General features: G+C 46.5%; 49 protein-coding genes (2 of these 49 running past the window's edge). 33 read left to right on the top strand and 16 right to left on the bottom strand.

What is annotated here, in order from left to right; all coding sequences use genetic code 11:
- Together MHI27_RS29555 and MHI27_RS29550 are read right to left on the bottom strand one after the other, a co-directional pair.
- Nucleotides 1-471 carry the beginning of a GAF domain-containing sensor histidine kinase gene (locus tag MHI27_RS29555; protein WP_341059219.1) on the bottom strand. 1,206 nt of this gene lie to the left of the window's left edge, so 471 of the gene's 1,677 nt are visible here — the first part of the coding sequence; it begins with the start codon at nucleotides 469-471; its stop codon lies off the left edge, out of view.
- Between the two features lie 146 nt (nucleotides 472-617).
- Nucleotides 618-2,009, bottom strand: a complete 1,392-nt coding sequence (locus MHI27_RS29550) for an MATE family efflux transporter (protein WP_076284917.1) — start codon at nucleotides 2,007-2,009, stop codon at nucleotides 618-620.
- A gap of 263 nt (nucleotides 2,010-2,272) precedes the next feature.
- Between MHI27_RS29550 and hxlA the strand changes: the two genes are divergently transcribed.
- The 3 genes from hxlA (at nucleotide 2,273) to MHI27_RS29535 (ending at nucleotide 3,933) form a co-directional block, all read left to right on the top strand.
- On the top strand, nucleotides 2,273-2,905 hold the full coding sequence (hxlA, locus tag MHI27_RS29545) for a 3-hexulose-6-phosphate synthase (RefSeq protein ID WP_405175249.1): 633 nt from the start codon (nucleotides 2,273-2,275) through the stop codon (nucleotides 2,903-2,905).
- Between the two features lie 7 nt (nucleotides 2,906-2,912).
- Nucleotides 2,913-3,470 carry a 6-phospho-3-hexuloisomerase gene (gene hxlB / locus MHI27_RS29540; RefSeq protein ID WP_076284915.1) on the top strand — a complete coding sequence of 186 codons (558 nt, stop codon included), beginning with the start codon at nucleotides 2,913-2,915 and terminating at the stop codon, nucleotides 3,468-3,470.
- An 85-nt stretch (nucleotides 3,471-3,555) separates the two neighbouring features.
- The gene (locus tag MHI27_RS29535) at nucleotides 3,556-3,933 is read left to right on the top strand and encodes a helix-turn-helix domain-containing protein (RefSeq protein WP_036682121.1); all 378 of its coding nucleotides are present in this window, start codon (nucleotides 3,556-3,558) and stop codon (nucleotides 3,931-3,933) included.
- A 96-nt stretch (nucleotides 3,934-4,029) separates the two neighbouring features.
- Here the strand turns inward: MHI27_RS29535 and pepT are convergent, their stop codons facing one another.
- The 4 genes from pepT to MHI27_RS29515 form a co-directional block, all read right to left on the bottom strand.
- A complete protein-coding gene (pepT, locus tag MHI27_RS29530) occupies nucleotides 4,030-5,262 on the bottom strand; it encodes a peptidase T (protein WP_042192723.1) in 1,233 nt (410 codons plus the stop codon).
- Nucleotides 5,263-5,358: 96 nt separating this feature from the next.
- On the bottom strand, nucleotides 5,359-6,012 hold the full coding sequence (locus tag MHI27_RS29525) for a sortase (protein ID WP_405175248.1): 654 nt from the start codon (nucleotides 6,010-6,012) through the stop codon (nucleotides 5,359-5,361).
- A 31-nt stretch (nucleotides 6,013-6,043) separates the two neighbouring features.
- Nucleotides 6,044-7,111 carry a hypothetical protein gene (locus tag MHI27_RS29520; protein ID WP_405175247.1) on the bottom strand — a complete coding sequence of 356 codons (1,068 nt, stop codon included), beginning with the start codon at nucleotides 7,109-7,111 and terminating at the stop codon, nucleotides 6,044-6,046.
- A gap of 476 nt (nucleotides 7,112-7,587) precedes the next feature.
- Nucleotides 7,588-8,601, bottom strand: a complete 1,014-nt coding sequence (locus MHI27_RS29515) for an LLM class flavin-dependent oxidoreductase (RefSeq protein ID WP_339267762.1) — start codon at nucleotides 8,599-8,601, stop codon at nucleotides 7,588-7,590.
- A 255-nt stretch (nucleotides 8,602-8,856) separates the two neighbouring features.
- Between MHI27_RS29515 and MHI27_RS29510 the strand changes: the two genes are divergently transcribed.
- The 5 genes from MHI27_RS29510 to pgmB all read left to right on the top strand — a co-directional run bounded on the left by MHI27_RS29510 (nucleotide 8,857) and on the right by pgmB (nucleotide 17,020).
- On the top strand, nucleotides 8,857-9,861 hold the full coding sequence (locus MHI27_RS29510; RefSeq protein WP_405175246.1) for a LacI family DNA-binding transcriptional regulator: 1,005 nt from the start codon (nucleotides 8,857-8,859) through the stop codon (nucleotides 9,859-9,861).
- Between the two features lie 332 nt (nucleotides 9,862-10,193).
- Nucleotides 10,194-11,618 (top strand): ABC transporter substrate-binding protein, encoded by a 1,425-nt coding sequence (locus MHI27_RS29505; protein WP_076285069.1) that lies wholly within the window; start codon nucleotides 10,194-10,196, stop codon nucleotides 11,616-11,618.
- Between the two features lie 142 nt (nucleotides 11,619-11,760).
- Nucleotides 11,761-12,849 carry a carbohydrate ABC transporter permease gene (locus MHI27_RS29500; protein WP_405176817.1) on the top strand — a complete coding sequence of 363 codons (1,089 nt, stop codon included), beginning with the start codon at nucleotides 11,761-11,763 and terminating at the stop codon, nucleotides 12,847-12,849.
- Complete coding sequence (locus tag MHI27_RS29495; RefSeq protein WP_094868352.1) at nucleotides 12,849-13,940, top strand: carbohydrate ABC transporter permease; 1,092 nt, start codon at nucleotides 12,849-12,851, stop codon at nucleotides 13,938-13,940. The genes MHI27_RS29500 and MHI27_RS29495 overlap by 1 nt, the downstream gene beginning before the upstream one ends.
- Before the next feature lie 74 nt (nucleotides 13,941-14,014).
- On the top strand, nucleotides 14,015-17,020 hold the full coding sequence (gene pgmB / locus MHI27_RS29490) for a beta-phosphoglucomutase (protein WP_405175245.1): 3,006 nt from the start codon (nucleotides 14,015-14,017) through the stop codon (nucleotides 17,018-17,020).
- A 61-nt stretch (nucleotides 17,021-17,081) separates the two neighbouring features.
- Here the strand turns inward: pgmB and MHI27_RS29485 are convergent, their stop codons facing one another.
- From MHI27_RS29485 to MHI27_RS29475, 3 genes are read right to left on the bottom strand one after another with little or no spacing between them, the layout of a single operon-like run.
- Entirely contained in the window at nucleotides 17,082-18,473 is a 1,392-nt protein-coding gene (locus tag MHI27_RS29485) for an aldehyde dehydrogenase (RefSeq protein ID WP_042192713.1), read from the bottom strand.
- A 32-nt stretch (nucleotides 18,474-18,505) separates the two neighbouring features.
- Entirely contained in the window at nucleotides 18,506-19,480 is a 975-nt protein-coding gene (locus tag MHI27_RS29480) for an aldo/keto reductase (RefSeq protein WP_042192711.1), read from the bottom strand.
- A gap of 2 nt (nucleotides 19,481-19,482) precedes the next feature.
- Nucleotides 19,483-20,379 (bottom strand): LysR family transcriptional regulator, encoded by an 897-nt coding sequence (locus MHI27_RS29475; RefSeq protein WP_405175244.1) that lies wholly within the window; start codon nucleotides 20,377-20,379, stop codon nucleotides 19,483-19,485.
- A 96-nt stretch (nucleotides 20,380-20,475) separates the two neighbouring features.
- Here MHI27_RS29475 and MHI27_RS29470 point away from each other — a divergent pair, with 96 nt between their 5' ends.
- Nucleotides 20,476-21,363 (top strand): DMT family transporter, encoded by an 888-nt coding sequence (locus MHI27_RS29470; protein ID WP_076284906.1) that lies wholly within the window; start codon nucleotides 20,476-20,478, stop codon nucleotides 21,361-21,363.
- 114 nt (nucleotides 21,364-21,477) lie between these two features.
- On the opposite strand, the gene MHI27_RS29465 is transcribed toward MHI27_RS29470, so the two are convergent.
- Nucleotides 21,478-22,575: an aromatic acid exporter family protein gene (locus tag MHI27_RS29465; RefSeq protein WP_052404453.1), complete on the bottom strand. Its 1,098-nt coding sequence runs from the start codon at nucleotides 22,573-22,575 to the stop codon at nucleotides 21,478-21,480.
- A gap of 308 nt (nucleotides 22,576-22,883) precedes the next feature.
- On the opposite strand from MHI27_RS29465, the gene MHI27_RS29460 reads away from it, so the two are divergent.
- The 7 genes from MHI27_RS29460 to MHI27_RS29430 all read left to right on the top strand — a co-directional run bounded on the left by MHI27_RS29460 (nucleotide 22,884) and on the right by MHI27_RS29430 (nucleotide 30,140).
- The gene (locus tag MHI27_RS29460) at nucleotides 22,884-23,993 is read left to right on the top strand and encodes an ABC transporter ATP-binding protein (RefSeq protein WP_042194671.1); all 1,110 of its coding nucleotides are present in this window, start codon (nucleotides 22,884-22,886) and stop codon (nucleotides 23,991-23,993) included.
- Nucleotides 23,983-24,795 (top strand): ABC transporter permease, encoded by an 813-nt coding sequence (locus tag MHI27_RS29455; RefSeq protein WP_042192705.1) that lies wholly within the window; start codon nucleotides 23,983-23,985, stop codon nucleotides 24,793-24,795. Before MHI27_RS29460 ends, MHI27_RS29455 begins: the two co-directional genes overlap by 11 nt.
- On the top strand, nucleotides 24,785-25,618 hold the full coding sequence (locus tag MHI27_RS29450; protein ID WP_042131492.1) for an ABC transporter permease: 834 nt from the start codon (nucleotides 24,785-24,787) through the stop codon (nucleotides 25,616-25,618). The genes MHI27_RS29455 and MHI27_RS29450 overlap by 11 nt, the downstream gene beginning before the upstream one ends.
- On the top strand, nucleotides 25,615-26,688 hold the full coding sequence (locus MHI27_RS29445) for a PotD/PotF family extracellular solute-binding protein (RefSeq protein WP_042192703.1): 1,074 nt from the start codon (nucleotides 25,615-25,617) through the stop codon (nucleotides 26,686-26,688). Before MHI27_RS29450 ends, MHI27_RS29445 begins: the two co-directional genes overlap by 4 nt.
- A 209-nt stretch (nucleotides 26,689-26,897) precedes the next feature.
- Entirely contained in the window at nucleotides 26,898-27,572 is a 675-nt protein-coding gene (locus MHI27_RS29440) for a response regulator transcription factor (RefSeq protein WP_042192701.1), read from the top strand.
- The gene (locus MHI27_RS29435) at nucleotides 27,569-28,936 is read left to right on the top strand and encodes a HAMP domain-containing sensor histidine kinase (RefSeq protein WP_339243909.1); all 1,368 of its coding nucleotides are present in this window, start codon (nucleotides 27,569-27,571) and stop codon (nucleotides 28,934-28,936) included. The genes MHI27_RS29440 and MHI27_RS29435 overlap by 4 nt, the downstream gene beginning before the upstream one ends.
- A 223-nt stretch (nucleotides 28,937-29,159) precedes the next feature.
- Nucleotides 29,160-30,140 carry an alpha/beta fold hydrolase gene (locus MHI27_RS29430; RefSeq protein WP_042192697.1) on the top strand — a complete coding sequence of 327 codons (981 nt, stop codon included), beginning with the start codon at nucleotides 29,160-29,162 and terminating at the stop codon, nucleotides 30,138-30,140.
- Nucleotides 30,141-30,209: 69 nt separating this feature from the next.
- Here the strand turns inward: MHI27_RS29430 and MHI27_RS29425 are convergent, their stop codons facing one another.
- From MHI27_RS29425 to MHI27_RS29415, 3 genes are all read right to left on the bottom strand, one after another.
- Entirely contained in the window at nucleotides 30,210-31,031 is an 822-nt protein-coding gene (locus MHI27_RS29425) for a class I SAM-dependent methyltransferase (protein WP_405175243.1), read from the bottom strand.
- Between the two features lie 293 nt (nucleotides 31,032-31,324).
- Nucleotides 31,325-32,176, bottom strand: coding sequence for a 1,4-dihydroxy-6-naphthoate synthase (locus MHI27_RS29420; RefSeq protein ID WP_042192692.1), 852 nt, complete (start codon nucleotides 32,174-32,176; stop codon nucleotides 31,325-31,327).
- Nucleotides 32,176-32,838, bottom strand: a complete 663-nt coding sequence (locus tag MHI27_RS29415; protein ID WP_405175242.1) for a futalosine hydrolase — start codon at nucleotides 32,836-32,838, stop codon at nucleotides 32,176-32,178. The genes MHI27_RS29420 and MHI27_RS29415 overlap by 1 nt, the downstream gene beginning before the upstream one ends.
- A 290-nt stretch (nucleotides 32,839-33,128) precedes the next feature.
- Here MHI27_RS29415 and MHI27_RS29410 point away from each other — a divergent pair, with 290 nt between their 5' ends.
- The 7 genes from MHI27_RS29410 to mprF all read left to right on the top strand — a co-directional run bounded on the left by MHI27_RS29410 (nucleotide 33,129) and on the right by mprF (nucleotide 40,510).
- Nucleotides 33,129-33,599, top strand: a complete 471-nt coding sequence (locus MHI27_RS29410; protein WP_405176816.1) for a MarR family winged helix-turn-helix transcriptional regulator — start codon at nucleotides 33,129-33,131, stop codon at nucleotides 33,597-33,599.
- A 141-nt stretch (nucleotides 33,600-33,740) separates the two neighbouring features.
- Nucleotides 33,741-34,142 carry a DoxX family protein gene (locus MHI27_RS29405; RefSeq protein WP_076297968.1) on the top strand — a complete coding sequence of 134 codons (402 nt, stop codon included), beginning with the start codon at nucleotides 33,741-33,743 and terminating at the stop codon, nucleotides 34,140-34,142.
- A 17-nt stretch (nucleotides 34,143-34,159) separates the two neighbouring features.
- Nucleotides 34,160-35,110 (top strand): ring-cleaving dioxygenase, encoded by a 951-nt coding sequence (locus MHI27_RS29400; protein WP_405175241.1) that lies wholly within the window; start codon nucleotides 34,160-34,162, stop codon nucleotides 35,108-35,110.
- Nucleotides 35,107-35,727: an alpha/beta hydrolase gene (locus MHI27_RS29395; protein ID WP_076297966.1), complete on the top strand. Its 621-nt coding sequence runs from the start codon at nucleotides 35,107-35,109 to the stop codon at nucleotides 35,725-35,727. The genes MHI27_RS29400 and MHI27_RS29395 overlap by 4 nt, the downstream gene beginning before the upstream one ends.
- Nucleotides 35,728-35,881: 154 nt before the next feature.
- Nucleotides 35,882-37,114, top strand: coding sequence for a multidrug effflux MFS transporter (locus MHI27_RS29390; RefSeq protein ID WP_405175240.1), 1,233 nt, complete (start codon nucleotides 35,882-35,884; stop codon nucleotides 37,112-37,114).
- A 111-nt stretch (nucleotides 37,115-37,225) separates the two neighbouring features.
- Complete coding sequence (locus MHI27_RS29385) at nucleotides 37,226-37,576, top strand: FlxA-like family protein (protein WP_042192675.1); 351 nt, start codon at nucleotides 37,226-37,228, stop codon at nucleotides 37,574-37,576.
- 282 nt (nucleotides 37,577-37,858) lie between these two features.
- Nucleotides 37,859-40,510 carry a bifunctional lysylphosphatidylglycerol flippase/synthetase MprF gene (mprF, locus tag MHI27_RS29380; RefSeq protein ID WP_405175239.1) on the top strand — a complete coding sequence of 884 codons (2,652 nt, stop codon included), beginning with the start codon at nucleotides 37,859-37,861 and terminating at the stop codon, nucleotides 40,508-40,510.
- A gap of 554 nt (nucleotides 40,511-41,064) precedes the next feature.
- On the opposite strand, the gene MHI27_RS29375 is transcribed toward mprF, so the two are convergent.
- On the bottom strand, nucleotides 41,065-42,537 hold the full coding sequence (locus tag MHI27_RS29375) for an alpha-amylase (RefSeq protein ID WP_405176815.1): 1,473 nt from the start codon (nucleotides 42,535-42,537) through the stop codon (nucleotides 41,065-41,067).
- 138 nt (nucleotides 42,538-42,675) lie between these two features.
- Nucleotides 42,676-44,268 carry a histidine kinase N-terminal 7TM domain-containing protein gene (locus MHI27_RS29370; RefSeq protein WP_405175238.1) on the bottom strand — a complete coding sequence of 531 codons (1,593 nt, stop codon included), beginning with the start codon at nucleotides 44,266-44,268 and terminating at the stop codon, nucleotides 42,676-42,678.
- 284 nt (nucleotides 44,269-44,552) lie between these two features.
- On the opposite strand from MHI27_RS29370, the gene MHI27_RS29365 reads away from it, so the two are divergent.
- The 6 genes from MHI27_RS29365 to MHI27_RS29340 all read left to right on the top strand — a co-directional run bounded on the left by MHI27_RS29365 (nucleotide 44,553) and on the right by MHI27_RS29340 (nucleotide 51,365).
- A complete protein-coding gene (locus MHI27_RS29365; protein WP_076284892.1) occupies nucleotides 44,553-45,335 on the top strand; it encodes an ABC transporter ATP-binding protein in 783 nt (260 codons plus the stop codon).
- 2 nt (nucleotides 45,336-45,337) lie between these two features.
- Nucleotides 45,338-46,150: an ABC transporter permease gene (locus tag MHI27_RS29360; RefSeq protein ID WP_076284891.1), complete on the top strand. Its 813-nt coding sequence runs from the start codon at nucleotides 45,338-45,340 to the stop codon at nucleotides 46,148-46,150.
- Nucleotides 46,150-47,067: an ABC transporter permease gene (locus MHI27_RS29355; RefSeq protein WP_405175237.1), complete on the top strand. Its 918-nt coding sequence runs from the start codon at nucleotides 46,150-46,152 to the stop codon at nucleotides 47,065-47,067. Before MHI27_RS29360 ends, MHI27_RS29355 begins: the two co-directional genes overlap by 1 nt.
- Nucleotides 47,068-47,306: 239 nt before the next feature.
- The gene (locus tag MHI27_RS29350; protein ID WP_405175236.1) at nucleotides 47,307-48,407 is read left to right on the top strand and encodes an ABC transporter substrate-binding protein; all 1,101 of its coding nucleotides are present in this window, start codon (nucleotides 47,307-47,309) and stop codon (nucleotides 48,405-48,407) included.
- Nucleotides 48,408-48,511: 104 nt separating this feature from the next.
- The gene (locus MHI27_RS29345) at nucleotides 48,512-49,975 is read left to right on the top strand and encodes a CoA-acylating methylmalonate-semialdehyde dehydrogenase (protein WP_405175235.1); all 1,464 of its coding nucleotides are present in this window, start codon (nucleotides 48,512-48,514) and stop codon (nucleotides 49,973-49,975) included.
- A gap of 31 nt (nucleotides 49,976-50,006) precedes the next feature.
- Nucleotides 50,007-51,365: an aspartate aminotransferase family protein gene (locus MHI27_RS29340; RefSeq protein ID WP_405175234.1), complete on the top strand. Its 1,359-nt coding sequence runs from the start codon at nucleotides 50,007-50,009 to the stop codon at nucleotides 51,363-51,365.
- On the opposite strand, the gene MHI27_RS29335 is transcribed toward MHI27_RS29340, so the two are convergent.
- Nucleotides 51,340-53,028 (bottom strand): PucR family transcriptional regulator, encoded by a 1,689-nt coding sequence (locus MHI27_RS29335; protein ID WP_405175233.1) that lies wholly within the window; start codon nucleotides 53,026-53,028, stop codon nucleotides 51,340-51,342. The genes MHI27_RS29340 and MHI27_RS29335 overlap by 26 nt on opposite strands.
- Before the next feature lie 318 nt (nucleotides 53,029-53,346).
- Between MHI27_RS29335 and MHI27_RS29330 the strand changes: the two genes are divergently transcribed.
- The 4 genes in view from MHI27_RS29330 to MHI27_RS29315 are tightly spaced (at most 45 nt apart) and all read left to right on the top strand, a layout consistent with a single transcriptional unit that may run on beyond the window.
- Entirely contained in the window at nucleotides 53,347-54,738 is a 1,392-nt protein-coding gene (locus MHI27_RS29330; RefSeq protein ID WP_405175232.1) for an NAD(P)-dependent oxidoreductase, read from the top strand.
- 45 nt (nucleotides 54,739-54,783) lie between these two features.
- Nucleotides 54,784-56,073, top strand: coding sequence for an NAD-dependent dihydropyrimidine dehydrogenase subunit PreA (preA, locus tag MHI27_RS29325; RefSeq protein ID WP_405175231.1), 1,290 nt, complete (start codon nucleotides 54,784-54,786; stop codon nucleotides 56,071-56,073).
- 2 nt (nucleotides 56,074-56,075) lie between these two features.
- Nucleotides 56,076-57,503 (top strand): dihydropyrimidinase, encoded by a 1,428-nt coding sequence (gene hydA / locus MHI27_RS29320; RefSeq protein WP_405175230.1) that lies wholly within the window; start codon nucleotides 56,076-56,078, stop codon nucleotides 57,501-57,503.
- Nucleotides 57,503-57,671 carry the 5' portion of a hypothetical protein gene (locus MHI27_RS29315; RefSeq protein ID WP_405175229.1) on the top strand. Its footprint extends 83 nt past the window's final position, so 169 of the gene's 252 nt are visible here — the first part of the coding sequence; its start codon is at nucleotides 57,503-57,505; its stop codon lies off the right edge, out of view. The genes hydA and MHI27_RS29315 overlap by 1 nt, the downstream gene beginning before the upstream one ends.

Below are 57,671 nucleotides of genomic sequence, written 5' to 3'. Positions count from 1 at the left end.
GGATTGTAGCAGAGCCAGCTCACTGTCGGGGTAATGTGCTTTGCCCGGTGCAGCTACATTCATAAGTCCTAGGTAGCGATCGCCTGAATGCAGTGGGATAGTGGCGTGGTGGGTGATCCCTAATGTATCGCCCCAGTTATTTTGCCTGGCATTACTCAGCCGCTTGCAGTTTAGAATGTTAACAGCATGCTCTAGCCGTCCGTCCCATAGGCGGTCTAAGCACCAGCAGCTTCCACACTGCATCGGCTGTTTATTGTCCCGCTGCAGCGCTGGCGGTAAACCCCGATCTGCGGCGAATTCATACTCCATATTCTCTTCGCTCAGGAAGATCCAGCCTGCCGTATTTCCTGTTAGATCTAACAGCTTGCCCATAACTGTATCGAGCATCGGTTTGAGCTCATTGGAACTGTTTAAGGTCTCCGCAATCGTCTTGAGCGTCAATAACTCGTGGATCCCGGTTTCTTCCGACATGAGGTTCTCCCCTTTAGATTAATTACGTTCTATCTATTGTAACGTAGAATGCTTCATTCATTCTAAAATTTTGTAATCATGAAGCGACAAAAAAGGTGGACCCTTAAGATCTGGTATGACCTTAGAGAACCACCTAAATAAATTCGTTAATTTACAGCTGCAGGGGTAGTGGAAGGCGCGCTGTGTTCTACATCATCGTGCTGAATCAGTCCATGTTTCTCCCAAGCTCGACTCTTCCAGCGGAAATACATAATGACAGCTCTTGTCCACTCATCAGCCGCAGTGGCAATCCACACACCGGCTAATCCTAGGTTAAGCTGGAATACCAGAAAATAGCCAAGGGGTAAGCTCATACAGACCATGGAGATCAGTCCCATATATACTGGGAACTTCGCATCGCCCGAGGCGCGTAGTGAGTTAATGATGACCAAATTAGTTGTACGCCCGGTCTCTAGGAAGAAACTAAGCAGTATAACCTGAGCCCCCATCAGAATAATGTTCTCGTTGTCTGTGAAGAGGCCGAATAGCGGTACCCGGAAGACGATCACAAGCACATCTATTACTACTGTGACCAGAAGTGCCCACTTCACACTGGTGAATACACGCTTATAGGCCTCCTTGGGACGTCTAGCTCCCACCAGATGTCCTACGATAATGGAGGTTCCCATAGAGACGGCTACACTGAATAAATAAATATAATTGGAAATGTTGAGCGCATATTGACGAGTGGCCATAGCCTCGGCGCCCAGATAGGTAATATACAGCGTGAATACGAGCTGACAAGATTGATAAATAATCGATTCAAACGCGGACGGGATGCCGATTTTGAGAATTTGCTGCACATATTTTTTGGAAAGATGAATGTAGTAGGTTAACTTCACCCGTACCTCCATCACTCTGTAGAGCAATAAGAAGAAAATAATAAGACAGATAAACCGACTGACAACCGTTGAGATAGCTGCACCTTCGACACCTAACGCTGGAAGTCCAAAATGACCATAGATGAGTAAGTAGTTACCCACCACGTGAATGATGTTCATCAGCAAGGATACGACCATCGTCTGTTTAGTGAAACCGTGCGTACGGATTGTGGTCGCCAGAGCATTGATTAATGCTTGGAGAAAAATACCGCCCCCGACAATATGTATATAGGATTTAGCGTAAACGAGAATATCCCCTTTTACATTCAGGGCAGTTAGTAGAGTCCCTCCGAATATCAGCAAAAACGTACTTAGGAGAATTCCTACTAACAGGTTTAGGGTAATGGCATTGCCGGTCACTTGAGCGGCTTCCAGAGGTTTTTTGGAACCGAGGTATTGGGAGACCACAATCGCTGCGCCGTTACCAATTACACTGAGAACTAAAATAGCCATCGCGATAATCTGATTCGCTGCGCCAACACCCGATACGGCATCGTCCGATACGGAGCTGATCATAAAAGTATCCACACTGCCCATGAGCATAAATAGGAACAGTTCCAGGAATATCGGCCAAGTTAGTTTTACAAGGTTAAATTCTTGGTGATTATTGTGCTTCATTGTACACCTTCTTACATCATGATTAAATTGCTGTTATTCCATAAACAAACTGTAATGTTAGCACAGCTTTCATGAAAATGCAGTACTTTTACAAAAATATGACAAAAGGTTGTTAATGTCTGCAAAGATAAAGCTGGCAGCAGCACATTAGTATCCTCCAGGTAACTACATCACAATAAAGTGCCTACTTCCCTTAAAGGATGTAAGGATCTACAATTTGTACATGACTTACTAAAATATATTAACAAGGAGTGCAAATAAATATGAAATTGCAATTAGCATTGGATCTAGTGGATATTGCGGGAGCGAAAGAGATTGTCTCAGAGGTTGCTGAATATATAGATATCGTTGAAATTGGAACACCTATCGTTATTAATGAAGGCTTGCATGCGGTGAAAGCAATAAAGGAAGCTTTTCCTGCTTTGACAGTATTGGCTGATTTGAAAATCATGGATGCTGGTGGATATGAAGTGATGAAGGCGGCAGAAGCTGGTGCTGATATCGTTACTGTGCTTGGTGTATCTGATGATGCTACTATTCGGGGTGCGGTGGAGGAAGCTAAGAAGACGAATAGAGAGATTCTGGTTGACCTGATCAATGTAAAAGATATTAAGTCAAGAGCGGCTGAAGTAGACGCACTTGGCGTAGACTATGTCTGCGTACACTCTGGATATGACCATCAGGCGGAAGGGAAAAATTCTTTTGCAGATTTGAATGCAATTAAAAGTGTGGTTAAACAGGCTAAAACCGCTATCGCTGGGGGTATCAAGCTAAGTGCGCTTCCGGAAGTTATTGCAGCGAATCCTGATCTTGTTATCGTTGGCGGAGGCATTACGGGTGAGGCTGATCAAAAGGCCGCAGCGGCAGAGATGAAACGTCTAGTTAACCAGGCTTAAGATTACAATGGACACATTGAAATATGCGCAGCAAATTATAGAGGAGCTTCAGCGCTCCATTTCTCAGCTTGATCATCAAGAGGCTGAACGAATGGCTGAACTGCTTCTTCAGTCGAATAAGGTATTTGTGGCCGGGGCTGGTAGATCAGGATTGATGGGACGAGCTTTTGCAATGCGACTCATGCATGTCGGTAAAGAAGCGTACGTCGTGGGAGAAACGGTAACCCCGGGTATTGAGCCTGGTGATGTGCTTGTGCTCGGTTCGGGTTCAGGAGAGACTAAGGGGCTGATCTCTATGGCAGAGAAGGCCAAAGGAGTAGGTGCAGAGGTTATTGCAGTTACGATTGCGCCGGACTCGACCGTCGGACGTTTAGCGAGCTATGTAGTGAAGCTGCCGGGATCTACAAAAGATCAGACCAGCGGAGGCTACAGCACGATTCAGCCAATGGCTTCTTTATTCGAACAGACGATGTTAGTCTTTTACGATGCAGTGATTCTGCGGATGATGGAGAAGACGGGGCAAACGACTAAGCAGATGTTCGGCAAGCATGCTAATTTAGAGTGAGAGTACAGAAACGAATGCCTTCCTAGTAAGGAGGTTATTCGTTTTTGTGTTAGTATGACAACAGGAGAGAGGAGGCGCTTTAGTTATGGCGACCGAGATTAAAGATCGCATCAATTTGAAGGAAATTAACTGCGAGAAGGAACTGACGCTTGCGGTGATCGGAGGCAAATGGAAGCTGATAATCCTGTGGCATCTTGGGCTTGAAGGGACAAAGCGGTTCAGTGAGCTGAAGAAGCTAATTCCTCATATCACGCAGAAAATGTTGACCAATCAGCTTCGAGAGCTTGAAGAAGATCAGTTGGTTCTTCGGAAAGTGTATGCCGAGGTTCCTCCAAAAGTAGAGTATTCTCTGACTTCATATGGACAAAGCCTGCTTCCCGTCCTTCGATTGATGTATGATTGGGGTAAGAATTACGGGGAAAACGTGATCTGGAAAGACACGCCGCCGGAAGAAAGATGCTAATCGAATAGACTTTGAACATTAATAATCCCTGAGAGGTCTGAATCGACCTTTTCAGGGATTTTTTTGTGTTCAATATGGAGTGACGTGAATTACGATTTAGGCTTTTTGTTCGAACAGCTTGGCGATCTCGACGATTACGTTCACCGCTTTTTCCATGTTGTCAGCAGAGGCGTATTCGAATTTGCCGTGGAAATTTTCGCCCCCCGTGAAAATATTAGGTGTAGGTAACCCCATGTAGGAAAGCTGTGAGCCATCTGTTCCCCCGCGAATCGGACGGATGATCGGCGTGATGTTCAGATTCTCCATCGCCTCATGGGCAATATCGACAATATGACGCACCGGTTCGATTTTTTCGCGCATGTTGTAATATTGGTCTTTCATTTCAAGCACGATGTTCTCTTCACCATGGATGCTCTTGAATTCATCTACGATGGCAGAAAGAAAGGCTTTACGTGCCTCGAATTTCTCGCGGTCGAAGTCACGAATGATATATTGAAGCTTGCTGAATTCCGGTGTGCCTTCTATGGAGCTAAGGTGGTAGAAGCCATCATAACCGTCTGTGAATTCTGGAGCTTCCTCAGCAGGGAGTCTAAGGTGGAGCGCCATAGCGATTTTTGCGGAATGAATCATTTTTCCTTTGGCAGTACCAGGATGTACATTGACGCCGTAAACCGAGATTTTGGCTGATGCAGCATTAAAGCTTTCATACTCTAGTTCACCGAGTGGGCCTCCGTCCACAGTGTAAGCATAGGAAGCATTAAAAGCAGCTACGTCAAATTTATGAGGTCCGCGGCCGATTTCTTCGTCCGGTGTGAAGGCAACTCTAATCTTGCCATGTTTGATTTCTGGATGCTGAAGAAGGTAATTCATAGCTGTCATAATCTCGGCAATACCGGCTTTATTGTCTGCGCCAAGCAGGGTGGTACCATCGGTTGTAATTAATGTATGGCCTTTATATTCTGCCAGCTCTGGGAAGCTCGCTTTAGACAATACAACATTTAATTCTTTGTTCAAAAGAATATCTTTGCCATCGTAGTTCTCCACGATCTGTGGCTTTACATTTGTTCCTGTGAAATCAGTTGCTGTATCGAGATGCGCTAAAAAACCAATGGTCGGAACATCCTTCTCCGTATTGGCTGGGAGTGTAGCCATGACATACCCATGCTCGTCCACCTGCACTTCATCCATGCCGATCTCCTTGAGCTCTTCGACCAGCTTGTGAGCCAGCACCATCTGCCCCGGAGTGGACGGACAAGTTTCATTATCCTCGTTCGATTGGGTATCCATTTGAGCATACGAAATAAACCGTTCTATAACCTCTTTTTTCACTGTGGGTCATCTCCTCATTACTGTTGTATCTATATAGTATCACTTTCCATATCCGGTCTCATCCCTGAGGAGGAAGATTAAGAGTTAAGATTAGCTTTAATGAGGCGATATTTCTTTCTTTACTAGCTTCGCTGAAAGTAAATACCGGTCCGGTGCTGACCCCACGTATGAAAAAGGATAACAGGTGATCAAGGTAAGAATAGCCTTATCGCTTGGTTTTATTGCGCCGCGTTCAGTCCCGTCTACAATCGTGCTGCCTGTCACTTCATAGGTGAACGTACCGTCCATGCTTTCCAGTTCGATTAGATCTCCTGCGACGAGTTCTCCTAGATTGCGGAATACGGTATCACGGTGTCCAGCAAGCACGCTATTACCGATGGCACCGATGGCTGCGCTACCTATATAGTGTCCAGCTCCTTTTTTTAATTCAGGGCTTTCCGTACCCTCCAGAATAGCCACCTTCTTATTTAAGGTGGGGAAGCGGATTTCTCCAATCACTTCACCCTCTTTATAGGAGGGAGGAGAAGATGGTTGTTCTTTTGAAGAACTGACCATTCCCTTGGGGAGAGGGTTCTCTTCATTTGAAAGGGGGCGGGCGATGGCTTCCTCCCTCTTTTTTGCCCAATCATTTAGGGCCTGCTTGGCCTCGATGGGTGCTTTGACGACTTGGACGATCGAATAAATCAGCACAACTAAAGAGAGTATGAAGATTAGCTTCACGGTTAATAAAACACCATTACGCTGCTTCATACTCTCTCCTCCAGACTTATATTACTAAATGTTATTCTTTCTTCGATTTCAATCTGCGCATGATGATCACGCTGAGTACCGCAATAGCTAAGCTGGCCAGAATTAAGTTATACCAAGGCTCGGCGGTATTTGGAAGCTCGTTGCCTGCCTCTGGTGCTCCCAAAGGAATGTCGCCGTCAGGTAAGGCTACCTCATCGCTTGGCTGAGGTGTTGCACTGGTGGTTTGACTACCAGCACCTGGTGACGCTGCAGGTGTAGGCTCATTACTGCTTCCGCCCATTGGAATCGGTTCTTCAGTAACGCTTATTTCATCGACTGCAGGCGGTGAAGCCGTAGGTGTAGGCGATGGTGTTGCTGTTGCTGTTGGAGGCACTGACTGACCTGGTGTTACGACAGCTGTAGGTGAGGCAGTAGTCGTTGGTGAATCCGTAGGTGTTGTGGTTGGTGCAACCGTAGGTGACGGTGAAGCTTCAGGTGTAGCTGCTGGTGTTTCAGTAGGTGTTGTAGTAGGTTCAGTTGTTGCTGTTGCTGTTGCTGTTGCTGTTGCCGTTGCTGTAGGTGATGGATCAGGTGTAGGTGCAACCGTCGCTGTTGGCGTAGGCGTTGAAGTAGGCTCGGTGGTTGGACCTGGTTCTCCGGAAGCGGAGAATTCAAAAGCTACGGTCGTGGCCTTCCCTTGATATTCGTTGCCGGCTTCCCATGGGAAGGTTACATCCATTTGAATTACACTCTTCTCTCCTCCAGCAAGTGAACCGATGGTTACTCTGCCAGCAGCCTCACTCATCACTCCCGAATAGATGATTACTCCCTCTTTTTCGAGTGTCATTTGGAGAATATTGTACAACTCTACGTCTCCAGAGATGAATTTAAAGTCCACAAAGTAATCAAAGCCTTCTGTGCCATCATTAATAATCGTGTACTCTGAGCTCATTTCGTCACCGGGCTTCATATTGTTCATGGTGGCTGTGCTCGTGGTATGAGAATTCACAGTAAGCTTAATGGTATCCTGAGCGCTTACCCCTCCAGCGTGCCATATTACTCCTACCAGAATAATCAGAACGTAAGCAGCTATGAAGACCGAATGGTATTTCTTCTTCACTTTCTTTGCTCCTTTCTCCTGAGCCCATTGTAGCTGTTGAAAAACAAAATCTGCGGGCTTCCGGCAAAATCCTCCGTTTTAAACGATTATTCCATTCTACATTGTCGAAATAAGTGGTATTGTGAAGTACCACTCTTTCATTTGTGGGGGGGAATCTCTCTGAATGAACGGAGAAAGAGGGCATAGCCAAAATACAAATCGTTCGTTATAGCGAATATATAAAGTATAATCAAAATGATATCCAAAGAAAAATGATGTATTACAACTAATTAGATCATATTTGCTTAAATAGTAAGTATATGGTCTCTTTATCTGTTGATTTCTCTCTATATCTCTTTATTTTTATGTTTTTTACTATCTTAGTAGTGTTTTATTAAGAACGGTTTCGAAAACAAAACAAAAAAGGCAAGACGCATATCTGAAACGGGAGAATTCCCGATACTCAGATAACGTCCTGCCTTGTTAAGACTGCAATCTTACAGTTCTTTCATAGCCTCAGCTACAATTTCATAGGAACGAAGACGAGCTTCATGATCATAAATCCCTGCGGAGATAATCAATTCATCTGCTTGTGTCTCTTTCAGAATGTCTTGAAGTCGTTCTTTAATCGCTGCTTTATCGCCAGAGAAAGAATAACGCTGCTTATCGAGCATGATTGCTTTTTCTTGTACCGTCCATAGCCCATCCATACTCTCAACGGGTGGTTGTAACTTGCCTGTACGCCCGCGGATGATATTGAGGAACTGCTGCTGCTGCGAGGTAGCTAGCTTTCTTGCCTCATCTACAGTATCGGCTGCTGTAACCCCTAGTCCGACCATAACATAAGGTTTGTCTAGTACTTCTGATGGACGGAAATTACTGTGGTATATGTGCAGCGCCTGAAGTAAATACTCAGGTGCAAAATGGCTGGCAAAGGCAAAAGGTAACCCTAGCTTGGCTGCTAGCTCAGCACTAAAGCCGCTGGAGCCTAAGAGCCAGATGGGAACATTTAAGCCTTCCCCAGGAACCGCGCGTACTCCAGCTGGGCGCGATCCTGCTCCTGCAGGGTCGAAGTAAGCTCTTAGCTCACTTAGCTGCTCAGGGAATTCACTGCCATCGCTTCCGAGCCCGCGACGCAGCGCACGGGAAGCTGGTTGATCAGATCCGGGTGCTCTGCCCAGTCCAAGATCGATCCGTCCCGGATATAGAGATTCGAGAGTCCCGAACTGTTCGGCAATAACAAGTGGTGCGTGGTTGGATAGCATAATGCCACCAGAGCCAACACGTATACTTTGGGTGCCACCAGCAATATGTCCGATCAAGAGTGAGGTAGCAGAGCTGGCAACTCCGATCATATTATGATGTTCAGCGAACCAATACCGATGATAGCCCCACTTCTCAGCGTTCCGAGCTAAATCTAGAGAGTTATGAAAAGAGTCTGCCGCGGTCCCTCCTTCCACAATAGAAGCCAGGTCCAGTACGGAGAATCGAATGTCACGAGGTTGTTTCAATGTTATCCCTCCTATAATAAATGCTCTATGCTCATAGAGCAGTATTTGTAGCTACGAATATCGCTACTCGGATAGTATACCATGTAATAAAACTATATACACACTTTAAGTAAGTTGTTTATCTTCCGAGTGAAGAAAGAGGAGGAAAGATGAATTGTTTAAAATGATGTAAGCGCTTCAAAAATTCTATTGTTATTTCCAATCGGGCTTGCTATAATCACATCGAAAAGTTCCCTAAAAAAGGAAGTTATCATTATGAAGCCAACCATAAGAGATGTTGCCAGAATGGCCGAGGTGTCGATTAGCACAGTGTCACGTGTTATGAATGCACCGAATTCGGTAGTGGAGAGCAAACGGAATCGAGTGATGGAGGCTGTAGAACGATTGCAGTATCAACCTAATTCATTTGCACGTGGTTTGATTTACAAGAAGTCCTTTACACTGGGCCTGCTTATTCCGGATATTGAGAACCTGTATTTCGCAGGGGTGATTCGGGGGATGCAGGATGCTTGTATCAAGCTTGGGTATAGTCTAATGATCTGCAATACGGACCGCGACAAAGAACGACTACTGTCCTATATTGATAACTTCCATGAGAAGCAGGTGGATGGAATTGTATTCGCCAGTGATTTTCTTTACCCTGAGTATCATGACAAATTGGTCGGTTGTAGAATTCCATTTGTGCTAGTATCCTCGCATTCCGATGAGTTCGACATTCCAAGTGTGGAGGTGGATGATGAAGCGGCTGCCTATGATGCGGTAAAGTTCCTGATTGATTTAGGTCATAAAGACATTGGTATGATTGGTTTTAACCATGATAATTCCGTATCAGGACCACCACGCTATGAGGGATTTGTAAGAGCACTAACAGAGTCAGGGCTACAGCAGAATATTGTGAAGAGCAAATATGCCAGTCACCGGTTTGAACATGCTTATCAAGCTGCGCACGAACTATTTACGGATTACCCCGAGCTAACTGCTGTTTTCTGTGTTGCTGATGAATTCGCGATGGGGACGATTTCTTATCTGAAGGATCGTAATATTCTTGTTCCGGGTCAGGTATCCGTGATTGGGTTTGATAATCTAAGGATGTCGGGTATGTTCATCCCGAAGCTAACTACGATTGCACAGCCAATTTACGAGTTAGGGTATCGTGCGGCCGAGAAGCTGCATGAATTGCTTACAACAGGTGAAGTGCAGGTATTGAATGAGAAGATGGAGCATAAGCTGATTGTGCGGGAATCTACACGAGAAAAATAGGAGTAGTTCACTTTTGTACCACCCTTTGAAAAGCTTTTCAGAATTCAGCGCTCGTCTTAAGCAACATTTGAATATTTGCTTAGACAATAAAAATAATTTTTACCAAAACATTTCAAATACAGATTGGAAACGCTTACTTTATATGATACTATAACAAATGTAAGCGCTACAATTAATTGGAATTTGTGATTGGATTCTTTTTTAGTATAGATCCTTAGATTCTGAAAAGCTTTGCAAGGAGGTGATCTGCTACAAGCTGCTTATACATGCCAGGGTACCGGATGATTGAGTCAGAAGCAATCTCTAAAACCATTAAAGGGGATGTACAAAAGATGAAGAAAACCTCAGGACGTAAAAAGTCATTGGCTTTAGTACTGTGTTTATCCTTCACTATGATGCTGAGCGCATGCGGCGGAGGCAATAACAACAATGCAGCGCCTACAGATCCACCTGCGGCGACTACCAGCCCAACAGCAGATAACACTGAGAAAGCTACAACTGCTCCTAGCACCGAGCCATCGGGATCTCCGCTAGAGCTAGCCATGAAGGGCGACTATAAAGGAACTAAAGTAACGATGTTCGGCCCCTTCGTAGATGCTGACCAAGTGAAATTTGAGAATAGTATTAAAGAGTTTGAAGAGAAGACAGGAATTGATATTCAATACGAGGGCTCAAAAGAGTTCGAAGCTACGATAAACATTCGAGTAGACGGTGGAAATGCTCCGGATATCGCTGATTTCCCGCAGCCGGGACTGCTAGCCTCGATTGCTAAGACTGGCAAGGTTATCGATTTAACTAACGTGCTGGATCAAGCCAAATTGACGGCTAATTACAACAAGAGCTGGCTTGATATGTCTAATATGGACGGGAAAGACGGCAAGATCATGGCGGGGATCTGGAACCGCAGTAACGTAAAGAGCTTGGTCTGGTATCCAAAAAAGCAATTTGATGAAGCAGGCTACAAGGTTCCTGAGACATGGGATGAGATGATGGCTCTGACGGAACAAATTGCGAAAGATGGTGATCCTGCTTGGGCTATTGGAATCGAGAGTGGTGCTGCAACAGGCTGGCCGGCAACAGACTGGGTAGAAAATATAATGCTGCGCACAACTACACCTGAGAACTACGATAAATGGGTAAAAGGTGAGCTGCCATTTACCTCTCCAGAAGTGAAGAATGCAGTTGAAACCATGTCGAAAATTTGGCTCAACAAGGATTATGTCTATGGTGGTGCAAAATCCATCGTGACGACATCGTTCGGGGATGCCCCAGCGCCAATGTTCAATAATCCTCCTAAAGCATGGTTTAATATGCTCGGCAACTTTATTACAAGCTTCTTCCCTGAAACCGCAAAGGTTGATGTAGATTATGATTGGTTCTACCTGCCGCCTATTGATCCTCAATATGGTAAACCAGTGCTAGTTGCTGGCGATATTTACGCGATGTTCAACGATCGTCCTGAAGTTCGTGCAGTTATGGAATTCTTTACTACAGGAGAATCCATTAAGAGCTGGGTGCAATCGGGCGGCGTAATTGCTCCAATGAATGATGCTTCCCTGGACTGGTATACCTCAGAATCCGATCGCCGGATGGCAAAGCTGGTTCAGGATGCTTCCACGCTGCGCTTTGATGGCTCTGACCTGATGCCGGGCAAAGTGGGCGCAGGTACCTTCTGGAAGGGTATGACCGACTACGTAAGTGGTACTGCGACGCTGGATCAGGCGTTGGAACAAATCCAGTCTGGCTGGAACAACTAACCTAATATTGAAAGCACACAGTTAAAAGAGGGGCAGCGAGATTTGAAGGTTCTCTGCCCCTCTTTTTGTTTTCCAAAGCGTGAGTATAGGAGGAGCTGGAGCTAATATGGGTGGACAATCACAACTACAACCACAACCACAAATGAAGCCACAATTGAAAGCCAAGCAGACGGTAAGCCTTAGGGCGGTATTGCTGTCTCTTTTAGTATTAATAGCCAATGTTGTTGTTAATGGCTCGATCTTTTTATTCTTTCGGGATTCCACGCTAAACCCGCTACTAACGGCGGTTCTAGCTGTTCTATGGGGGGTTCTGGGTGTTTATCTGATCTATTACACACTTACCTTGGCAGTCGAGCAATATCCTGATTACGTACACCGAAAGGTATTGCCTTATATTTTTATTGGTCCGGCAGTGATTATATTGGGGTGGCTATTGGTGCTGCCTGCGCTGCGGACGCTGTATTTAAGCTTTTTCAATGCTTCTTCAGAGAAATTTGTGGGTCTCAGCAACTATGCAGCGATCTTTAGCGACCATCTAATGGCGACGGCACTGCGTAACAACTTACTTTGGGTATTCGTTGGTACACTGGCATGTGTAGCTTTTGGGCTCTTGATTGCAATTCTTGCTGACAGAAGCAGCTATGAGAAGCTAGCTAAATCGATCATTTTTATGCCGATGGCTATTTCTTTTGTAGCCGCAGGCGTTATTTGGAAGTTTGTATATTACTATCAACCCGGCGATGAACAAATTGGACTTTTGAACGCCATCGTTACTTATTTTGGGGGAGAACCACAGGCATGGACGAGTATGCTTCAGCCGTGGAATAACTTTTTCCTCATCATCATTCTGATCTGGATGCAGACCGGATTTGCGATGGTGATATTCTCGGCAGCTATTAAGGGAGTTCCTGACGACATATTGGAAGCTGCACGAGTAGATGGTGCTAATGAGGTGAAGATCTTCTTTGGAATCATGATCCCCTACATTTCAGCAACCATTCTGACTGTGACAACGACCATTATCGTCTTTACATTGAAAATATTTGACGTCGTCATGGTGATGACAGGAGGTCAATACGATACAGAGGTAGTGGCTACACAGTTTTACCGCCAATTCTTTATGTACCGGAATTTCGGTTACGGCTCCACGCTGGCTATTGTTCTGCTGATCGCGGTGTTGCCTGTGATCATAATCAATCTACGTCAGTTCCGTAAGCAAGGGGGATTCTAATGGCCGGGAAAAAGAAGAGAAAAGGCAGCAAGACGATTGTTAATATCGTGCTGGGTGTGATTTGTTTCATTTGGTTGCTTCCGACCCTTGGGCTGTTCATTTCCTCCTTCCGTCCGGCTGCCGATATTCTGCAGACTGGATGGTGGAAAGCTTTCCCCCATCAGGAGTGGAAGGCTGGAGAGACCCTTCAGCTATCGAAGGATGTGGATCTGCGGGAGCCGATCGAGGTAAACGGTAAAACCTATACCGATGAGCAGCTGAAGGCAGGCGTGAAGGCCGATGGCAGTCGTTTGATGTGGGAGAACCGCAGAGCGCGTACCATAAATCAACAGGAACAAGGCTGGAAAATGACACCGGATCTCACATTGGATAACTACAATAACGTGCTCTCGGGCAAGGAATACAAGCTCAAGCAAGCTGATGGCAGTGAAACGGTGCAAAAAGGCACCGGATTGTCGCAGGCCTTCTGGAATACACTGACGATTGCTGTTCCAGCGACGGTCATTCCGGTGTTGATCGCTTCTTTTGCCGCCTATGCTTTTGCTTGGCTACGTTTTCCTGGGCGCCGCACGCTTTTTGTCATCATTATCGCAATGCTCGTTATTCCAATACAAGTGGCACTTATTCCAGTGCTTAAAGATTATACGGCTCTTGGATTGAACGGAAGCTACTTGGGCATTTGGCTGGCGCATACGGCCTTTGGATTACCGCTGGTTACCTACTTTATGTATAACTTTATCAGTCAGCTTCCTAAGGATTTGTTTGAGTCGGCTTTTATGGATGGGGCGAGCCATTTCACTATTTTCAGTAGGCTGATTCTACCGTTATCTGTGCCCGCACTGGCTTCTATCGGAATCTTTCAATTCCTATGGGTGTGGAATGACTATTTAGTCTCGCTGATTTTTATCGGCAATCAACCGTCAGTGCAGGTCATGTCGATGAAGATCGCCGACTTAGTAGGCTCACGAGGCAACGACTGGCATTTACTCACCTCGGCTGCATTTATCTCCATGCTGATGCCGCTCGCGATTTTTTTCCTGCTGCAAAAGTATTTCGTCAGAGGGCTTATGGGTGGATCAATAAAAGGTTGATTTGAACATTGCAGGAATTATAAGGATAAAGTATAGCTAATTGAACAAAACTGTGTCAGGAGGAGCATAGAGAGATGAAGATGAAACCATACGTACATCCGGCTGTGGTGTATCCTTACCGGGAGTGGAGTCTTGATGAGGAGACTTATGATGAAGAGAACAATCAAAGAAGCGAAAGTGTATTTGCTCTGGGTAATGGATACATTGGCATGCGCGGTAATTTCGAGGAAGGCTACCATGGCCACTCGGGCTCATCTGTAACAGGGAACTACTTGAATGGATTTTTTGATTCCGAGCCTATTGTGTATCCAGAGGGAGCTTATGGGTATCCCTCCCGCAACCAAGCTATGCTGAACGTGACGGACGCCAAGATTATTGAGCTCAGCATTGAGGGTCATACCTTTCAGTTGAACAGTGGGCAAGTGCACCGTTATGAACGGAAGCTGGATATGCGAAATGGGATCTTGCATCGGCAGGTAGAATGGGAATCTCCTGCCGGACACAGGGTACAGCTGAACATTCGTCGGATGGTGGCCATGCAGCATAAACATTTAGCGGCCATAGATTACGAGGTCAAGGCATTGAATTTTGAGGGAACCCTAACGTTTACTTCATCGATCGATGGTGAGATCCAAAGGCCGGAGGTCACGGATGACCCCCGGCTGGGATCAGGGAGTAAGGAACCCAATTTGCTGCTAGTCGAAACCGGGCATGAGCTCGAGCAGTCCTTTTTGTGGATGAAGCAGAGGACGCGGCATACCGGGTTTGCTCTTTTAACAGGGATAAGCCACAGTCTGAAATGTAGCGCTGGATATGAAAGGCTCGTGCAGCTAGAAGATCAGCGATTGTCCATGCAATGGGTTGTTCCAGTGATAATGGGGGAAAGGATCTCCCTGACCAAGTACATTTCGTATCACACTTCTAAGGATTATGCAGAAGACGAGCTGTTAGGCAGGTGCTTAGAAGTGCAACACTTGGCGGAGAACTGTGGGTTTGAAGCGCTAGTTCATGAACAACGGGCTTTTCTGGATCAATTCTGGGCACATACCGATGTGGAGATTCAGGGCGATCTTGCGCTTCAACAGGGAATCCGTTTTAATGCTTTTCAATTGCTGCAATCCGTAGGACGCGACGGGGTTACGAACATCGGGGCCAAGGGCCTGACGGGTGAAGGATACGAAGGTCACTATTTCTGGGATACTGAGATGTATATGATACCCTTCTTTACATTTACACAGCCGGAGATTAGCCGGAAGCTACTCGAGTTTCGTTATGCTACGTTAGATAAGGCACGGGAACGGGCAGCAGTGATGTCTCAGAAGGGAGCACTGTATCCTTGGCGCACCATAGACGGGGCTGAGAACTCTTCCTATTTTCCGGCAGGAACAGCACAAATGCATATTAACGCGGATATTGCCTATGCCATTAAACAGTATGTGCGGGCAACTGGCGATTATGAGTTTCTGGTCCTGGAGGGGGCGGAAATGATTTTCGAGACCTCCCGCTTTTGGGTGGATCTGGGTCATTTTAATCCAGCCAGGGAGGGTGCGTTCTGTATTGACGCAGTAACGGGTCCAGATGAGTATACAGCTATCGTTAACAATAATGCATACACTAATCTTATGGTACGGGATCAACTCTATTATGCATATGAGATAGCCAGACTGTTAGGAAAGCAGTATCCGGAGCATTTTAAACGTCTGAAGGGCAAGATTGGTCTGACTGAGGAAGAGCCTGGTGATTGGCTGGTCGCCGCAGAAAAAATGTATGTCCCTTTTGATGATGAGCTTGGCATCTATGCTCAGGATGATACGTTTCTGACTAAGAAGAAGTGGGACTTTGAACATACGCCAGCGGATAAATATCCACTTCTGCTTCATTACCATCCGTTGGTGATTTACCGTCATCAGGTGCTCAAACAGGCAGATCTGGTGATGGCCATGTTTCTGTTAGGTGATCATTTCAGCTTGGCGGACAAGATCCGCAATTACAATTACTATGAGCCGCTAACGACACATGATTCTTCTTTGTCACCGTGCATTCACAGTATTATTTCTGCTGAGATTGGTGATTTAACGGGGGCGTACGCCTATTTTGACCGCACGGTACGGATGGATTTAGATGATATTAACCGCAATGTGAAGGACGGGCTGCATACTGCTGCTATGGCAGGATCTTGGCTGTCGATTGTGAATGGCTTTGGTGGGATGCGCTTATGTGGCGGTATGCTATCCTTTAATCCTGCCTTGCCAGCACAATGGGACAGCTATCGATTTAAAATAACAAGCGGTGGGCATTTATTGGATATTTATGTTGATAGTAAGGTAGTGATCTATACACTACTGACAGGTGAAGTGGTTGAAATTCTACATAAAGGGAGCCTTGTGCAGTTAACTGTAAAGAAGCCGGTGTCCCTTTCAAATGTGAAGCAGCTTGAAGCTGTTATTTTCGAGCTGGACGGGATTATTACCGATTCTAGTGAGTATCATTATCTGGCCTGGAAAGCCTTAGCCGATGAGCTGGCGATTTCTTTTGATAGAGAGAAGCATGTACGTCTGAAGGGCCATAGTCGAATGGAATGTTTAGAGATTCTACTGGAGGGAAGCGGTCTGAATTTACCCCAACCGGTAAAAGGAATGCTCTGCAACAAAAAGAACGAAAAGTATAAACAGCTGATTCAACAAATGACACCGGATGATTTGCACCCGGGTATCCATAGTCTTCTGACCGATTTGAAGAAAAGGCGAATCCCTGTCGGACTGGCTTCCGTTAATGAGAATGCAATGCTGATTCTTGAACGATTGAAGATCGGGCGCTTGTTTCAGGCGATTGCTGACCCTAAAAACATCCGTATGGGCAAGCCAGATCCGGAAATTTATTTACAGGTTACCGAGATGCTGGGTATATCACCTGACTGCTGCGTAGCTATCGAAGATACAGCGGAGGGGATAGCTGCCAGCAAAGCCGCTGGTATGAGGTCCGTTGGAGCCGGAAGTCCATCCTTGAAAGAGAGTGCTGAGCTCTGGTTCCCTTCTACCGCGGAGTTACATGTAGAGAAATTGGTACAGCTGTTCAAATAATGAAAAGTGGTTCCTCTGAAAAGTATCAAGCCTCCCAGTCATGGGAGGCTTGCTGCTTTGTCTATTTTAATACTTTTCGTACAAGCTTGATCTTATTCCCATAGGGTGGGTACACAATCCCGAGGTCGATTCGTGTGCCTCTTTTAACGATGCTTTTGCGGTGGGAAAAGACTTCAAAGCTGTGCTTCCCGTGATAACCGCCGATTCCAGAGTTGCCTACCCCACCAAACGGCAAGCTAGCGTTCGCCACATGCGAGATCGTATCATTGATGCAGCCTCCTCCGAAAGAGACTCGGGAAAGCACCTCTTGTTCAACATTTTTATCCTCTGTGAATAGATAAAGTGCAAGTGGTTTTGGGTGCTCGTTAATACTCCGGATAGCTTCATCCAATTGATGATATTCCAATATGGGTAGGATCGGACCGAAGATCTCATCTTCCATAGAAGCGTCAGTCCAAGCGGCAGGATAGATTAGTGTAGGTTCAATATAACGTTCTTCTGAAATGACGGTTCCGCCCATAACCACCTTTTCCCGATCCCGTTCAATGAGACTGGCGAGTCTTTGCAGCTGGCGCTCATTTACGATCCGGCCATAATCTGTATTCGGCTGCGCATTTTGACCGTAGAATTCAGTAATCTGATGTTTGATTTTGGTGATCAATTCATTAGCAATGTCCTTATGAACGAGCAAATAATCGGGGGCGATACAGGTTTGACCGGCATTTAATAATTTTCCCCATACGATTCGCTTCGCTGCAACATCAAGATTGGCTGATGTGTCGACAATGACCGGACTTTTCCCGCCAAGCTCCAAGGTTACAGGCACTAGATTCTTCGCAGCGGCTTCCATCACGATTTTACCGACCGGAACACTGCCCGTGAAGAAAATATAATCAAACTTGGCATGGATCAGCAGATTGGTGGTCTCTTTCTCCCCCTGAACTACGCGAATATACTGGGGTTCGAAGGTCTCCTGAATGAGCTGCTCTATAACAGCCGTAATGGCTGGTGTGCTCTCCGATGGCTTGAGGACAGCGCAGTTTCCAGCGGCAATGGCGCCTATAAGCGGTTCGATCAGCAACTGAAATGGATAATTAAAAGGACCTATAATGAGCACGGTACCGTAAGGTTCACTTAAGATATAACTCTTCGCAGGAAATAAATGCAGTGGTGATCTAACCTTTACGGGCTTCGCCCAACGTCTGAGATGCTTCATCATGTAACCGAGGCTGTCCAAGGTGAAGCCAATCTCTGTGGCATAAGCCTCGAACTCACTTTTTCCTAAATCCTGTTGTAAGGCAGTGATAATGCGAACCTCGTATCGTTTAATGCTGTCTTTGAGTTTCTGAAGCTGACTAAGCCGAAAGGCAACCTCTTTAGTTGCGCCACGATTGAAAAAGTCCTTATGCTCTTCAAGCATCACTTGAATACTAGCCGTTGTATGTGTTGTCATAATACTCCCCTCCTTCATTATAGTAGTTCAGACTATGGGAGCCGATAAAAAGCGAAAGGCTCGCCAAAGCGGAAGGAATCACTTGCCTCATCCAGCTTGCTCACTGTTTCTTCGTTAAGCTGAATGGAGGTGCTATGCAAATTCTGTTCCAGCTGCTCCACGCGTGTAGCCCCCACAATAACTGTCGAGACGGCAGGACGATTCATGAGCCAAGCTAAGGAAAGTGCAGTAGAAGAGGTTCCCAGTTCTTCAGCGATCTGTCCCACTTTGTTCCCCAGTTCGATCCGTTCATGATTCAGGAATCTTTTGAAATTAGGATCGGTATCTGCTCTGGACCCTGAAGGTGCGGAACCGTTTGAATTATATTTGCCTGTGAGAATTCCGCCCGCCAGTGGAAAATAAGGAATAATCCCTACACCTTGATCAAGACAAAGGGAGAGAAGCTCATTCTCCGGGGTCCGATCTGCTAAGGAATAGCTACACTGAATTGAAATATATTTGGCGAAGCTCCGTGCCTCACTAATTCCAATCGCCTTCATTAATTGCCATGCTGTATAGTTGGAAGCCCCGATATAGCGTACTTTGCCCGAAGATACCATATCGTCCAGGGTCCGTAACGTCTCTTCGAGTGGCGTATTGGGATCGAAGGTGTGAATCTGGTATAGATCGACATAGTCCGTTTTTAGGCGGCGAAGACTATCTTCTAATTCCTGCATCAAATGGCGCCTCGAGGAGCCGCTTCCGTTAGGTCCGTCATGCTTAACTAAGCCTGCTTTAGTGGCGAGAACAGCCTCATGTCTTCTACTTTCCAAGGCCAGACCGATGATTCGTTCAGATTCGGAGCCGGCGTAAATATTAGCGGTATCGATAAAGTTAATGCCATGATCCAGCGCAGTATGTACGATCTGAATGGAGGTCTCTTGATCCGCCCTTTTACCAAAAGCATTTGTCCCCAGTCCCAATGCGGATACTTGTAGTCCGCTATTTCCAAGTCTTTTAAAGTTCATCTTCAGCACTCCTCATCATCCATTTTTTTAGGCTTAGTAAAAAGATCCAGAGCTGTATCCATGAACATCTTTACAGCTATGGAAGTATCGGTAAGCGAGCTGACTGCGATATGTATATCTCTATAGGCGTCGGGCTGCAGTTCACGGGTTACTACATTTGGAGGTAAAGATAACAAGGATAGCTCAGACATCACACCTACAGCCAGCCCCTCTTGAACCATATTAAGAGCTGTTGCATAGTTATTAACCACATATTTCACATTCAGATAGCTGCTGCTTCTGCGGAATAAATCTACCACCGGTGGTTCATAACCTGCTTTACAGATCAGCATAGGCTCACCGGCTAATTCTCTAACACCTATGACAGAACGCTCGTGCAAAGGATGGTCATTTCTGATTACAGCGTACAGCTTTTCTCTATATAGTGGGATGGTTTCGAACGCCTCGCAAGGAGCGAGCAATAAGCCAACATCAATTTCTTTGGATTCCAGCCATTCTCTGACTTCGGCGATAGAGCCCTCCTGCAGGCTAATCGTAATATTCGGATATCTTTCAGTGATAGAGCTAATAATCTTCGGTAAAAAATAGGCGGAAGCCACTGGAAAAGCCCCAATTCGAATGCTTCCCTTCTCAAGCCCCCTCTCGGCGGAAATCTCCTGATTGACCTTATCAAAGCCCATTAGAATTTCACGAAAAATAACAAGGATACGCTTGCCGATGTCAGTAAGCGTTAGACCGTTCCGTCGATCTCGGAGTAATAGCTTTACATCCAGTTCGGCTTCTAAAGAGGAAATTGCTCGACTGACAGCAGGTTGGGTCATATTCAGTTCTACACCAGCTTTGGTAAAACTACCGCTTTCCGCGATTTTGACGAACAAACGAATTTGATTATTGTTCATAACAAATATGATATGCCCCTTATGAGTATTATTCATTTCATTTATATTCTTAATTATTGTATCATTTGTGATGAATCTACACCAAGGAGTGAATACATGAATCAGCAGAAGAAAAGCATCATCCTTCTTATATTTTTGGTGATTGTATGGGGCATAAATTGGCCTATATCCAAAATCGCCTTAGACTACGCTCCGCCCTTATTATTTGCAGGTATCCGAACCGTCATCGGCGGATTCATTCTGATTCTAATTGCACTTCCTAAGATGAAGGAGCTTCGCTTCAAGCAGCTATGGCCGATCTATCTGACTTCGGCTATATTAAGTATCGTGTTTTATTATGGATTTCAGACGATTGGCTTGCAGTATGTACCCGCAGGATTATTCTCGTCCATTGTATTTCTGCAGCCGGTATTGCTGGGCATTTTTTCATGGCTGTGGTTAGGAGAGAGTATGTACGGGCTCAAAATGGCAGGTCTGTTGCTAGGGTTCATCGGAGTAGGCTCCCTCAGTATTGGAGGACTTAACGGAAGCATCTCTATATGGGGAATTGTGCTTGCTTTAGCCAGTGCTTTGAGCTGGGCATTAGGAACGGTATATATGAAACGAAATGCTGTGCGCGTGGATATGCTATGGATGACCGCTATGCAAATAACGATCGGTGGTATCATTTTGCTGCTTTCGGGATCTGCTACAGAGAAGTGGTCGGATATCACCTGGAGTGGAACGTTTATAGCCGATACGCTGTTTATTGCAGTCTTTGTGATCGCTTTAGGCTGGCTGATCTATTTCAAGCTGATTAACGAGGGAGAGGCAGGGAAGGTCGGATCATTCACTTTTTTGATTCCACTGATCTCGATAGGTACTAGTGTAGTCTTTTTAAATGAGCAGATTACTTTGAATCTTGTGATTGGTCTACTGCTTATTGTTAGCAGCATTGTTCTGGTGAACGTGAGGATCGGGCGTGCCGCGAAGCAGTCGGTTTAGTTAATTTATGTGGTGATTGTAGTAATCAGGGGCGTATGAGGGCATATTGATGAATAGGCAAGCATAAACGCCTTCGGCATCCTTATATTTGAACAAAAGGGACACTCCCGAAGCTTATAGCTTCTGGGAGAGTCCCTTTTTAATAAAACGTAAAGCGCGTGCGACTTCAGCCGTTGAGGGCCGAGTGGCTACAACATAAGTAGCAGATTTAGCCCGCTCTACTTCCTCCAACACCCGGTTTAAGTGACTGAAGACCGCACCAAGATCACGAATGCTTGATAGCGAACAATTCCCTTGTAGTTCAGAGAAACTTGCCAGTTGCAGGTCTCGAGCGCGTTGTATGCAATCGGCAAGAGAACGTTGGCATTCGGCGTCTGATAAGGTTCTGGTTCCATAAAGAGCAATGCAATCTGCGGTTGATTCCAGCACATCCTTCATCCAATCCGAAGAGGCGTGATGCGCTGGCAGAAGACGAATATCGTCGGCGATTTCTTTGACGTAGGAATGAATGCTTTTTAGATGTGAGGTAGCCTGTATGAGTCCCTTCAGTTCACCCCGGCACTGATAATGTGTGAGGGTATAGAACATTTCTTTCTGTTCCCGGCTGCTATTCGACAGGAGTTTACCTGCTTCCTCCAGCAAATTGTCTTTCGGAGAATCACGTCTTACGCCTACGAGATCTTTTAATGCATCCGCAAGTAGAAGACTTCCTTCGAATGCCAATGCTTTTACCTTGACGAACCTGTTCGGCGGCACGATAATCATATTGATGGCCAGGGCGATCAGCACACCAATGAACGTTTCCCCTATTCTCCAAAGCACGTAGTCATTCTGGTAGAAAGTAAGAGCCAGGACGGAAGTAACTCCCACCTGTGAGACAGCTTGAATGTTCATCTTACAGGCCGTAGCGATGCCAATCCCGATGAGTAGAATGAGCAGGATAGAAAGCCCACCTACATCAAAAAACTGGCCAACAATTAGGCTAACGATCCCGCCAAGAATAATGCCGATCAGGCGGTAGATTCCTTTTTCTAGCGATGCTTTAACACTGGCTTGGGTGATGAGGATAGCCGCAAGGGGTGCAAAGTATAAATATTGGCTACCATATATGCTGTGTACGGCGACCCATGAAAGTGAAGCGGCCAGCGTAATTCGTATCATGTAAAGTGAGAAACCATATTTTTCAAGGCGGTCTTGTAACCCCTCGTTCATTATCATTCATCTTCTTTCGGAAAAAAATGAAAAAAACTGTCTGGTCTTTCAGTTCGTTTTCATTATAACACCTTAAAAAAGGCCTGGAGGACTGGATATTTTACAAAGTTGTTAAGTTTACGCATTCCTTATCCATGTAAGCTATCGCATATAATGGTACAATCTAATATGCTATATCTATTGGAGTGTCGAATGAGAGGAGGAATTGTCGCTTATTAGCGCTGAGCATGCCCATTCGATTGTTCTCCGCGAGATGCGGGTAAAATAGTATTGTGATACTTTAGGCAGGGAGGTTGTTAGCTATAGCTATTCAGGAAGGCACCATTATTTCATTTGAAGAGGTTACCAAGCAATATGACGACGAAGATCCGGTGTTAAAAGGAGTCAGCTTTGAGATAGAGCGCGGCAAATTTTATACACTACTTGGTCCATCAGGCTGTGGTAAAACGACTATTCTACGATTGATCGCTGGGTTCGCAGAGCCAACAAGCGGTTCTATCTATTTAAACGGTAAAGTGATCAACCACATTCCAGCCAATGAGCGGCAGGTCAATACGGTCTTTCAGGATTACGCATTGTTTCCACACCTGAACGTATTCGAGAATGTGGCTTTCGGACTGCGCATTAAGAAGCTTAAGAAAGACGTCATCACGAAGAAGGTGCAGGAAGCGCTAAGTTTCGTTAACCTTGTGGGCTACGAGCAGCGTGCCATTAACGAAATGTCCGGTGGTCAACGTCAGCGCGTGGCTATTGCTCGTGCGATTGTGAATGAGCCGCAGGTTCTTTTGCTGGACGAGCCGCTATCTGCGCTCGATCTGAAGCTGCGAACAGAGATGCAGTACATACTGCGTGAAATGCAGCAACGACTTGGCATTACCTTTATTTTTGTTACACATGACCAGGAAGAGGCACTCGCGATGTCCGACTGGATTTTTGTCATGAACAAAGGAAAAATCGAACAAAGCGGAACACCTAATGATATCTATGATGAGCCAATTAACCGTTTCGTGGCTGATTTTATTGGCGAGTCCAACATTGTTCCGGGTGTTATGATTGAAGACTATCTGGTGGAGTTTAACGGGCGCCGCTTTGAATGTTTTGATGCTGGTCTTAAACCAAACGAATCTGTGGAGATTGTTATACGCCCTGAGGATTTGGAAATTTCAACGCTGGAACAGGGTAAGCTACGTGTGCGAGTGGATTCCCAGTTGTTCCGGGGTGTCCACTATGAAATCAGTTGTTATGATGAATCCGGACATGAATGGCTTGTGCATTCTACACGTAAGGCGACGGTAGGTAGTGAAATTGGCCTTTATTTTGATCCGGAAGCGATTCATGTTATGCGTTTTGGTGAAACGGAGGAAGAGTTCGACAAACGTCTGGAAGCTTACGGCGAGGTGGAGAGTCATGAAGAATAAGGGCAGATCGTATTATCTCATCCCTTATTACCTGTGGATCGCCTTGTTTGTAATCGCACCAGTACTGCTTGTCATCTATTATTCTCTATTTGATCTGGATGGGCATCTTACGCTAGATAACTACGTGAACTTCTTTACACCTGTGTACTTAAAAATGACGCTGACCTCATTCTGGTATGCGTTTTTGATTACAGCATTCTCTTTGCTGGTCGCCTATCCGGCGGCATATCTGTTGACGAGAACGAAGCATAAGCAGCTATGGTTATTGCTGATTATTTTACCGACATGGATTAATTTACTGCTGAAAACTTACGCTTTTATCGGCATATTTGGTACGTTCGGACCAATCAACAATTTCTTTGATCTGCTTGGAATCGGAGAACAGCAAATTTTGTTTACGGGCTTCAGCTTTGTATTTGTATCTGTGTATATCTTTATCCCATTCATGATCTTGCCGATCTACAGCGCTTTGGAGGATCTTAATTTATCCTTGCTGGATGCGGCACGTGATCTGGGTGCTTCAGGCTGGACGACGTTCCGGCGCGTTATTTTTCCATTGACCATTTCGGGTGTACGTTCCGGTTGTATGGCGGTATTCATACCAGCGCTGTCCCTGTTTATGATTACTCGTCTGATTGCAGGCAACAGGGTCATTACACTCGGTACTGCGATTGAGCAGCATTTTCTGGTCACACAGGACTGGGGCATGGGCTCCACGGTCGCAGTGTTTCTGATTGCTATTATGGCGCTGTTTATGATTATTACCGGCGGATCGCGGAAAGGGGTGCGGAATGAGAAATAAAAACGGGTTCTCCAATCTGTACCTAGTGCTAGTGTTCGCTGTTCTGTATGCGCCAATCTTCTATTTGATGTACTATTCGTTCAACAGCGGGGGGACGATGCACAAGTTCGAGGGCTTTACGTTGGATTACTACCGTGAGGTCCTTCAGGATACACGTCTGATTATCATCATGATTAACACGCTTGTAATCGCGCTTCTGTCCTCGGCTATCGCCACGCTTATCGCTATTATTGGTGCATTGGCCATTAAGAGTGTACAGAACCGCCGTGCTAAAAACACCTTGTTATCTCTGAACAACGTGTTGATCGTTAGTCCGGATGTCATTATCGGTGCATCGTTCCTGATCTTGTTCACCATTGCAGGCATCAAGCTTGGCTTCGTGTCCGTCCTGCTTTCGCATGTCGCGTTCAGTGTACCGATTGCCGTGTTGATGATTCTGCCGCATTTACAGGATATGAGTCCTTCACTGACGGATGCCGCACGTGACCTTGGCGCAAGCCGCAAGGATGTTCTGACTAAGGTTATTCTGCCGATTATCAAACCGGGGATCTTTAGTGGATTCTTCATGGCACTTACGTATTCACTGGATGACTTTGCAGTTACGTTCTTCGTAACGGGTAATGGTTATTCGACGCTATCGGTTGAGATTTATTCCAGAGCTCGGCAAGGGGTGTCGTTATCCATTAATGCGCTATCGACATTGATCTTCCTGTTCACGATACTGCTCGTTGTCGGTTATTACTTCCTGACCCTTAAGAAGAACCGTCAGAATACCTCGGAAGCTGTGGCGGAGCCAGTGGCGGAAGCGGGGGTGCCTAGATGAAACAGCTGGTAAATGCTTTTTTGGCGATCATGATCACGGCATTCGCTCTAATGTACTTGGGCTCCTGGATGAACTCGAGAGAGGGCTATTCCGGAGGGAATACACTGACTATCTATAACTGGGGCGACTATGTCGATCCTGATCTGTTGAAGGAATTTGAAAAAGAGACCGGATTAACGGTCATTTACCAAACTTTTGACTCTAATGAAGCTATGCTAACTAAAGTGGAGCAGGGTGGAACTACTTTTGATGTCGTAATTCCTTCGGATTACGCTATTGCTAAGATGAAAGAAGAAAATTTGCTCATACCGCTGGATCATAGCAAGGTTCCGAATCTAAAGAATGTTGATCCGCGGTTTATGGACCTTTCCTTCGATCCTGGCAACAAGTATTCCGTGCCTTACTTCTGGGGAACCGTCGGGATTATCTTCAACCCGGAGATGACCAAAGGGATGGACTTCACCAGCTGGGATTCCCTCTGGGACAGCAGGCTGAAGAACAACATTTTCTTGGTGGATGGAGCACGCGAAGTGATGGGTATGGCTTTGAACAGCCTGCACTATTCCGTTAATGACCGGGATGAGGCTCACCTGCAAGAAGCACTGACCAAGCTGAATAGGCTGTCTCCTAACGTTAAGGCGATTGTCGGAGATGAGATCAAGATGCTGCTTGCCAATGAAGAGGCTGCCGTTGGGATTGTGTGGTCCGGTGATGCTTCTGAGATCATGGATGAGAATGATAAATTGGATTATGTAGTGCCTGAGGAAGGTTCGAACAAGTGGTTTGATAACATGGTCATTCCACGAACTGCGGATAATGTGGATGGAGCGCATAAGTTCATTAACTTCATGCTTCGCCCAGATGTAGCGGCTAAGAATGCAGAATACGTAGGTTATTCTACACCTAACATCCCTGCGCTGGAGCTACTTCCGAAGGAAACTTCCGAGGATACCCGTTTCTACCCGCCTGCTGAGATTACGGATCGGCTTGAGGTGTATGATAATCTTGGCAAACGGATGCTTGCTCATTACAATGAGCTCTTCCTGAAGTTTAAGATGAATAAAAAGTAAGTCGTTTGGAGGTAAAGTCAAACGACTTCAAGAGCGTCTACATGCGGATTACCGTGTTAGACGCTCTTTTTTGAAAGATAAGAAAGTATAAGTTTTGCGCTTTCGTGAAACGATCATCACCCTTTAAATGATGCCGAAGGCGTTCCTTCTTGGCTGAAAGTATATTGTAGTATAATGGCTAGGATGGATAACAGGAAAAGAGGGTACGAATGCCTACTATACTAGTTGCTGACGACGACGCGAACATTCGCGAACTCGTCTGTTTATTTCTACGTAACGACGGATTTGATACAGCCGAAGCTGCAGACGGCAAAGAAGCGTTAGCCGTTTACGCCTCAAAGCAGGTTGATCTTGTTGTACTCGATATCATGATGCCGATTATGGATGGGTGGACGTTATGTAAAGAGCTCCGAAAAGCCAATCCGGATCTTCCCTTACTTATGCTAACTGCGAGAGGTGAAACCTGGGAGAAGGTGAAGGGCTTCGAACTGGGGACAGACGATTATTTGACGAAGCCATTCGATCCGCTGGAGTTGACGGTTCGTGTTAGATCCTTATTGAAGCGATACAAGATTGGTTCCACTCAGACGATCCAGTTCGGCAACGTCGTCCTTGATCGGCAAACCTATAAGGTGATGAGAGGAACAGAGTCATTCACGTTGCCACTCAAGGAGTTCGAATTGCTGTATAAGCTCGCTGGAACACCCGGACAAGTCTATACGCGCGAGCAGTTAATCGATCAGATTTGGGGGATTGATTACGCTGGAGACGATCGAACGATAGATGTGCATATCAAACGTCTGCGCGAACGGTTCGCGTCTACACCTGATTTTCGCATTGAGACGGTCCGTGGACTTGGCTACCGGCTTGAGGTATATGAATGATCAAATCGTTATATACACGTGTTGTTCTGACCTTTCTAGTCTCCGTGATCGGAGGCACACTGATTTCTCTATTTGTGACAACCTGGGTATTTCAAGATAAATTAAACGAAAACCTGCGAATTCCCTTACTTCGCTTTGGTCAGGACATCGCCCGGATATACGAAACCTTACCATCACGTGAAGCGGATGTTCTTATAAGTGGAATGAAGCAGCTTGATTCCTACCATATTCGAATTTACGATGAGAACGGTCAGTTTGAGTCTTACGGAGTGCTTAATGGAGAGAGCCCTGTTACCGTGACTAGGGAGCAACTGAAGAAAGTATTGGCTGGTGAAGCTGTTCAAGTTAAACCGAGTATAGGTTCTTCCAACCTCTTAGGACTACCTTTGAAAACTGAAATGGGAACGAAGGCGATGTTTGTGGAGCCGATTGTGCCTCCTACTTTGTCTTCTACGAGGAATCTGCTATTTAATTTTTTGGCGTATTCGTTAATAACGGGAAGCGTATTGATACTGGTCGCTTCTATGTTCTTAGTGAGACCGATCAAAAGGCTTACAAAGGCAACTAGGCGTATAGCAACTGGGGATTTTAATGTCGAATTGAATATTAAGCAGATGGGTGAGCTAGGTACCTTGGCTAATAGCTTCGAGGAAATGATGCACGATCTGCAGCACCTTGAGCAAATGCGTAGGGAGTTCGTAACGAATGTGTCGCATGAGGTTCAGTCTCCGCTTACCTCGATATCTGGTTATGCTATTGCGCTCAAGAAAGTAGCCCTCACAGAGGATGAACGGAATCGTTATCTCGACATTATTATTGCTGAAGCGGAGCGGATGTCCAAGATGAGCGATAGTTTGTTAAAGCTGAGCTTGCTTGAATCGCAATCCCAACAACTGCGGCTTATCACGTTCAGTCTTGACGAACAGATCAGACGTGTAATCGTGGCGATACAGCCCCAATGGTCGGCACGCAACATTAGTTTTGAACTTGATTTGAAATCAGTAATCGTATGGGCAGACCATGATCTGTTAAGTCAGGTGTGGACGAATCTCCTTGGAAATAGCATCAAGTTCTCCAAGGATGACAGTGTGATTAACGTCAGCATCAAACAAGATTTGGACAATGTAATCGTCCGAATATCCGACACTGGCATTGGTATTTCCCCCGAGGACCAAGAACGTATATTTGAACGCTTCTTTAAAGCTGATCGTTCTCACAGTCGCAAGTATGGCGGTAGCGGGATGGGACTAGCCATTGTTAAACAGATCGTATCGCTTCATAAAGGGGATATCCGAGTGGAAAGCGAACCTAGCCAAGGAACGACCTTCATCGTCACCTTACCAATTATAGTGCCGACAGAATAATTATCGTTCAAGGATATTTTGCGAGGGGTTGAACGCGCGCCTCATTGTTCATACTACGGTAGCACAGGTAAGATTTCTTGCTTGCGCTGCCGTAGTATTTTTTTTTGCCTATTCATATTTAGTTCATATTGTGGTCATGAGGAGTACATCATCGTTGGTTAAGATCTCATTAGCGAAACGTTAAGGCGACATAATAAATAGATTAGGACAGGAGAAGATGAGGGTGACACAAACAGAGGTAATAAAAACGGGGAATGAAAAGAAAAAGCATAAAGTACGTAACTTGTTGCTTAAAATATTAGGAGCAATAGTGATTTTGATCGTGCTTTTTCTAGCTGTTGTTTATACAGTTAATGTGATTAGCAACAAATCTGATCAGAAAAAAATACATCAATACGGTCAGTTAGTTCCTGTTGACGGAAAAAGTATGAATGTTTTGATCCAAGGACAAGGGAAGCAGACTATTGTACTTATCCCGGGCTTTGGAACTGGAGCGCCAGCACTTGATTTTAAGCCGTTGATTGATGAGTTATCACCATTTTACAAAGTGGTCGCGGTTGAGCCGTTTGGGTATGGATTAAGTGATGAGACCGATAAGGAACGAACTACAGCGAATATCATAAGTGAGGTTCATGAAGCCGTACAGAATCTAAACATTGACCAATATATTCTAATGGGTCACTCCATTGGAGGTATTTACGGATTGGAATATGCGAAGAAATATCCAAACGAAGTGAGTGCATTTGTAGGGGTTGATAGTAGTGTTCCTGAGCAAGGCGGTATGGATGTTAAATTCCCGATAAAAAAATTAAAGCTGCTCAAAGATTCAGGTATCATTAGATTGGGATTGCAATTAAGCGGTGACCCTTATGATGGACTGCCATTTGATGATGAGACCAAAAAACAAATGAAATTGATATCGCTCAAAAATATGAATAATTCCACTACCTTAAATGAAATGGAACATATATATCCTAACTTTGTCGCAGCCAGAGGGTTGAAATTCGACAAGAACCTTCCCATTATATTCTTTATACAAGCGAATAATACAACCGTGAAAGATTGGATTCCTCTGCATGAAGGGCAAGTTAAGGAATCTGTGCATGGAAAAGTGATGACATTCGAAGGCGGACATTATTTACACCATTCCAGATCTAAGGAAATCGTTGAGAACCTAAATTTGTTCATGGAAGAAGTCAAATAAAATAAGAAAACGCTCCGACTTTCCTCCTATAAGGAAAATCGGGGCGTTCTTTGCGCTTAAGGGCGGAAATTATTTGATGCCAATTCTCATTCGGTAGCTGATCAGTACCTCTAAGGTGCGTCCTTGAAAATGGTCTTCAACTGCAGCGCTGAAATCTGCAATGTCCTGATTGAGTAGGGTAGCGTCTTGCTTCAGAACGGTTCTTATACCCCCTTGGCTTAGAGCGAGTCCAACATAGCGCTGTGCATCGCAGGACTCAAGATTATGAAATACGATCTCTCTTGCAAAAGAGAAAGCTCCACTAGCCTGAATCCGTGACAAATGCCCTTCTTTGTCCCATTTATGTGCTCTCTCAGCATCAGGTAAGAGTGAGGCGAGCAGTTCCTCGGATTTGGAGATCAGTTGGTTGTAACGCTCTTCTACCTTCTGTTGAAGGGGGAGAGGCCAGTCGCAATCGTAGGCAGCGAAGACACCACCTGTTCTCAAGACCCGGGAGATTTCTCGAAGTGTGCTTTCAGGATCCATCCAGTGGAATGACTGTGAGCAGGTCACTATGTCTACGCTGTCCGCTGCAAGTGGAAGCTGGTTAGAATAACCTTGTACAAAAGTGATGGATTGAGGATCTTCTATCCGGCTTAATTTATCGATTGCTTTTCCCAGCATATCTGGATTCGGTTCAATGCCAATTACGTTGTCCGCGACATTCTTCCACAGAAAAGTAGACAAGCCCGTGCCGCAGCCTATATCTGCGACGACTGAAGGTGTGCTGCCTAAGTAGTCGGTCAGCAGCTTAATGATCATGGCAGGAGCTTCAGGACGGTAGCGGTCATAGTCCTCTTGAAAGCCGAGAAATCGATCGATGTTTTGTTTGCTATTGTTTTCAGGTATCATGTGATCCTCCTTCATAGAACCTATTTATAGATCTATTGTATAGCCATCGCTTCGCCATGCCAAATAATGGATCGAAGCAATCGCGGGAAATGTTACTCAGAACAAGCATAAATGCCTTCGGCGTCCTTATAAGGACGGTAAGTGTTTAAGCGAGAAATATAAGACATAAAGTATGGTGTGAAACTTATACTTTCTTATATTTTAAACAAAAATCCCCGGAGAACACCTTATGGTGTACCGGGAATTGTGGGTTATGTCTAGTTTTAAAGTGCGCTAAGAACGTTTAGCCAATGCTACCGAAGTAATGCAGGATCGATGGCAGGTACAAGTCCTTCTGCTGCAGCACGATTTAGTAAGGAGGTGATCGCAGCGTAGCCGTCATCACCTAGATTCATTGAGAAGTCGTTCACATAGAGATCAATGTGTGATTTAGCCACTTCTGGAGCCAGCTCTTGAGCGTGGCTAAGCACATAGTCTCTAGAATCGGTAGGATGATCCCACGCATATTGTAGAGAGCTGCGAATCCAGCCAGTGATGGCATCGGCATCCAGATCGCGGCGAGCAATGATCGCGCCGAGTGGAATCGGCAGTCCGGTATCGCTTTCCCACCAGCTGCCCAGGTCAGTCAGCATATTAAGACCATAAGATGCGTAAGTAAAACGGGCTTCGTGAATTACCAGTCCAGCGTCGATATGTCCATCGCGTACGGCAGGCATGATCTCATCGAAAGGCATGACGACGATTTCGCCAATCCCTCCCGTTATATGCTGTGCTGCCCATAATCTGAAGAGCAGATAAGCGGTAGAACGTTCGCTAGGTACGGCAATTCGGCGTCCGGCTAGCTTCTCGGGACGTTTAATCGCGGTTGGGCCACTTGCTGTAAGAAGCAACGGCCCGCAGCCACGACCCAGTGCACCGCCGCATGGCAGCAATTTGTAGCGCTCAAGAACCCAAGGTAGAGCGGCATAGGAGATTTTAAGGACTTCAGGTCCCTCTCCATTAGCAGCAAGCGTGTTGGTAATATCAATGTCGGCATAGGTTACATTAAGTTGTGGTGCATTCGGGACAAGCCCGTGTGCCCAGGCATGGAATACAAAGGTATCGTTAGGGCAAGGGGAAAAAGCGATATTAAGCTCAGTTGTCATTACAGCACCTCCAATAGTATAGCGGCTGCCGCCGTTAATGCTTCCATTGCATCGCCGATCTTCCAGGCGGCCCGGTCGCGGGGACCGACCGGGTTCGAAATGGCGCGGAGCTCCAGTACCGGGAGCCCCAGCGCCTCAGCGGCCACGGCAACTCCGTGGCCTTCCATCGCTTCCGCGACGGCACCAGGATGCCGCGCGATGAGGGCGGCGGCCGTCTCCGCGGTGCCGGTCGCCGTCGAGACCGTAAGCACGGTCCCCGTGCTTACGGTCAGTCCGGCCGCTGCCAGCGCGGCCGAAACAGCCTGTACCGTGCCGCGATCAGCCGGCACGGACACGCTGCCGAAGCCGAGCTCGGCAGCGCTGCGAAAGCCCTCCGGCGTCTCGGCCCCGAGGTCGGCGGCAATCATCCCGCTGGCAACGACCAGCGAGCCTAAAGGTGCCACCCCCGGGAATCCGCCGCCGATCCCGGCGCTGATTACGCAGCCGTAAGATCCGGCTGCGAGTGCCGCGGCGGTTCCCGCCGCCGCTGCTGCCGTACCTGCGCCGGCAGCAATCACATGAAACCTGTCGCTGCCTTGTAGGCCGCGCAGGACCGCGTCTCGCTCTGCGGCTACAGCTGTTACGATCAGCACGCGCCGCGCACCAGCTTGTTCCTCCACCATCAGGTTGCCTCCTTTGAGAGAAGTGAAATCGCTTACTAAATAGTCATTCGTAAAGACAAGAATACGCCGTTTTAAGGGTCAGGTCAAACTTAGAGTGATTTTCATCACGCTCCTAAAAAGTCGTAGAAAGAACATTAACAGCTCGTTAAGCACCTTATGTTATCTTTTTGGAGTGGCGAGGTTGACAAAGGTAGTGTGAGGAAGTATAGTTATCTTAACTTAAAGATATTTAATGTAAAGACATTTACTTTATATTGAACAACATCGCTGTCAAACTGGAGGTGGGAATGATGAGTAATACCGAAGAGAATGTTCGTAATACAGAGAATACTACGGAGATGGATCAGGCGTCTTCTTTAAAGTTATTTGTTGTATTATCTAAGGCTTACAGGAGCTTGATGGATCAAGCTGTGAAGGATATGAAGAGTTATGGGCTGGCATCTGCCGAGTTCATGGTGCTTGAGGTGCTGTATCACCGGACCCGTATTCCACTACAACAGATCGGGGAGAAGATTCTCGTTACGAGTGGAAGCATCACCTATAATATCGACAAGCTGGAGAAGAAAGGTCTGCTGAAACGTGTGCCGTGTAGTGAGGACAGACGCGTGACCTATGCGGAGATTACGGATGCAGGGCGTGAGCTGTTCGATAAGATTTTCCCGCGTCATGTGGCTTCGATTCATGATTTGATGCGTGGACTGGATCAGGATGAGAAGGGTCAGGCGATTGAATTACTGAAGAAGCTAGGCAAAGGTGTATAGGAGCGCTGAAACATCGTTATGAAGGGCGCTTCTATAAGGTGGGAAGCAGTTCGCTGCTTCTTGCCTCTGGAAGACAAAAATTTTTATCATATATCTTAATGTTAAGATAATTAAATCAAAGGAAATTGGAGTGGGTTAGAAATGATAAGTCTAGGAATATTATTGATGAGATTAGTGATCGGGATTGCGTTCATAGGACATGGTGCACAAAAGCTATTTGGATGGTTTGGTGGGTATGGCCCGAAGGGCACTGGTGGCTGGATGGAGTCCATCGGTATTAAACCGGGCGTTACGATGGCGGTATTGGCAGGACTATTGGAGCTGATAGGTGGATTCATGTTCGCGGCAGGACTGCTGACGCCTGTTGCAGCGGTGTTGATTGTAGCCACAATGTTGGGGGCTATCGTTAAGGTGCATGCGCCGAATGGCTTCTGGTCTACTTCGAACGGTATCGAGTTTCCGCTTACGGTATTGGTGGTTGCGGCAGGTATAGCACTTACGGGGCCGGGTTCGATTTCTCTGGATGCATTGATTTTTAATTAAGAAGGAGGTTTATTATTATGACACTTCAAACTGCAGGAATTCATCATATTACCGCTTTTGTTGGAGATGCTCAGCGCAACGTTGACTTCTACGCCGGTATTCTAGGACTACGGCTTGTGAAGAAGACGATTAATTTTGACGCTCCGGAAGTTTATCATTTATATTTTGGGAATGAAGTAGGTGCTCCGGGAACGATTATTACCTTTTTCCCTTCACCTATTGGTCGTAAAGGCAGAATCGGCAGTGGGCAAGTTGGCGTAACGACTTACGCAGTACCAGTGGGCTCTCTGTCATTCTGGGAACAGCGTCTTGCTGCATATCAAATTCCGGTTACTCTTAAGAATAGAATCTCGGAATCTTATCTATCCTTTGCTGATTATGACGGATTGCGCATTGAACTGGTGGAACGTGAGGAAGGACCTCTTAGTAAATGGTCTTTCGGAGGGGTTCCAACCGAGCATGCTATCAAAGGGTTCGGTGGTGCTGTGCTCTACAGCAACAATCCGCTGCAAACTGCAGAAACGCTTGTCCATACGATGGGAATGAAGCATATCGCTGATGGAGACGGATATAGTCGTTATAGAACTACTGGCGATTTGGGTAATATTATTGATCTGAAGACAACACCGGTTCCGCAAGGAGCAGGAGGTACAGGCACCGTTCACCATATCGCATGGCGTGCACAAGATGACGCTGAGCAGCTGGAATGGGGGCGTCATGTACAGAGTCATGGACATCATCCAACACCGGTTCAAGACCGCCAATACTTTAATGCGATCTATTTCCGCGAAAGAGGTGGAATCCTCTTCGAGATTGCTACGGATCCTCCGGGCTTTGCCCGTGATGAAGCAGTGGATGCCCTGGGTGAGAAGCTGATGCTGCCATCTTGGTATGAACCGCATCGTGCGGCTATCGAAGAAAATTTAAGTCCTTTTCAAATAAGAGAAATTGAGGTGAAGCAGGGATGATTCATGTATTCCATAAAGGTAAAGATGTAACGAAACCCACGCTTGTATTATTTCACGGGACTGGAGGCAATGAGCAGGACTTGCTGCCGCTTGCCGGGTTGTTATCTCCTGATTCATCGGTGCTAGGCATCAGAGGGAATGTGCTGGAGAATGGTATGCCGCGGTTCTTCCGACGGTTAGCCGAAGGGGTATTCGATGAAGCAGATCTAATCTTCCGTACTCACGAGATCAAGCAGTTTCTGGATGAAGCCGCAGCGCAATATGGTTTCAATGCCAACAATCTGGTAGCCGTGGGTTACTCTAACGGTGCGAACATTGCAGGTAGCCTGCTGTTCCATTATAAGGATGTTTTCCGCGCTGCAATTCTACTGCATCCGATGGTACCGCTTCGGAATATTACGCTTCCTTCACTGGAAGGAGTATCTATCTTCATCGGTGCAGGCACAAATGATCCGCTTATCGCTTCTTCGGAGACTGAGGATTTGGAGATTATTTTTCAGAAGGCAGGCGCAGAGGTTACAACACACTGGGGCAACCAAGGTCATCGCCTGAGTGTTGCTGAGGCTGAAGCCGCTAGAGATTGGTTGCAAATGCGCAGCACATCTACAAATGCATAAAATAATCAGAATAACCGCCGAATGGCGGTTATTTTTGTTACACAAGCGCTCGTAGCCCTTCATAAAAGGATTGATCAATTTACTTCCTTTACGTTAGTATGAAGAATACAAAAAAAGGCCCAAGGGTTGCTTTAGAAAGGTTGAAGTAAGGATCATGATTGGAATTCAAAATGGTAATAAGCTTGCCGCAGATGGACCCTCACGGAAGCAGAGATTACAGTTGGCTGTGATTCTCGGCTCCATTACAACGATCGGCCCGTTGTCGATTGATATGTATTTGCCGGCACTGCCTACGCTTGTCTCGGATTTCGGTACGACCGCTGCTTTAGTGCAGCTTAGTCTGACCTTCTTTTTGCTGGGGCTTGCTTCAGGTCAGTTGGTCGCTGGACCGCTGAGTGATGTATATGGTCGCCGTCGTCCGCTGCTTATAGGTATGTTCATCTACGCCGTTTCCTCAGTGCTATGTGCCTTTAGTCCTTCGATTGGACTACTGATCGTTTTGCGGTTTATTCAAGGCCTTGCTGGCTCAGTGGGGGTGGTTGTCTCTAGAGCGGCTGTTCGTGATTTATATAGTGGCTCTGAACTCACGAAGTTCTTCTCACTATTGATGATTGTGAATGGTCTCGGACCGATATTAGCACCAGTTATTGGGGGCCAGCTGTTAAGAGTGACTACATGGCAAGGGATATTCCTCGTATTATTTGCTGCCGGAATTATTTTTTGTTTAACTATTTTATTGCGCTTGCCGGAGACGCTGCCGAAGGAGCGACGCTCTAAGAGTGGACTGAAGGGTACATTGCTTACCTTCCGGGTATTGCTGGGCAACCGTAAGTTTATGGGTTATGCCTTGTCTCAAGGTTTCGTTACGGCATCTATGTTCGCGTATATCTCAGGTTCTTCTTTTGTATTGCAAAATATTTTTGCGGTTACCCCGCAAGTATATAGTCTGATCTTTGCAGTGAATGGGATCGGGATTATTATTACTGGCCAAATAGCCGGTAGACTTGCTGGAAAGGTAAGTGAGACTAAGCTGCTACTTAGTGGACTATTGCTCTGTACGATGGGGGGCATCTTGCTACTGCTAACGGTTCTAGTAGGAGGAGGACTGATCCCTATTCTGATCTGTCTATTTGCGGTTGTCTCCAGTGTAGGTATTGTCGGAGCGACCAGCTTCTCACTGGCGATGCAGGATCAAGGTGAAACTGCAGGCAGTGCCTCGGCATTAATCGGATTAATCCCCCTATTGCTGGGTAGCTGTGTAGCGCCACTTGTGGGTCTTGGGGGCGTTGAGTCTGCACTTCCGATGGCGATTGTGATGGCATGTACGGGAATTCTCTCGATTCTATCTTATGTGCTGCTGGTTAGACGAGGAAAAGCAAGCTCCTAGCAGTCTATCATTGTAACCTGGCAAGTAGTACTTTCAGCAAACTTTCAGCGGGTCTTAACGTTCCTTACTTGCAAAAGGATTATATTGGAGGTAAGGAAGGGAGGGATAACCATGAGTATATCAGCAGTCTCAGGTTCCACATCGTATACTACCTCGACATCTAGCACTACAGATACCAGTACGCTTGAGAAACAAAAAGCGAAACTGGAAGCAGAACTGGACAAGATTAATGCCAGCTCAGACGATGACAAGACCAAGGAAACGAAAACGAAGCAAATTGAGCAACAGATTAAGACTATCGAGGCACAAATCTCGCAGAAGTCTCAGAGCAGTGCTTCCTCCGCTAGCAGTGTTGTAGAGGCACCTGCCAAACCTGCGAATAATACGCTTGCTGCAGCAAGTCCGCAAGAGATAGCTACCGCAACAACGGATAGTAAAGGCAGATTTGATATTCGAGTATAAACGCTAGTTAAACCCGTGCTACATAACAGAGAGGACATCCTTTGCCGTGAGGGATGTCCTTTTTGTTGTGCAATTTTATGTGTAAACTACAGTCTCAATGTACTTTAGGTAAATAGAATTTCACTAACATTTTTTAACTATTGCAGGGATTAGGGTTGTGCTGGCAGTCTAATGTAGTAGGTGTTGATTATCATGGGTTTTTTATTCCAATAATTGTTATAATGAAATGGTTGTAAAAATTGTCTAGCACAACGTGTGTCGGCGGTAAGGGTAGGTGGCCTAATGCAATCAAAACAACAAACATTAGAAAGATTCAAAATTGTAAGGCTGTTCTTAACCATCTATCGGATTCGGGCGGTGAGAGCTCTCTTTCCAGTAGCTATCATAGCGCTGGTGTATTGGGAGGGGCAACATGAGCTGAAGCAGGTTCATTTAGGACTTATTATGCGTGAGCTAAGAAGAGTGCCTACATCTGCCGTTTTGCAAATGATCGGATTTGCACTTCTCGCAGTAGCTGTAATGAGTGCTTATGATTATTTGATACGAGCACATTTTCGTTTAAAAGTAGGGCTGTGGGACACCTTCCGTTATGCTTGGATAGCTAATACATTTAATAATTTAATTGGTTTTGCAGGTCTGGCTGGAGTGGGTTTAAGGACGTTGATGTACAAAAAAAGCGGAGTGTCAACTTCCGTCCTAACGCCGGCAATCGTATTTTTATCACCACTCATGATTACCGGGTTATCTTTACTTTCTTGGGCAAATATTTTTGGTTTACTCCCGGCAACGGCGTTGCTGGAAGAGCATCATTGGTTAGTATTTGCGGTATGGGGGATGGCGCTTTATTTGCCGTTTTTTGTGTTTGTACAGCGCTCTGCTCTTTATGCAAAGTGGATTAACCGGGGACAAGGTAGAACACCCTGGCTTACAGTAGTTGCCTCTGTAGGTGCCTCCTTTCTGGAATGGAGTTTTGCTGGCGTAACGTTTTGGACAATCAGTAGTCATCTCTTGCACGAGGTGCATTTTCCAGTTATATTCGGCATCTTTACGATTGCTGCTATCGCAGGCATCTTGAGTATGGCGCCTGGTGGTATCGGTGCTTTTGACCTTATTGCATTGCTGGGTCTTACGCAGCTTGGATTTAAAAGTGATCAGGCCATGGCAGTGCTTGTTATTTTTAGATTGTTCTATTATCTCATTCCATGGCTGATTGGATTGGTGCTGGCGGCACTGGAATTTGGTCTGCAGGGAAAAAAGGGTCAAGATCGTTCAGCTCCAGGGTTCGAACCCGCTCTTAACATTTGGCAGAGGATTTGGGGTTGGCCGGGTCAGTATACCTTTCTGAGCGATCTTGGTGTGTGGGCTCTAGGCAAGCTTGTACTAGCTAGCGGGCTTATTCTCTTACTATCAACAGCTACGCCAGGATTGTTGTACAGACTGAAGATTACAGAGGAAATATTGTCATTCTCGATCATGCAGCTCTCACATCATTTATCTGTACTTATTGGCTTTATGCTCATTTTGTTGTCGAGAGGCATTACATTACGGGTTCGTAGCGCGTACATCTGGACCAGCATTTTATTATTTTCCGGGTCTGTGTTTGCGGTGGCTAAAGGCTTTGATTATGAAGAGGCGCTGTTTCTGCTCCTAGTTGCACTCATTCTGTGGATCTCCAGATCTCGGTTCTACCGGATCAGTGCTCCCGTAAGCAGACAGAGTACGATTTGGTGGCTTGCGCTTACTTCAGTAATTGCCCTAAGCTATTATCTATTGGGCAGCCATGTCCATCGTGGATTTCTAAAGCATCTCCCGCCCGGTGTAGAGCCAGAGTGGCTACAGCGGCATAGTCATGTTGCTTTTACAGCCGTAGGGGGACTAGCTTTCTCTTGGATCATTCTTACTTTGCTGATCACCCTTAGACCCCATCGTAAACCGGAGGAGTTATTCGGAAATTTTGATATGGCAAGGCTGAAAAACTTCCTAGGTGAAGTTCAAGGCAATGCCCTAACTCATATGCTGTTTTTGGGTGATAAAAGCTTCTTCTGGGCGCAAGAAGGCAAGGTGTTGCTCGCTTTCGCTAGGGTTAGGGATAAGCTTGTAGTCCTTGGTGATCCATTGGGAGAGAGAAGTCTCATGAATGAGGCAATCAGTGAATTTAGACAAGCTGCAGATAAGTACGGTCTGGTCGTAGTTTTTTATCAGGCCACACCTGATTTCTTATCGATCTATCATGAGCAGGGATATCGCTTTTTTAAGCTGGGGGAAGAGGCATTAGTAACGTTCGATACCTTTACGCTCAGTGGCAAAAAGAACAGTGATTTGCGAAGCGTATGCAACCGTTTTGAACGGGAAGGCTATGACTTCGAAGTTGTAGAAGCACCGCACGCTGAAGATTTGCTACGAGAGCTGCGATCCGTTTCGAACGAATGGTTGAATGGGCGCACCGAAAAAGGGTATTCGCTGGGTTGGTTTAACGAGTCCTATCTACAGCTGGCTCCAATCGTGCTCCTGAGGAATGCCCAAGGGACGATACTGGCATTTGCTTCTATTGCAAATGGGTATGATCAGGGTATGACCTTATCGATTGATTTGATGCGCCATCGAAAGAATGTGCCGAACGGAACGATGGATTATTTATTTGTTCGTTTGCTAGAATGGGCGAAATCTAAGGGATATCATCGATTCAATCTAGGTAATGCCCCGCTGTCCAGTGTGGGTGAGAATGCTGGGGCCTTGAAAGAGGAGAAGCTGGCCCATCTCGTATTTAAAAGAGGGGGGCATTGGTACGGCTTTGTCGGACTTCGCCGCTATAAAGAAAAATTCAGCCCGGAGTGGGAACCGCGTTACTTGGCTTATCCGGCTTCTATAGCATTGCCGATCTTAACACTTGATCTGGTGAGGTTAGTATCCCGCCATCCAAGGGCGGAGGAATAGAGTGAGACGTGCGTGGAGTCTCTATGTACATTGGCCTAACCAAAGAAGAGGGTGCCGTCTCAAAGTAGTTTTAGCTACTTGGGTACGACCCTTTTTTTGCGTTGAAGGTTAATTGAAGTTTCAAATGATGGTTTGAGTGAAACATCAATACAACAATTAGGGAATTTCTCCCTGAAATTCTAAGATTACTGGTCATTAGATTTATAATTAGGGAAAATATCCCTAAAATTCATCTGATTTGGTGGGAAATCAAGGCATTACCCTGATTTTTAGGGAGGAATTCCCTAATTTCGTTGATTGTAAGCGAATATCGAATATTTTTAGGGAGCTTTTCCCTAATTAGTGTTAAACCCACTCTGCCCACCGCAAAAACGCCCACCGCACATCCCCGCTGCATATCCTCATCATCGTCTGCCATCATTACCCAATCTGAAAAGGTTTAATGGTAAAGTGAGATCTTTACTTGGACTATTCCATAAAATAGATGAAGCTGCCCCGTAAGCAGCATTCACTACTTTCGAGAGCAGCCTCATCTATTTTGAGTAACACAACCTTTATTTTTCGTCGGCTTTTTCATCAGGCAGAGCCCAGACAGATACGCTGCCACCGTTGACCGGGAAGGTCGCCCAGCCATCTTTTTCAATCGTTATAGTCGCCTTGTAATTATGAGTGAAATCTACCCATGCTTCACCCGCGCGTTGTTCCCCTACGAACATTCTTTTCTGACCGTTCTCACCGTTACTAATCACAACCGCACAGCCGGAGCGTTCGATGTCTTTCACGCCGAGTCGTGTCCAGCCAATCGTGTTGGGATGATCGAAATAATCCTTCTGCTCACCATAGGCTTTGTGATAGCGGGTAAATAGCAGCGGGTCAATCGCCTCTTTTTTGCCTGCGACAGGTGTAGGTCCCTCGATCCCATAATAATCTCCATAAAAGACCACAGGATATCCGTCGCGTCGCAGTAGGATAAGTGCATAAGCACTTTGCTTAAACCAATCATCTACCCAAGATTCCAGAGCTTCATGGGGTTGAGAATCATGATTGTCAACGAACGTTACAGCATTGGTAGGATGGGTCTGCACCAGTGTGTCGTCGAGGATTTTGGTTAAATCAAAGTTTCTACCCCCCAAGGAAGCTGAATGCAGCTTGTAGTGAAGGGAGACATCGAAGAGGTCGATCTTATAATCGACGGTATTTAGAAATTGTCGGCAGGATTCTAAATCCGAATTCCAGAACTCGCCCACGATATAGAAATCCTTCTCACATTTATTCAACATTTCTACCGCGAATTGTTTCACAAACTCATGGTTGATATGCTTGATGGCATCTAAGCGAAAGCCGCTGCAGTGGAGCGTGTCCACCAGCCATTTTCCCCATTGAATCATTTCTTTTTTGACTTCTGGATGACTGTAATCAATATTTGCGAACATTAGATAATCGTAGTTGCCGAACTCGTCATCAACATTCTGGTTCCATGTTTTATTCTCGCCTGCGATACGGAATACACCTGTTCGCCCCGACTTGGCGTCGAAGTCAGTGCCGTTAAAATGATTGTGATTCCATTTAAAGGAAGAGTGTTCATCACCGCGGCCGGGGAAGGTGAATTTAGTCCAGCCCTCAATCTCGAAAGGCTTGGAGATTTCTTTCATCCGGTCATTAGGGTCGACCTCGATCACCTGGAAGACTTCCTTTTCATCCGCTCCTGCCTTGTGATTCATGACCAAATCAACGTATACGGCAATGCCGTTTTTTTGACATTCCGAAATGGCTTCAATTAGTGCTTGTTTGGTGCCATATTTGGTGCGTACCGTACCTTTTTGGTCATATTCGCCCAGATCGTATAGATCATACACGCCATAGCCTGTATCGTCGGCGGAGACGGCCTTTGTCACAGGAGGTACCCAAACAGAATCAATGCCTACGGCTTTTAGTGCGGAAGCTGTTTCTTTCAGGCGATCCCAGTGTTTCCCATCCGCAGCGACATGCCATTCAAAAAATTGCATCATTGTATGGTTCCTCATTATTTCTTGCGCCTCCATATTCATAAAGCGAATTTTTTCTACACTCTGATTAGATTTTCAGATAACTCTTATTAAACGTAAAAACAGACTATGAAAAATAAGGCCGGCTGATGAATGCGCTGGGAGGGACAAAGATGCGATTTATATAGGCTTGAAAAGTGTAATTTCTGACCTCTGGGAGAGGTGGACAGCATTGCGTCCGTTTCGTTTGGAACTGTACAGAGCATGGTCAGCCTCTGACAGTAGCTCTTCTAGAGTGGCTTTAGGACTTAGGGCTTCTACTACTCCGAAGCTGGCAGTCACGTTAATGGACCCGATGAGCGTATACAAGACACTTTGTTCAATATCTGCGCGGATAGTTTCACAGAGTTGTGCGGCTTGCTTCAGCGACGTATCTGGCAAACAGATCACAAATTCCTCACCGCCATAACGTCCGAAGATGTCACCCTCCCGGATATGTTTGTTGCATACCTCGACAATGTGCTGAAGGGCTTGATCTCCATATTGATGTCCGAATCGATCATTAATGCTTTTGAAGAAATCTACATCCAGCAAAATAATTGATAGTGAACTCCGATTGCTCGCGGCCTGAACAAGAAGCCCTCGGCTCAGCTCCAAAAAGTAGGTACGGTTATAAATCCCCGTCAGACTGTCCATCGTAGCCAATTGACGGAGCTTATCTTGAAGCAGTATTCGTTCAGTTACGTCAATCAGCATGATCATTTGTCCTGCTATGTATCCCCCTTGTTTCTGTACGGGAGAGGATCGAATTTGGTAGTAACAAATCTCGTCTCCTTTGATCCATGCAACTTCCCGTTCTTCGCGTAGCAGTGGCTCTGAATCCATAACATAGGACAAGGCATCTTTGCCGGCATTAAGAAACAGTTGAGCCAGCGGTTTACCAATCGCCGAGGAATTAAGTCCTTCTATCATATCCGCGGCTGCGCGATTGTAATCGACGAGCATGTCCGAACGATCGGTGACAAGCACCCCATCTCGCATGCTTTCGAACAGATTCTCACGGGCGATAGGCGCAGCTGTTAGCATACCTCTTGATAGGATAGCCCATATATATAGGGTGGAAGTGATACTCATAATGATGGGAACGGGATCCATCCCGTAGGGAGTCAGGCCCATTAAATATAAAAAAGAGCCTAACGTTGGAAGGCTTAGTCCAATTAGAATGGTAACGATTTGTCTCCGGTATACCCGTTTCATCCGGTTCCACTGCCATAACATAAGGCAGATAGCTGCCAGTAGACAGCCAAAAGTAAAGCTGCCGTGAACGATATACCAAGGTCCCATCACTACATCAACTAGTGGGGAGGGCGTATTGTCTCGCAAATAAATGGATTTATAGAAGAGGTGGTGGTAATCATTGGTCCACACCATCAGTGTTGTGATGAACGGTATTATATACAGCGCTGCTCGCATGCCCTTTTTAATTAGACTCTCCAGCCCTACGAAATGCATCACCATAATAAGGCTGGCGGGCGCTATAAAAGGCATCCCCAGGTACTCTACTTTAATCCAAAAACTCATTTCCTCCAGTGTTTTGCCCGACAGCTCTAGTGCGAAGCCGAAGGTATAAATCGCGGAAGTGAAGGAGCTTATAACAAAGGCTCTAATTCCTAAGAAATCCGTTTTTTTATAATAGGCGAAAAGGGCTAGTAAAACGCTCAGGACACCAGATATAGCCACAATAACAATATAATTCGAAATTACAGATCCCATGGGTCTATTGTCTCCTACTGAGGAAAGATATGGATAAATATTACCACAAATCTACAAATATTTAAAAATCACTTCATTTGAAACTCGAATAAATGTCCCCCTAGACAAAATGACGTGATTTAGTGGGAGCTATTTTACTAATTGTCTAATGAGAGTCCAGTGAGCAGCGTGTAACATGTTAGTTAATACTACACAACAGAAGATTTTAACTCGACACACTCTCTAATGAGTCAGATTAATTAACATTAATTGCATAGCTTATTTTGATAAGGGGGGGGCTGAGGATGTCATTACTCGCGACAAATATTCCTGAAATTCAGCTGGAAAATGTTGAAATGCGCTATAGGGCAGAAGCTGCGGAAGTGCTTGCACTGCATCAGGTGAGTCTTGATATTGCAAAGGGGGAGTTCGTCTCACTGCTCGGACCTTCAGGATGTGGCAAAACAACGCTTTTGAGACTGATGGCCGATCTCATCGCGCCAACGGGCGGGAACATTGTAGTCGCTGGAAAAAGTGCTAAAGAGGCAAGGCTGGCGCAGAAATATGGCATTGTTTTTCAAAGTCCTGTGCTGTATGACTGGCGGAAGGTGAAGCATAACATCACATTGCCACTGGAACTGATGGGAGTTAAAAAGTCGATCCGTGAAGAGAGGGCGCTGGAGCTTCTTGATCTAGTGGGCTTGCAGAGCTTCGCGGATAAATACCCTTGGCAGCTTAGTGGGGGGATGCAGCAAAGAGTAGCGATTGCCAGAGCGCTATCGATGGAGCCGGAAATTCTACTGATGGATGAACCGTTCTCTGCACTGGATGAGTTTACACGTGAGCGTCTGAACGAAGAACTGTTATCTGTCTGGAGCAAGGTGCAGAACACGATTGTCTTCGTAACACATAGTATTCCTGAGTCGATATTCCTCTCTGACCGGGTGTTTGTTCTTTCCCCGCATCCAGGTCGCTTATCCGCTGTGGTTGAAATTCCTCTGCCACGTCCGCGAACGGCGGAAATGAGAAACAGCCCAGAGTTTTTCGAACTGATCGCAAGTATTCGCGACAGCTTTGAAGGGGTGTAGGGATGAAAGGGGGCAGTATCTTTGTACGGGGTCGCCTGCTGCCGTTGTTTGTCTGGATATTTGGTTTGCTGCTAGTTTGGGAAGGAGCCTCCTGGATGCTGCTCCATGTAGTGGAGACACCGTTAGCTCAGTCCAAGTTGCCCTACGTTCATGAGGTGCTATCCACGCTGTGGAAGTATAGTGGCACGCTTCTGAAGGAGGGGGCTGCCACCTTTGGCAATGCTGGTGTTGGCTTCCTGATTGGTGCGGTGGCTGGTGCTTCACTGGCGGTGCTAATGAGCTTGTCGAAGACGATAGAGCAGTTAACTTTTCCTTACGCTATCGCCTCGCAGATGATTCCGATCCTGGGGCTGGCGCCGATCATTTATGGGATTGTGAGAGATGAGCAGACTTCACGGATTATTATTTCGGGTTATATTACATTCTTCCCAGTGGCTCTCAATATGCTGCGCGGCTTGCGAAGTGTGGATCCTTCCGCGCTGGAATTAATGCATTCTTATGCGGCAAAACCTTGGGCGGTCTATTGGAAACTCAGATTTCCAGCGGCCCTGCCGGGTTTGTTCGGAGGGCTTAAGATTGCTGCTCCGCTCGCAGTGACTGGTGCTATCCTGGTAGAGCTCATGGGTGCGCAGCACGGGATTGGCGTAATCATGCTGCGTAATCTCTACTACGGCAGCTCTCATACCTACATGTTCTGGTCTACGGTGATTGTCGGCGCTTTGTTGGGGATTGTAAGTTACTGGTTGATCAGTCTGATAGAACGTTTGGTGGCGCCGTGGCAGCCTGAATTTCGACCGAAAGGAGGTAGCCGCTAATGGAAACCAACTCCGTTCGGGAGGCTTCATTTATAGGCTCTACTAGTAAAGAGGTGGCCCAGCCGGTATTAACGGCTACGCAGAAGAATGTTGCAACAGGCTCGAAACCTGCGGTAATTGCCAAGCGTAAGGGCGGCTCGCATGGCCTGAAGAGGATTTTTAGCGCAGGGGTGCTGCTGCCTGTATTGGCGGGGGTGTTGTTTCTTGGGCTATGGGAGTTCGAATTCTTTCATAAGATCTTTGATCTGAAGAAATATCAGCTGCCGTTGCCCACAGCAATTGCCACGACCATGAGGGATAATTTCAGCATGTTGCTATCCTATACCGGATACACCCTTACTGAGGCTGTGCTGGGAATGTTGGTTGGTTCTGCTATCGGATTTCTGATCGCTTTAGCTGCTACGGCGTGGCCGCGTTGGGGAAGTGGAAGTTTAACTTTGGTTGCTGCTCTAAATGCTGTGCCCATCGTCGCCCTCGCGCCCATTATGAATCTGTGGTTTGGAGATGGGATAGGCTCACGAATTGCCATAGTAACAGCAACTACAATGGCAGCGATGTCGATCAACGCCTATAAAGGCATGGCGGCGATTGATCCATTGGCGCTGGATCTGATGCATTCCTACGCGGCAGGTAAGCCGGCAGTGTTTCGTTATCTGCGGATTCGCAATAGCCTGCCCTATGTATTTACAGCACTGAAGATCAACGCGACGGCGAGTATGATTGGCGCCATTGTTGGGGAATTCTTTTTCTCCTCAAAAGGGCTTGGGTATCTGCTCTCCAATTCCATTAAAGTTGCCAAAATGCCGCTGGGCTGGTCATGTATCGTTCTGGCCGCAATTGCCGGCGTGCTCTTCTACTTAGTGGTTGAGCGGCTGGAGAAAGTGTTCATCAAGTGGCATCCTTCGCAGCGTACTTAATCTCACACTCATTACATCCAGCTATAGTGGGAATGGAAGAGAGAAACCGCCCACGGCTGTATGCATAAACGCACCACGATGATTGTCCATACTGTGCTGTCTTGAAATATAAGGATTTATAAGTTTCACACTATACATCATCCTTATATTTCTCGCTTAAACGCTTATCGTCCTTATAAGGACGACGAAGGCGTTTACGCTTGTTACAAACTTAAATTACGATAGGGGGAGTTCGATTGATGAACGGGAAAAAACGCAAATTTCGTGGTGGTTTGTTGGCAATCGTGATGATGTTGAGTGTTTCTTTAATGGCGGGTTGCGGTGGCAACAATAATAACTCGGCAGCTGAAGCTACGACTGCCCCTGAAGCATCAGCAGCTCCTGACGCAAGTGCTGCTACTGAACCGGCTGCTGATCCAGTTACGGTGAAGCTACAGCTGAAATGGGTGCCGCAGGCACAATTCGCTGGATATTTTGTGGCGCAGGATAAAGGATATTACAAGGAAGAAGGACTAAATGTAGAGATTCTGCCGGGAGGTCCGGATATTGTTCCAGAGCAGCAAGTGGCTGGGGGCTCCGCAGATATCGGTGTTGGCTGGGTAGCAAGCTTGCTTCCAAGTCTTGAGCAGGGAATGCCACTCGTGCAAATTGCTCAAATCTATCAAAAGAGCGGATTGGTCCTGGTCTCCAAAAAATCGGCGGGCATCAACTCAGCCGCTGATCTTAAGGGTAAAAAAGTCGGCAACTGGATGGGCGGCAACGAATTTGAACTATTAGCGTTATTCGATAAATATAAGTTCGATCCGAATAAGGATCTAAGCTTTACGAAGCAAGGGTTCACGATGGATCAGTTCTTGGGCGATCAGATCGATGCGGCCTCAGCGATGACCTATAACGAGTACCAAGTAGTGTTGGAGTCAGGCGTTAAGGCTGAGGATCTGAATGTCGTCGACATGAATACAGAAGGCGTTGCAATGCTTGAGGATAACTTATTCGCCAATAAAGAATGGCTTGCGGAGAATAAGGAGACTGCGGCGAAGTTTGTTCGCGCCTCATTGAAAGGCTGGAAAGACGCCATTGCAGATCCTGCAGCTGCGGTGGACAGTGTAATGAAGCAAGCGGAAGACGGCAGTACTACTAAGGAGCATCAATTGACGATGATGACCGAGGTTGCCAAGCTGATTCTACCGGAAGGCTTTGACAGTGCGAAAATGGGATATACCGATGCAGCGGCCTTTCAACAAACGGCTGATATTTCGCAAAAGTTCGGTGTTATTAAAGAGCCAGCTAAGGTGGATGAGGCTTACACGAACGAAATCGTAGAAATGGCAGCAAAATAACAAACCGAACTTATAGTTATAATAGATGGCCGCCCGTTCTGGCGGTCATCTATTGTAATCAGCAGTCCATCTGTGCATCTGAAATAGAGAAAGAGGTGCGAGTTATGTCTCTCCTAGTGAAACAAGTCGAGAAGGTTAAGAATTATGTGAATGGAGCTTGGGTAGAGTCGTTATCCGGACAGGAAGAAGAGGTATACAATCCGGCGACCGGCGAAGTGATTGCCTATGTACCTATATCAAATAAAGAAGAGTTGGGTGTGGCGGTCGAGGCTGCGGCAACAGCGTTTCATTCGTGGAAAAAAGTCGCTGTACCGCGTCGCGCACGCTATTTTTTTCAATATCAACAGCTACTGGTAGAGCATTGGCATGAGCTGGCTGAGTTGATTACGCTTGAGAATGGTAAGAATCTGGAAGAGGCGCAGGGTGAGGTGCAGCGCGGCATTGAGTGTGTTGAATTTGCCGCAGGCATCCCCACGTTAATGATGGGCAGCCAGCTTCCGGATATTGCTACTGGAATTGAATCCGGGATGTACCGCTATCCGCTAGGAGTTATTGGTGGGATTGCTCCGTTCAATTTTCCGATGATGGTCCCTTGCTGGATGTTTCCGCTCGCCATTGCTTGCGGGAATACCTTTGTGCTGAAGCCTTCTGAGCGTACGCCGCTGCTGGTTAATCGGTTAACTGAACTATTTGCTGAAGCGGGCTTTCCGCCCGGTGTGCTGAATGTTGTTCATGGAGCGCATGAGGTGGTAAACGGGCTGTTGGAGCATGAGGAAGTGAAGGCGATTTCGTTCGTGGGTTCGCAGCCGGTAGCGGAATATGTATACAAGACAGGGACGGCGCAGGGGAAACGAGTGCAGGCGTTAGCAGGAGCTAAAAACCATTCGATTGTGCTGCCTGACGCAGAACTGGATAATGCGGTGAAAAATATAATTGCTGCTGCGTTTGGCTCTGCGGGTGAGCGGTGTATGGCTTGCTCGGTTGTGGTAGTCCATGAGGCTATCGCTGACGAGCTAGTGAGTCGCCTGGTAGCGGCTGCGGATGAGCTTAAGATGGGTAACGGCGCCGCTGACGGGGTGTTTTTGGGGCCGGTAATTCGCCAGTCGAATAAGGATCGGACTCTTTATTACATTGAGACTGGTGAAGCTGAACAAGCCGAGTTAGTGAGAGATGGGCGGAAAGATGCTGCTGTGGGCGGTGTGGGTTATTTTATCGGACCGACGATATTTGATCATGTACAGCCGGGAATGACCCTCTGGAAGGATGAGATTTTTGCACCGGTGTTGTCTGTGATCCGTGTGAAGAGTTTAAGTGAAGCTATTGCGGTGACGAATCAGTCTCCATTCGCGAATGGGGCGTGCATTTACACAGATAGCGCTAAAGCGATCCGCGAGTTCCGGGAAGAAATTGATGCAGGAATGCTGGGTGTGAATCTGGGTGTGCCTGCGCCCATGGCCTTTTTCCCCTTCTCGGGTTATAAGAAATCATTCTATGGAGACCTGCATGCCAATGGCCGTGATGGGGTGGAATTCTATACGCGTAAAAAGATGATCACTGCCCGTTATTAGAGAAAATGAGCTGCTGAGAGGAGAAGATGTTATGCAGAGTCTGGGGAATGATAGTGAGCTTGCGGTGAGCAAGGATCGGAAATATTTATGGCACAACATTACACCTTATAGTGAAAAGAATCCGCCTATGATTGCCGCCTCGGCGAGTGGGTCGTGGATTACGGATATACAGGGCAATCGATTTTTGGATGGGATGTCTGGTTTATGGTGTGTAAATGTGGGATACGGGCGCAAGGAGCTGGCGGAAGCTGCTTACAATCAATTGCTGACCCTGCCATATTTTCCTCTGACACAAAGTCATCTCTCGGCGATTGCACTAGCGGAGAAGTTGAATGAGTGGCTCGGGGACGATTATGTGATCTTTTTTTCCAATAGTGGATCGGAAGCCAATGAGGCTGCTTTCAAAATGGCCCGCCAGTACCAGCAGCAAATCGGCCAGCATTATCGCCATAAATTCATTGCCCGTTATCGTGGGTACCATGGTAGTTCACTTGGGGCATTATCTGCAACGGGCCAGGCCCAACGCAAATATAAATATGAACCGTTGGCGGGTGGGTTTCTGCATGTAGCTCCCCCGGACAGCTATCGCCGCCCGGCCGGGATGACTGTGGAAGAATTCAACCTCCAGTGTGCACAGTCCATAGAGGATATGATCATCTGGGAAGGCGTGGAGACGGTAGCTGCGGTGATTATGGAGCCTGTAATTACGGGTGGTGGCGTCATTGTACCGCATCAGGTTTATTTGGATCGGGTGCAGGAAATCTGCCGTAAGCACGGTGTGTTGCTTATTATGGATGAGGTGATTTGTGGATTCGGACGTTCTGGATGTAAGTTTGGTCATCACAACTTTAATGTGAAGCCTGACATCGTGACAATGGCTAAGGGGTTGACTAGTGCTTATCTTCCCTTATCTGCCACTGCTGTTCGTAAGGATATCTATGAAGCGTTCAAGGATAATAGTGATGATTATGGTCATTTTCGCCATGTGAATACTTTTGGTGGCAATCCGGCTTCGTGTGCACTAGCGTTAAGCAATCTGGAAATTATCGAGCAGGAGAAGCTGGTGGAGCGTGCAGAGCTTTTGGGCAAAAGACTGAACACTGCATTCACCGAGTTACTGGATCACAAGCTTGTGGGTGATGTTCGCAGCTTTGGTTTAGTGACAGGCATCGAGCTGGTTGAAGATAAGGTTAGCAAAAAGCCAGTTGATCTGAGTATTGTGAAAGGGATTATTGCCGAATGTAAGTCCAAGGGGCTTATCATCGGCAAAAATGGCGATACCGTAGCTGGGTTCAACAATGTGCTTACCCTCGCCCCGCCGTTATCCTCCACGGATGAAGATATAGAATTTATTATCGATACCTTTAAATCTGTGCTGAACGGGGGCTAGGTAAAGTGATTTTGTCTGGATATAGAAATTGGTAAGCGCGCAGGGCGACTTGAATGGAGATCCGATTCTCTGGCTGCATGAAGTCTTCACCCAGTAGCTCTGTTATTTTGTCCAGGCGATAATAAAGGGACTGTCTGACAATGAATAAGTTTCGAGCGGCAATTTGTTTGGAACCATCATGATCCAGATAAACACGAAGGGTAAGCAGCAGCTCGCTGCCTTTGGTTTGGTCGTGGTCGATTAGCGGGCCGAGATAACTGCGAATGAAGTTCTGCAACGTTTTTCCGTCATTCAAGCTCAACAGCAACTGGAATACACCCAGCTCTTCATAGAAGAGCAGTGACTTCTGATAACAAGAGTATAGAGACAAAGCTTGCAAAGCTTCTTGATAACCGGAATAGGTCTGTTTTAGGCGCTTATGCGATTTGCTGACTCCAATGACGAGCTGCAAATCCTTGAGCTTCTCATCAGAGCGGATGTTCTGCAGGGCCTCAAGTGCTTGCTGAATCCGCATTTTTCCAGGCATTTTCGATTGGATGTCGAGAGCGATGACGGTGAGGCGATTGTTCTTGAGTGTGATCAGCGGACGTAGGGAATATTTTTCGAAAATGGAACGCAAGATGAGCGAAAGGTGGAAGGTGATTGATTCCCATTCGTTCTCTGAGCTGTTCCATTTTACGTCTCTAGGGTTCTTGATTTCGATAAGGCATACACGGTAAGGGAGTTCGTTGACCATGTTGAAATTGGAACCGATCAAGCCTTTTAAGCGATTGTCATCCTCTATACGACCATTGATCAGCTCATCGACCCATAGATTTTCTGAAAAAAGCTTACGCTCCTCCATATATCGGGTACGCAGTAGCTCTTGAGCAATGGACAGCGAGGCGGAATCCAGCAGCAGGCAATCAAATTCTTGTGGCTTATGATTGCAGACCATCAGGATATAAGCCCAGGTCTGATCCAGCGCGCCTACAGGCTTGATTGCAATCGTCTTTTGTCCATATTCTCGGGTGTAAGGAGCGATGTCTGGTTGAATGCCTTCCATCTCGTCACCGAAGGTGGTGAAGAAATTTAGCAGGGGAGTTTGCTCTTCGGGCGGAAGTGCCGGGAAGAATAAGGGTTTGCCTTGCAGCTGCATATAGACGATTTGTGTGCGGGTGCTTTTACATAATAATTGCAGTACCTTCACTGTTCCTTGTGAGGTTAAGGTCAGACGGTGGAATTCACGAGAGATGCTTTCGAGTTCTTGCAGCATCCGGTGATGCCGATTGATGATGATGGAATGGAGGTCTAGGGTGATATCGACGAAGCGAACCGTGCGGGTGAAGATGATTAGCGGAAAGTCATGCCTGTTGGCTAAGTCGATCATCTCTTGCGGGATGGTGCTGAAATACGTACCTAACTCAATACATAGGCAAGCTGCATTTTTGTCGATCAGGTTCTGCATAAACTCCAAGGAGGAAGGGAGATCGACACATGCACCAATCCCCGTAGTCAAAATCATTTCTTCGCCATGAATCAGAGTCTCGAAGTTGGCACTTTCCAGCACATGCACCCAGCGAATGGCACGGCTTAGGCCGCTTTTCCCGCCGATCACCTCGGTTTCTGCGAATAGTGGTCTTTTTAAAGCGTCACGAATGGTTAATACAAGCTCCCAGTCCATAGTTACTCCCCCTCGATCTTATGCGCTCTGGCCTTCGGCTAATGCCCTGTTATTCTCAGCCTATTCTCATACGTAAAAAATACAGTTTTGAAATTAGACAAAGTGTCTAATGCAACGAAAATTCGAAATGACTATAGTTTGATTAACGGATGTCAGTATATATAACCTAATCAGGAAGAACGTTGAGAGATAATTTCTGTTAATGCTTATATTACTACAATAATTTAAAGAAGTAAGTAAAATATTCAGACAAAACTTGAAATAATGTTATATTATATAACACTAATATGAAAAATTACCCATAAGGAGGGACTAGTGATGGAGCATTCATCTCCGTTAACAGCATTTACACCTGATATGTTCATGCGCAATTTCGCCGAGGCTGAGCCGCCTCTGACCCATAAGGGTGCCCTGGATGAGTCCAATCGCTGTCTATATTGCTACGATGCCCCATGTATAAAAGCATGTCCGACCAGCATTAATATTCCCTCCTTTATCAAACGGATCGCTACTGACAATTTGAAAGGCTCGGCACAGACGATTATGGATTCCAATCCTGTGGGTGCCAGCTGTGCTCGTGTTTGTCCTACAGATGAGCTGTGTGAAGGAGCCTGTGTGTTAAATGATGCCTCGGCGCCGATCCAAATCGGACTGCTGCAGCGTTATGCGACAGATTGGGCGATGAACAGCGGAGTTCAATTATTTAAGGCTGGCACCCCTAATGGGAAAAAGGTAGCCGTAATTGGTGGTGGTCCTGCGGGATTGTCTGCGGCTAGGGAGCTCGCCCGTGAAGGTTTTGCTGTTGTGGTCTACGAAGCGAAGGCGTTAGCGGGTGGGCTGGATACACATGGGATTGTATCGTTTCGGCTCCCGCAATCTGTATCTCTTTGGGAAGTAGAGCAGGTAGAGAAGCTGGGTGTGGAAATACGTACAGGTGTAAAAGTCGGAGTGGATGTTTCTGTAGATGAGCTGAAGTCGAATTATGATGCCATCGTTTTGGCAGCGGGTATGGGTTATGTGCCTCCAATAGGGATTGAAGGTGAAAAAATGGCTGGCGTATATGATGCCATTGCGCTCGTAGAATCCACTAAGACTGGCATTCCTCTACTAGAGCTGATGGGTCAGCGGGTCGCTGTCATTGGTGCAGGGAATACGGCTATTGATGCAGCGACTTGCTCAGTGCGGCTGGGAGCCACCAATGTGAAAATAGTCTACCGCCGGACCCGCGAAGAGATGACGGCATATGACTTTGAATATGAATTCGCGAAGCAGGAAGGTGTGGAGTTCAACTGGCTTACCTTACCGAAACGTATCGTGGGTGATGAGCTTGGGAATGTAACTGCACTGGAATGTGTGCAGATGAAGCTGACGGAGGAGCTGGGCAAAGATGGTCGTCCAATACCTATGCCGATCGAGGGTTCTGAGTTCTTGATTCCTGTAGATGCAGTTGTAATAGCTATAGGACAAAAGCGTCGCCTAGATCTAATAGATTCCTTAGGTCTAGCCCATGATCGCGGGGTTGTGAGGGTGAATGAGGTCACCTGCCAAACCTCCGATCCGCAGATTTATGCCGCTGGGGACATCATATTTGGTTCAGGTAAAGGCGAGGCCATGGTTGTATCCGCGGCACAGCAGGGAAAAGATGCGGCCCATGCGATTGTTAAACAATTCTCAGGCCAGCAGGAGGTCGTTGTTAGATCTGCGGGCTGAGCGTAGAAATCATATTGGATTTTACATGACAGGGAGGGAACATCAATGGCAGATTTAAGTATTAATCTCGCAGGAATCAAATCACCGAATCCGTTCTGGCTGGCCTCTGCGCCCCCTACCAATACAGGCTATCAAGTGCAGCGGGCCTTTGAAGCAGGTTGGGGTGGTGCGGTGTGGAAGACGCTCGGTGATCCGATCATTAATACCTCATCGCGTTTTGCGGCAGTAAATTTCAATGGGCAACGGGTTGCGGGCTTTAACAATATTGAACTGATCACCGACCGTCCGCTTGAAGTTAATCTGAAGGAAATTTATGAAACGAAGAAAAGATTTCCGAATCATGCGATTATAGCCTCCCTGATGGTAGAACCAACGCAGCATAAATGGCATGAGATTGTTAAGCGGGTAGAGGATGTGGGTGTAGACGGTCTGGAGCTTAACTTTGGTTGTCCGCACGGGATGGCTGAGCGTGGAATGGGCGCTGCTTCAGGGCAGCAGCCTGATCTAGTACAGGCACAGACCACCTGGGTAAAAGAAGTAGCTACGACTCCGGTGATTGTGAAACTGACGCCCAACATTACGGATATCACCGTCGTTGCCCGTCATGCGGTTAAGGGGGGAGCGGACGCGATTAGTATGATCAATACGATCAATAGTCTTGCTGGTGTAGATATTCATAGCTGGAATACGATTCCGAACGTTGGAGGTCAAGGTGCGCATGGAGGTTACTGTGGTCCAGCTGTGAAGCCTATTGCGCTTAGCATGGTAGCTGAGTGTGCTCGTGACCGGGGAGTATGCATTCCTATCTCCGGTATTGGAGGGATTTCTACCTGGCAGGATGTTGTGGAGTTTATGCTAATGGGTGCTACAGGTATTCAGGTATGTACAGCGGTTATGCATCATGGTTTCCGGATTGTGGAGGAAATGATCGATGGGCTCAACAACTATTTGGATGATAAAGGGTTAGCTTCTGTAACAGAGCTAATCGGCAAATCGGTATCCAGATACTCCAACTGGGGTGATCTGGATCTCAACTATAAGGTCGTTGCCCGCATTAATGAGGAGAACTGTATCAACTGTAATAAATGCCATATTGCCTGCGAAGATGCTTCACATCAATGTATTGATATGTTAACTAATGCAGATGGGAAAGCTATTCTACAGGTCCGCGAGGAAGATTGTGTAGGCTGTAATCTTTGTTCTATTGTCTGTCCAGCAGACGGCGCGATCGATATGGTTCCAGTGGACACCGGGGCAGCCCCTCTGACCTGGAATGAAAGGCAGAAGGTGATCAGTAGCTTGAATGGCTCCTATTCGGAAGTGGAGGTGGTATAAGGATGAAGAAGATTATTAAAAATGGCATCATCGTTACCGCAGCAGATACTTATACAGGTGATGTGGCAATTGAAAACGGGATTATCACGGAGATTGGTCTTCATTTGGATGTCCCTGGTGCGGAAATTATAGATGCCTCGGGGTGTTATGTTTTTCCTGGAGGCATTGATCCTCATACGCATCTGGATATGCCTTTTGGCGGCACGGTTACTGCTGATGATTTCGAGACGGGAACCATTGCGGCTGCATATGGCGGAACGACCACAGTCATTGATTTTTGCTTAACCACCAAAGGGCAACCGCTACAGCGAGCCGTAGATACATGGCATCATAAGTCGCAGGATAAAGCGGTGATTGATTACAGCTTCCACCTTATGGTCTCAGAATTAAACGATAAAGTACTGGGCGAGCTTCCGGAGATTATTGAGAATGAAGGCATTACCTCGCTCAAAGTATTTATGGCTTATAAGAATACTTTTCAGGCGGATGACGGCACACTTTTTAAGACCCTCCAAGCCGCGAAAAAAGAAGGTGCACTCGTTATGGTGCATGCGGAAAATGGAGATGTCATTGAATATCTTGTAGAGCAGGCTTTGGCCGCAGGCAATACCGACCCGATCTTTCATGCGCTGACCCGCCCGCCGGAGCTGGAGGGTGAAGCTACGGGACGCGCAGCTTATCTAACCGAACTGACAGATTCTCAGCTGTATGTTGTACACGTGACCTGTGCGGAAGCTGCTTGGAAGATTGCTGAAGCGCGTAAAAAGGGACTGCGCGTCTACGGCGAGACTTGTCCACAGTATTTAGTGCTGGATCAGACGGCGCTGGAAAAGCCTAATTTCGAAGGTGCTAAATACGTGTGGTCTCCGCCCCTGCGTGAGCAGTGGAATCAGGATGTTTTGTGGGATGCGCTATGGAGTGGCAGCTTGCAGACGATTGGCTCTGACCAGTGCTCGTTTGATTTCAAAGGACAAAAGGATCTGGGGCTAGGCGATTTCTCCAAAATCCCGAACGGTGGGCCGACCATTGAGGACCGGTTTACGATTCTATATTCGGAAGGTGTGCAGAAAGGCCGGATCTCATTGAACAAATTCGTAGACATTATTGCTACCTCTAGCGCCAAGCTGTTTGGATTGTATCCGCAAAAAGGCACGGTCGCGGTAGGCAGTGACGCTGACCTGGTTATTTTTGATCCTTCTGTTGAAAGAACCCTTTCTGCGGATACGCACCATATGAATGTCGATTATAATGCGTTTGAGGGCTTTGAAGTAAAGGGAGAGCCTGTTTCCGTCCTCAGTCGAGGCGAGTTTGTGATTCGAGACAAGCAATTTGTTGGTAAACCGGGGTCGGGAAAATATTTAAAGCGCAAGCGTTTTGCAGCGGAGGCTCCTCTTCCTTCCAAGGCGGAAATTAGCGGAGGTGTTGTCTGATGTCTGCTTTTGCGGAATATGCCAAAGAACAGCAGGAGATTGATGGGCTGCTTTTTAAAGGATATACGATTGCCAGCATCCAAGAGGATTTGGACGGTGCGCGAATAAAGTTTGTTAGAGGGGAACCGGCTAAAAGCTCGGTAGAGCTGTTACTGCTGACAGCGGATG

The sequence above is a fragment of the Paenibacillus sp. FSL H8-0261 genome, from assembly GCF_045040645.1.
Taxonomy (GTDB): domain Bacteria; phylum Bacillota; class Bacilli; order Paenibacillales; family Paenibacillaceae; genus Paenibacillus_AQ.
This window is presented reverse-complemented; position numbering and strand designations above follow the sequence as displayed.

What these genes read in the sequence shown, in the direction of transcription:
- MHI27_RS29550 (WP_076284917.1), bottom strand. Translation starts at nt 2,009, where the DNA reads ATGAAGCACAATAATCACCAAGAATTTAACCTTGTAAAACTAACTTGG.
- hxlA (WP_405175249.1), top strand. Translation starts at nt 2,273, where the DNA reads ATGAAATTGCAATTAGCATTGGATCTAGTGGATATTGCGGGAGCGAAA.
- hxlB (WP_076284915.1), top strand. Translation starts at nt 2,913, where the DNA reads ATGGACACATTGAAATATGCGCAGCAAATTATAGAGGAGCTTCAGCGC.
- MHI27_RS29535 (WP_036682121.1), top strand. Translation starts at nt 3,556, where the DNA reads ATGGCGACCGAGATTAAAGATCGCATCAATTTGAAGGAAATTAACTGC.
- MHI27_RS29525 (WP_405175248.1), bottom strand. Translation starts at nt 6,012, where the DNA reads ATGAAGCAGCGTAATGGTGTTTTATTAACCGTGAAGCTAATCTTCATA.
- MHI27_RS29510 (WP_405175246.1), top strand. Translation starts at nt 8,857, where the DNA reads ATGAAGCCAACCATAAGAGATGTTGCCAGAATGGCCGAGGTGTCGATT.
- MHI27_RS29505 (WP_076285069.1), top strand. Translation starts at nt 10,194, where the DNA reads ATGAAGAAAACCTCAGGACGTAAAAAGTCATTGGCTTTAGTACTGTGT.
- MHI27_RS29500 (WP_405176817.1), top strand. Translation starts at nt 11,761, where the DNA reads ATGAAGCCACAATTGAAAGCCAAGCAGACGGTAAGCCTTAGGGCGGTA.
- MHI27_RS29495 (WP_094868352.1), top strand. Translation starts at nt 12,849, where the DNA reads ATGGCCGGGAAAAAGAAGAGAAAAGGCAGCAAGACGATTGTTAATATC.
- pgmB (WP_405175245.1), top strand. Translation starts at nt 14,015, where the DNA reads ATGAAGATGAAACCATACGTACATCCGGCTGTGGTGTATCCTTACCGG.
- MHI27_RS29485 (WP_042192713.1), bottom strand. Translation starts at nt 18,473, where the DNA reads ATGACAACACATACAACGGCTAGTATTCAAGTGATGCTTGAAGAGCAT.
- MHI27_RS29480 (WP_042192711.1), bottom strand. Translation starts at nt 19,480, where the DNA reads ATGAACTTTAAAAGACTTGGAAATAGCGGACTACAAGTATCCGCATTG.
- MHI27_RS29475 (WP_405175244.1), bottom strand. Translation starts at nt 20,379, where the DNA reads ATGAACAATAATCAAATTCGTTTGTTCGTCAAAATCGCGGAAAGCGGT.
- MHI27_RS29470 (WP_076284906.1), top strand. Translation starts at nt 20,476, where the DNA reads ATGAATCAGCAGAAGAAAAGCATCATCCTTCTTATATTTTTGGTGATT.
- MHI27_RS29465 (WP_052404453.1), bottom strand. Translation starts at nt 22,575, where the DNA reads ATGAACGAGGGGTTACAAGACCGCCTTGAAAAATATGGTTTCTCACTT.
- MHI27_RS29455 (WP_042192705.1), top strand. Translation starts at nt 23,983, where the DNA reads ATGAAGAATAAGGGCAGATCGTATTATCTCATCCCTTATTACCTGTGG.
- MHI27_RS29450 (WP_042131492.1), top strand. Translation starts at nt 24,785, where the DNA reads ATGAGAAATAAAAACGGGTTCTCCAATCTGTACCTAGTGCTAGTGTTC.
- MHI27_RS29445 (WP_042192703.1), top strand. Translation starts at nt 25,615, where the DNA reads ATGAAACAGCTGGTAAATGCTTTTTTGGCGATCATGATCACGGCATTC.
- MHI27_RS29440 (WP_042192701.1), top strand. Translation starts at nt 26,898, where the DNA reads ATGCCTACTATACTAGTTGCTGACGACGACGCGAACATTCGCGAACTC.
- MHI27_RS29435 (WP_339243909.1), top strand. Translation starts at nt 27,569, where the DNA reads ATGATCAAATCGTTATATACACGTGTTGTTCTGACCTTTCTAGTCTCC.
- MHI27_RS29425 (WP_405175243.1), bottom strand. Translation starts at nt 31,031, where the DNA reads ATGATACCTGAAAACAATAGCAAACAAAACATCGATCGATTTCTCGGC.
- MHI27_RS29420 (WP_042192692.1), bottom strand. Translation starts at nt 32,176, where the DNA reads ATGACAACTGAGCTTAATATCGCTTTTTCCCCTTGCCCTAACGATACC.
- MHI27_RS29415 (WP_405175242.1), bottom strand. Translation starts at nt 32,838, where the DNA reads ATGGTGGAGGAACAAGCTGGTGCGCGGCGCGTGCTGATCGTAACAGCT.
- MHI27_RS29410 (WP_405176816.1), top strand. Translation starts at nt 33,129, where the DNA reads ATGAGTAATACCGAAGAGAATGTTCGTAATACAGAGAATACTACGGAG.
- MHI27_RS29405 (WP_076297968.1), top strand. Translation starts at nt 33,741, where the DNA reads ATGATAAGTCTAGGAATATTATTGATGAGATTAGTGATCGGGATTGCG.
- MHI27_RS29400 (WP_405175241.1), top strand. Translation starts at nt 34,160, where the DNA reads ATGACACTTCAAACTGCAGGAATTCATCATATTACCGCTTTTGTTGGA.
- MHI27_RS29395 (WP_076297966.1), top strand. Translation starts at nt 35,107, where the DNA reads ATGATTCATGTATTCCATAAAGGTAAAGATGTAACGAAACCCACGCTT.
- MHI27_RS29390 (WP_405175240.1), top strand. Translation starts at nt 35,882, where the DNA reads ATGATTGGAATTCAAAATGGTAATAAGCTTGCCGCAGATGGACCCTCA.
- MHI27_RS29385 (WP_042192675.1), top strand. Translation starts at nt 37,226, where the DNA reads ATGAGTATATCAGCAGTCTCAGGTTCCACATCGTATACTACCTCGACA.
- mprF (WP_405175239.1), top strand. Translation starts at nt 37,859, where the DNA reads ATGCAATCAAAACAACAAACATTAGAAAGATTCAAAATTGTAAGGCTG.
- MHI27_RS29370 (WP_405175238.1), bottom strand. Translation starts at nt 44,268, where the DNA reads ATGGGATCTGTAATTTCGAATTATATTGTTATTGTGGCTATATCTGGT.
- MHI27_RS29365 (WP_076284892.1), top strand. Translation starts at nt 44,553, where the DNA reads ATGTCATTACTCGCGACAAATATTCCTGAAATTCAGCTGGAAAATGTT.
- MHI27_RS29360 (WP_076284891.1), top strand. Translation starts at nt 45,338, where the DNA reads ATGAAAGGGGGCAGTATCTTTGTACGGGGTCGCCTGCTGCCGTTGTTT.
- MHI27_RS29355 (WP_405175237.1), top strand. Translation starts at nt 46,150, where the DNA reads ATGGAAACCAACTCCGTTCGGGAGGCTTCATTTATAGGCTCTACTAGT.
- MHI27_RS29350 (WP_405175236.1), top strand. Translation starts at nt 47,307, where the DNA reads ATGAACGGGAAAAAACGCAAATTTCGTGGTGGTTTGTTGGCAATCGTG.
- MHI27_RS29345 (WP_405175235.1), top strand. Translation starts at nt 48,512, where the DNA reads ATGTCTCTCCTAGTGAAACAAGTCGAGAAGGTTAAGAATTATGTGAAT.
- MHI27_RS29340 (WP_405175234.1), top strand. Translation starts at nt 50,007, where the DNA reads ATGCAGAGTCTGGGGAATGATAGTGAGCTTGCGGTGAGCAAGGATCGG.
- MHI27_RS29335 (WP_405175233.1), bottom strand. Translation starts at nt 53,028, where the DNA reads ATGGACTGGGAGCTTGTATTAACCATTCGTGACGCTTTAAAAAGACCA.
- MHI27_RS29330 (WP_405175232.1), top strand. Translation starts at nt 53,347, where the DNA reads ATGGAGCATTCATCTCCGTTAACAGCATTTACACCTGATATGTTCATG.
- preA (WP_405175231.1), top strand. Translation starts at nt 54,784, where the DNA reads ATGGCAGATTTAAGTATTAATCTCGCAGGAATCAAATCACCGAATCCG.
- hydA (WP_405175230.1), top strand. Translation starts at nt 56,076, where the DNA reads ATGAAGAAGATTATTAAAAATGGCATCATCGTTACCGCAGCAGATACT.